The sequence below is a fragment of the Cryobacterium sp. TMT2-14 genome (assembly GCF_004402465.1).
Taxonomy (GTDB): Bacteria; Actinomycetota; Actinomycetes; order Actinomycetales; family Microbacteriaceae; genus Cryobacterium; species Cryobacterium sandaracinum.
Genome location: NZ_SOFV01000036.1, coordinates 1 through 42,421, shown reverse-complemented (window position 1 = coordinate 42,421; position 42,421 = coordinate 1). Strand labels below are relative to the sequence as shown.

Sequence of the window (42,421 nt, the reverse complement as noted above, 5' to 3'; positions counted from 1 at the left end):
GCCGAGCCCGCGCCGAGCCGACGCCGAGCCGCGCCGCTGCCGCCGCCGAGCCGCCGCCGAGCCGACGCCGAGCCGCCGCCGATGCGGACGCGATCGACCCGAACGAATTCGACGGAGATTTTGCCCAAAACAGCCCGAAATACTTTGCAAAAGCAGTTTCAAACGAGATTCTCCGTCGAATTCGTTCGACGCTGTGAGCGATGCAACCGATCGATTCGGACTCACTCAGCCGGCCCCTCCCCAACCCGGCCGGCCGTCATCCCGGGACCGATGCCGGCGCGCGCGGTGGCGCCTGCCTCCGGAGTGATGGACTGATGCGGTGATCCGAGCCGATGTCCCGCTGACCCTCCCCACCCGCCCGGCCGACCTGCCGCCGCCTGGCTTCCCACTCATCGCGAGCGTGGCGCCGCTGGCCGCGGCCGGGGCGATCTGGCTGATCACGGGCTCAGCCTTCGTGCTGATCTTCGCGGTGCTCGGCCCGGTCATCGCCGTGGCCGGCATGCTCGACGCGCGGCGCACGGGCCGCCGCACCCGGCGTACCAACGCCCTCGACCAGGGGCAGGCACTGGCGACACTGCGGGCCGAGGTGGCCCTGCGCCATGAGGAGCTGCTTCGCGCGCACTGGCGGCGCACGCCCTCGGCCAACAGCATCGTCGCCGCCCCGCACGCCGCCATCCGTTGGACCGGTTCGGGAGCAGACGTGAGCCTGGGCTCCGGTGCGGTGCCCAGCGGGCTACGCCTCGACGGTGGCGCCGCTCCCGACGAGCATCGCGATGTGCGCGACTGGGCGGCCACGCTCACCGAGGCACCGATCGACGCTGATGCCGGCGGTGGTATCGGCATCGTCGGACCGCTGTCGCTCGGGCAGGCGCTGGCCCGCGGGCTGCTGGTGCAGCTGGCCTGCTCCTTGGCTCCAGACCAGGTCGGACTCACCGTGCCTGATCGCGGTTGGGAATGGGCGGTCGCCCTCCCGCATGACACCGGGCAGTCCTGCGCCCGCCGCCTCGTGATCTGCCAGGCGCCGTCGGGCGGGGCACCCAAGTCGGGCGGGGCACCCCTGGGCGGGGCACCCAAAGGGTCGGGGTTGGTCGTCGCCCTGGCCGGCACTCTTGCCGAATTGCCGTGGGGCTGCGACACCATCGTGCGGTTGCAGGGTCCCGGCCGGGCTGAGGTGCTGCGCTCCAGCGTGCACGCCTGTGGGAGTGGCTTCCGGCCCGAGCTGATCACCGTCGAACAGGCGATCGTGGTCGCCCGCGTGCTAAGCGCCCGGGCCTCGGCGGCTGGATTGGTCCAGAATGCGCGGCGAGTCCCCGCATCCGTTGCCCTTGGTGAGCTCTCTGGCTTCCAGCCCGGGTATCGGGCACCGCATGGGCAGCCCCAATCGCCGAACCTCCGTTGCGTCATCGGGGTGGGAGAAGCGGGGGAGGTGTCGCTCGACCTGGTCGGGGCAGGGCCGCACGCGGTCGTCGGCGGCACGACCGGCAGCGGCAAAAGCGAACTGCTGGTGACCTGGGTGGCGGCGATGGCGGCGGTGGCCGGCCCCGACGAGGTGACGTTCCTCCTGGTCGATTTCAAGGGTGGGGCCGCGTTCGCCCCGCTCTGCGCCCTTCCCCACTGCGTGGGTTTGATCACCGACCTGGACGTGCACCAGGCCGCCCGGGCGCTGGCCAGCCTGGCCGCCGAGCTGCGGTATCGCGAACGCGTACTCGGGCGTGCCGGCGCGCGTGACATCGTGGACCTGCGGAGGCAGGATGCCGGCGGGGCGCTTCCGCGGCTCGTGATCGTGGTCGACGAATTCGCGACCATGCTCACCGCATTCCCCGACCTGCACGCTCTGTTCGTCGACATAGCCGCGCGGGGCCGGTCGCTGGGCGTGCACCTGATCCTCTGCACCCAGCGGCCCACCGGTGTGGTGCGTGACGCCCTGCTCGCCAACTGCACGCTGCGGGTGTCGCTGCGGGTGAACAACCGCGCCGACAGCGTGGCGGTGCTGGGCACGGATGCGGCCGCGGCCCTCGGCGCGGACCAAGCCGGCCGCTGCCTGATCGCCGCGGACTCCTCGGGGCCCGTGCTCTGCCAGGTGGCGACGACCTCGCCGCGCGAGATCCGCTCCCTCGCAGTCGCGGACGCCGATGCGCCGAACCCTCGGCGCCCCTGGCTCGACCTGCTGCCTCAGACGGTAAGCCGCGAGGACCTCCTCGCCCTCGTCGCGGGCGGAACGGCGGCCGACGAGAGTGCGTTCGGCGGCGCCGCGGTGGCGGCCGGGCACGACCGTGCCGTTCCCGACGCTCGTGCCGCGCCCGGCGGTCTGCTGGGCTTGCTCGACGAGCCGGAACTGCAGCGCTACCGGGTGGCCCGCTACGAGCCGATCGCCGAGGGCAGCCTGCTCGTGATCGGCGGTCCCCGCTCGGGCAAGTCAACTGCGCTTGCGTCGGTCGCGGCGGGGTTCGCGCCCGTTGGAGATGCCGTGCTGCTCGGAGCGGACGTCGAGGCGGTGTGGGACTGCCTCGTCAAGGCGCGCCAATGCCTCGACGCCGGCGGGAGTCCGGCTGCCAGGCTGCTGCTTCTCGACGACTTCGATAGCGTGCATGCCCGCTGGGACCAGGAGCACCGTCCGGCGGCCCTCGAACTGCTCGCCGGGCTGCTCCGCGACGGCGCGGAGGGCGGCCTGCGGATCGTCATCGCCGCGCAAAGGCTCACCGGATCGCTGCAGTCCCTGCCTGCCCTGTGCCAGAGACGGCTGGTGCTGCGCCTGCCCGATGTCGCCGAGCACGTCGCGGCCGGAGGAGTGGCTGCCCTGTTCGACGACCGCCTTCCGCCCGGCGGCGGGAGCTGGCAGGACCATCGCATCCAGCTCCTCGCGCCGGAGCAGAGCGGTGCAATCCCGGATGTCGCGGCGCAGCGGGACATCGAGCCACGCACGGATGCCGCCGCGCTCCTGGGGCGGCCCGGGCAGACCCTTCTCGTCGTGTCGGACTCGCCGTCCCGCTCGGCCGCAGTGCTGGGAACGGTCCCCGGCGCGCGGGTCGTCGACCTCGCGGCGGTGTCCCACGGCGAGCTGGCGGAGGCCGCGCAGGCAGGCGCGTCGCTCCGGCTGAGCGAGTCACAATCAGGCACCGCCTTCGTCGGAGACGTGGACGCGTGGCAGGCGCAGTGGTCCCTGCTGGGTGCCCTGCGCCCGCACGCGGACCTGGTCTTCGACGGCTGCAGCCTGGCCGACTACCGGGCCATCAGCCGACGCCGGGACCTGCCTCCGCCGTTGGCACCCAACCGAGGTCGGGTGTGGGTACTGCGCCCGGACGGCGCCGTGCACCGGGCCACGCTGCGGGCCCAGGTCGTGTAGCCGCCGGCCGCGAAGTCCCGGAGCACAGTCCCGCAGCACAGTTCAGCGGTGCCGGCCCCGCCGCCGTCCCGCCGTGGATCAGGCCAGCGCGTCCACCAGACCGCGGAGCGGCAGCGAGTGCGCACTCGCGACCGGGCCGCTGGTGATGAGGCCGCCGACCGTGGACAGGCCGAAAGCGAGCGCGGCATCCGTTCGGAGCGCGTCCTTCCAGCCTCGGTTCGCGATCAGCCGAACATAGGGAAGCGTGGCGTTGGTGAGCGCATAGGTGGACGTGCTCGGCACGGCCCCGGGCATGTTCGCCACGCAGTAGAACAGGGACTGATGCACAGTGAACGTCGGATCGGCGTGCGTCGTCGGGTGGGAATCGGCGAAGCAGCCACCCTGATCCACAGCGATGTCCACGAGCACGCTGCCCGGCTTCATCCGGGACACGAGCTCGTTGCTGACCAGCTTGGGGGCCCTGGCCCCGGGGATCAGGACCGATCCGATCACCAGGTCGGACAACACCAGCGCCCGGTCGATCTCGTAGCTGTTCGAGGCGATGGTCTGCACCCGCCCGTAGTACAGCGCGTCGATTTCGCGCAGGCGGAACAGGTTGGTGTCGAGCACGGTCACCTGGGCGCCGAGCCCGAGGGCGACCTGCATGGCTGCCGTGCCGGCCACACCGCCGCCGAGCACGGTGACCCGAGCCGGATGCGTTCCGGGCACCCCGGGCACGAGCAGGCCCGGTCCGCCGTTGGGCTTGAGCATCGCGTTGGCGCCGACGATGGGTGCCAGGCGGCCCGCAACCTCGCTCATCGGCGCGAGCAGCGGCAGCGCCCGCGTCGGCAGCTGCACGGTCTCGTAGGCGATCGAGGTGACACCGCCCTCCAGCAGCGCACGGGTCAGGGCTGGTTCCGCGGCCAGGTGCAGGTAGGTGAACAGCAGCAGATCGGGGCGAAAATAACCGTACTCGCTCGCCACGGGCTCCTTTACCTTGAGCAGCAGGTCGGCGGCGGCCCAGGTTGACGCGGCATCCGGCATGATCGTCGCGCCCGCCGCCGCATAGCTCTCGTCGCTGAGCCCGGAGCCGAGCCCGGCCCCCGTTTCGATCAACACCTCGTGCCCGTGCGCCACGAGGTCGTGTACGCCGGCCGGGGTGATCGCCACCCGGAACTCGTTGTTCTTGATTTCTGCCGGAACTGCGACCTTCATGGCGCTCCCTTGACTAACGAATTCGACGGAGATTTTGATTCAAAAACCGTTTTTGGGGCCAAAAGCGGCCTTTATGGTGAAAATCTCCGTCGAATTGGTTCAAACCCTCAGCGATGGACCTCCGGGCGGTGGACCTCCGGGCGGTGGACCACTCTGGCCTGAGCGAAATCCTACCGCCGCCGAACAGCTCATTTCGATTGAGAGTGTCGCCATAGAGTGCTGATTTCGTGCGTGATCTGACCAGAAATTAACGATTCGGTCACTCTTGGGTGCGCAGGGGGCGCTCCTGTGCAAGTATCTAGCAACTCGCAATGAAAGCTGTGAGAGCTCATCCGCTGAGAAGTGCAAGGAGACCCGACCATGAAGCCCAGGCCGTTGCCCGCAGATCCCATGATCGCTCAGCTGGTCCGTCAGGCCCGGGCGACCACGATGGGGCGCCGCGCTCTGCTCGCCGGAGCCGGTGGCGGGGCCGCAGCCCTGGCGCTCGCCGCATGCTCGACCGGAGGGGCCACGAAGCCCACCGCCGCCCCCGACGAGTCCGACAGCAGCAAGCTCGTGCGCTGGGACAACTGGGCGCTCTACATCGACGTCGATGACGCCGGCGACTACCCCACACTGGATGCGTTCACGACCGAAACCGGCATCAAGGTCGAGTACACCGAGGCCGTCGACGACAACAACACCTACTACGGCAAGGTCAAGGACCAGCTCGCCCTCGGCCAGGACATCGGCGCCGACACCGTCTGCCTGACCGACTGGATGGTCGGCCGTTGGATCCGGTTCGGCTACACCCAGGAACTCGACCAGGCCAACATCCCCAACTTGAAAAACCTGCTCCCGTCCCTGAAAGACGTGGGCTTCGACCCCGGCCGCAAGATGAGCGTGCCGTGGCAGGGCGGGTTCGCCGGCATCTGCTGGAACAAGGAGAAACTTCCGAACGGCATCGCCTCGGTCGAGGACCTGTGGAGCTCCGACCTCAAGGGCCGGGTCGGCGTTCTGTCCGAGATGCGCGACACCATGGGACTGATCATGCTCGACATGGGTGTCGACATCGCGGGCGACTGGGGCGACGACGAGTTCTTCGCCGCGATCGACGTGCTGGAGAAACAGGTCGGCGACGGCCAGGTTCGCAACATCAAGGGCAATGCGTACAAGGAAGACCTCATCAACGAGGACACCCTCGCCGCCATCGTCTGGTCCGGCGACATCGTGCAGCTCAACGCCGAGAACGGGGACAAATGGGAGTTTGTGGTCCCCGACAAGGGCGGCACCCTCTGGAACGACAACTTTCTGGTGCCGATCGGCTCCACGCACAAGAAGAATGTCGAGAAACTCATCGACTACTACTACGACCCGGCCGTCGCCGCCGAGGTCGCCGCCTACGTGAACTACATCACCCCCGTCGCCGGCGCCAAGGAAGCCGCGATGGCGATCGACCCCGAGCTCGCGAACAACCAGCTGATCTTCCCGGACGACACGACCCTGGCCAAGGCTCGCGTCTTCCGCACCCTGACCGGCGCGGAGGAGCAAAAGTACGACGCCGCCTTCCAGGGCATCCTGCTGGGTTCGTAGGGATGGCCAACGGAGAATTCGCCAGCGCGGGGGCCGACCTGGAGCTGGTGGGTATCCAGAAGAGGTTCCCGGGCTTCACCGCTATCGAGCATCTCGACCTGAAGATCCCCGCGGGGTCGTTCTTCGCGCTGCTCGGCCCGTCCGGCTGCGGCAAGACCACGACCCTGCGCTTGGTGGCCGGCCTCGAGGAACCGACGGCCGGGCGCATCCTGATCGGGGGCACGGATGTGACGAACCAGAAATCCTTCCAGCGTCCGGTCAACACGGTGTTCCAGAGTTATGCCCTCTTCCCGCACATGACAGTGTTGGAGAACGTCGCCTTCGGGCTGCGCCGCCGGCGGATGGACGACCCGGTCGCCAAGGCTCACGAGGCGCTCCGCCTGGTGGAACTGGACCACCTCGCCGCCCGCCGCCCGCAACAGCTCTCCGGCGGACAGCAGCAGCGCGTGGCCCTCGCCCGCGCGATCGTCAACCGGCCGGCCCTGTTGCTGCTCGACGAGCCCCTCGGGGCGCTCGACCTGAAGCTGCGGCGCCAGATGCAGCTCGAGCTCAAGACCATCCAGGAGGAGGTCGGCCTCACGTTTCTGCACGTCACCCACGACCAGGAGGAGGCCATGACCATGGCCGATACCGTCGCGGTCATGAACAAGGGCCGGATCGAGCAGATGGGCGCCCCCGAGGAACTCTACGAGCTGCCGCGCACGGCGTTCGTCGCTAACTTCCTCGGCCAGTCGAACCTGTTCACCGGCCCCGTGGTCGGTAGCACGAGCGAGGCCATCTCCGTGGCCGTGGCCGGCCAGAAAATCGTGGTTCCGGCGGCGCGCGCGCACCGGCACACCGGCGAGGTCACGATCGGCGTCCGCCCGGAGAAGCTGACCCTGCACGTGACCGAGCCCGTCGCCGACGTCGCCCGCAACCTGATGGGTCCCGGCCGGGTGATCGACGTCTCGTTCAGTGGGGTCAGCACCCAGTACCTGGTCGAGGTCGTCGGCGTCGGCACCCTCATCGTCTTCGCGCAGAACATGGCGTTCGGCCCCGTCGCCCATGAGGGGTCCGAGGTCTGGCTGGACTGGAACATCGAACACGGCTTCGGGCTCGAGGACGACGCCTCGGCGGAGCCCCGTTTCGAGGCGGACGACAGCACCCGGAGCATCGCGGCCCAGAAACGCTCCTCCCTGCTCACGGAGCTTGAGGAAGCCTAGGGTGGCGTTCGCGGCATTCTCCACCAGCACCACCGCGCCCGAACCGGCGCCGCGCCGGAAGAGCCCGATCGCGCTGCTCCTGCTGTTGCCGGGCATCCTCTACCTGGTGCTGTTCTTTCTGGCCCCCCTCGTCTCGCTGCTGCTGACGTCGTTCCAGGCCCCCTCGGAATTCGGCGACGTCGGCCAGTACTCCTACGCCTTCCGCTGGGAGAACTACGTCGACGTGATCACGGCCTACTGGCCGCACATCATGCGCTCCTTCGGCTACGCGCTGATCGCCACGCTGCTCGCCCTGGTGTTCAGCTACCCGCTGGCGTACTTTATCGGCGTGAAGGCGCGGCCCTGGCCGTTGCTGCAGAGCCTCATGCTGGTGCTGGTGATCGCCCCGTTCTTCATCAGCTTCCTGCTGCGCACCCTGGCCTGGAAGCAGCTCCTGTCCGACGAGTCGTTCGTGATCACCTCGCTCAAGGCTCTGTCGTTGCTGGCACCGGATGCCCATTTCACGGGCACTGCTTTCGCCGTCATCTTCGGGCTCACCTACAACTTCATCCCGTTCATGACCCTGCCGCTCTACACGACGCTCGAACGGCTCGACCTGCGCTACCTCGAGGCCGGCAGCGACCTCTACGCGCATCCGTTCGACGTGTTCCGCAAGATCACGATCCCGCTGTCGATGCCCGGCATCGTGGCCGGAACCCTGCTGACCTTCATCCCGGCGGCCGGCGACTACATCAACGCGAGCCGGGACTTCCTCGGCGGACCGGACACCCAGATGATCGGTAACGTGATCGAGGCCAACTTCCTGGTGCTGCAGAATTATCCGGCGGCGGCCGCGCTGTCGATCATCCTGATGTCGGTGATCCTGGTGATCGTGAGCGTCTACGTCAAACGGTCGGGCACGGAGGAGCTGCTGTGAAAATCTCCCTGGGCAAGTGGTTGCTGCCGCTCTACACGGTGCTGGCGCTGATCTTCCTGATGGTGCCGATCGTCTACACGTTCGTGTTCTCGTTCAACGACTCGCTCAAGTCCAACATCACCTGGCGCGGGTTCACCTTCGACAAGTGGCTGAACGTGTGCCAAGTGCAGAACGGCGCCGTCTGCGAGGCGTTCGGCAACAGCATCCTGATCGGCGTGGTGGCCACGGTGGCCGCGACCACGCTCGGCACCATGATCGCGATCGCCCTCGTGCGGTACCGGTTCCGGTTCCGGTCGCAGACGAGCCTGCTCCTGTTCCTGCCGATGGCCACGCCGGAAGTCGTGCTCGGCGCCGGCCTGGCCGCGCAGTTCCTGTCGCTCGGCGTTCCGAAGGACATGTCTACGATCATTCTGGCTCACACTATGTTCTGCATCAGCTTCGTGGTGGTGACGGTCAAGGCGCGTGTCGCGAGCCTCGACCCCGCGCTCGAGGAGGCCGGCCGAGACCTCTACGGCTCGGCAACCCAGGTGTTCGCGCGGATCACCTTTCCGCTCCTGCTGCCCGGCATCCTGGCGGCCGCGCTGCTCTCCTTCGCGCTGAGCTTCGATGACTTCATCATCACCAACTTCAACTCCGGCGCCGTCACCACGTTCCCCAAGTACATCTACGTGTCCGCAGCCCGGGGGATCCCGGCCGAGGCGAACGTGATCGCGTCGGCGGTGTTCATTTTCGCCCTGGTGATCGTGGTCACCGCCCAGGTATCCCGGGCGGCCAAGGAGAAGCGGCTGGCAAAACTGGGCTGACTCCCGGCCCGCGCCCTACACGTAGCTGGCGCGGATCTCCCCGACCGGGAGCCCACCGCCCAGCACCATCAGGTGCAGCTCGGGCAGAATGGCCTCGACGTCGCTGTGTGCGATCGCACCGGAGTCCGCAAGCAGACGCAGGGCCACGATGGTGGTTGCCCGCAGGCTGCCGTCGAGAATCTTGAGGGCGACCGTCGTGCCGTTGGCGGCGGAGGCGACGCAGATGCCCTCCGCGCCGGTCTTCACGAACAGTCCGAGGCGGTCGATCACGACCGTGTCGGGCATGCCGGGTCCGGCGATGACCCAGCCGTTCTGCCGTATTGCCTCGCCGAGGAAGCCGGCCTCGCGGTAGATCGCGAACGGCGAGTTTGACTTGGACGTGGCGATGCGGGCGATGCCGCGTGCCAAAGCGGTGAGGGACAGCGCGTGAACCGGCGCGCCACATCCGTCGATGCCCGACGCCGACGGCCGCTCGCCGGTGAAGCGCTCCACCACGTCGAGAATGCGCTTCTGCAACGGATGCGCCGGCTCCAAGTATCCAGACAGCGCCCAGCCGTTCTGCTGGCAGGCCACGAGCATCGCGGCGTGCTTGCCCGAGCAGTTCATGTAGATCGGGGCCTTGGCGGCCCCCAGTCGCACCAGGGCGTCGCGGGTGGGGGAGTCGTCCGGCCAGGCCGCCGGGCAGGCGAGCGCCGTCTCGGGGATGCCGGCGCGGGCGAGGAGCCCGCGCACGAGGTCGGCGTGGCGCTGCGTTCCGGTGTGGCTGGCGGTCGCGATGGCGGCGTCTTCCCCGCGCAGGGTGACCCCGCTGGCCATCACGGCGATGGCCTGGAAGGGCTTCATCGACGACCGCGGGAAGATCGGGGTGGTCACATCGCCGAGGGCGCGTAGGACCGCGCCCTCGCTGGTGAGCACGACCGCGCTGCCGGCATGCCTCGATTCGATGAAGCCGCTGCGCTCGACCACGGCCAGTTCGACCGCATCGGGGACGAAGAACGTCTGCCCGGCGTGGATTGGCACCTCGAATGTCGTTGTCACGGTGTGTGCTTCGCGCCTAAAGCGCGGCGATGGCGTCGTCGATGACCGAGAGGGCATCGTTCAGGAGGGCATCACTCACGGCCAGGCTCGGGAGGAAGCGCAGCACGTTGCCGTAGGTTCCGGCGGTGAGCAGCAACACGCCGTGCTGGGCGGCGTAGGCGGCGATGGAGGACACTGCGGCGGCGTTCGGCGCCTTCTCCGTGTCACCGGTGCCCGGCTGCACGAGTTCGATGGCGATCATGGCGCCGCGACCGCGGATCTCGCCGATGATGTCGTACTTCTCCTTGAGAGAACCGAGGCCGGCGCGCAGGGTGTTCTCGATACGCACACCCTCGGCGAGCAGATCGCCTCGCTCAATCGACTCGAAGACCGCTATGGCCGCTGCGCAGGAGACCGGGTTACCGCCGAAGGTTCCGCCGAGGCCGCCGGGCTGCGAGGAATCCATGATCTCGGCGCGGCCGGTGACGGCGGCCAGCGGCATGCCGCCGGCGATGCCCTTGGCGGTGAGCACGAGGTCGGGGGTCCAGCCGAAGTGCTCGCTGGCGTAGTACTTGCCGGTGCGGGCCATGCCGCTCTGGATCTCGTCTGCGATCATGACGACGCCGTTCGCGGTGCACCAGGTCTGCAGGGCGTTGAAGTAGCCCTCGGCCGGAACCATGAAGCCACCCTCACCCTGGATGGGCTCGACGACCAGGCAAGCCAGGTCGGTGGGTCCGACGACCTTCTCGAGGTACGCGATCGTGCGCGCCGCGGCATCCGCCCCGCTCAGACCGTCGTGATACGGGTAGGAGCTGGGGGCGTGGTAGACATCGCTGGCGAGGGGGCCGTAGCCGGTGGCGTAGGGCATGGCCTTGTAGTTCATGGCCATGGTCAGCACCGTGCGACCGTGGTAAGCGTGGTCGAGCACGGCGACGGCGCGGCGGCCGGTGTGCTTGCGGGCGATCTTGACACCGTTCTCGACGGCCTCGGCGCCCGAGTTGATCAGCACCGACTTCTTCGGCCAGGAGCCGGGGGTGTGCTCGGCGAGAAGCTCGCAGACGCGCACATACTCCTCGTAGGGCGTGATGGTGAAGAGGGTGTGGATGAAGTCCTGGGTCTGTTCGACGGCGGCCGCGACCACGCTGGTCTCGGTGTGGCCGATCGTGGTCACACCGATGCCGGCGCCCAGGTCGATGAACTGGTTGCCGTCGACGTCGACGAGGATGGCGCCGTTCGCCTTGGCGATGTAGACGGGCAAAGCGGATGCGACGCCGCCGGAGACGACGGCGAGCCTGCGCTGCTGGAGTTCTTTCGAACGCGGACCCGGGATCGCGGTCACGATCTTGCGTTCCTGCGGCACGGTGTAAACCAGTGCGGCGGGGGTGGACGGGGAGGTCGAAGGCGTCAGCGTGTCAGTCATGATCTGACCAGTTTACCGATCGATGCGACGGGAGGCGCGGCGAATTGCTGCGACAATCGGTTCCCTGGCCGTGTTACGGCCCGTTGTCGGCCGCGAATCGGCCCGCAGAGCCGCGCAAATCGAAGGAGGCGCCGTGATCGGTGCACACCACCACTACGCCGTGAACATCGCCTGGACAGGCAACCGTGGCACCGGCACAAGCAGCTACCGGGACTACGGCCGGGATCACCTGATCACCGCCCCCGGCAAGGAGCCGATAAGTGCATCGGCCGATCCGACCTTCCACGGGGACGCCGACCGTTGGAACCCGGAGGAACTGCTGCTGGCCGCCCTCAGCGAATGCCACCTGATGAGCTACCTGCACGTCGCCGTGAAGCACGGCGTGCAGGTCGTCGACTATACCGACGACGCGACCGGGTCGATGGCCCAGACGACGGATGGTGGCGGCCACTTCACCGAGGTGACCCTGCGACCGCGCGTCACGGTTGCCGACCCCGGCCAGGTCGAACTCGCGCAGTCCCTGCACGCGGAGGCCGCCGGCCTCTGTTTCATCGGCGCATCCGTGAACTTCCCCGTCATTCACCAGCCGCAGACGGTGGCGCTCGCCGATACTGAGGTGTGACGCCGACCCGGTCACCGCAACGTGCGGTCGGTGGCCGTGCTCCCTGCGGCGGCGGCGATCAGACGGCTTCCGCCGCACGCTCGCCGCCACATACCCGGGGTTCTATCGGTGCTACGGGCCGGACAAGGCGGCGAGGGTTTCCTCGATAACGGAGGCGGCATCGTCGATCAGCGCCTCGGAGATGACGACCGACGGCATGATGCGCAGCACCGAGTCCCAGCTGCCGGCATCCAGCACGATGACGCCGTTGGTGGTCGCGTGCTTGACGATCGCGGTGAGAGCCTCGGGGTACGGTGTGGTCGTGCCCGGGTGCACGAGCTCCACCCCGAACATCGCACCCTTGCCGCGCACGTCGCCCACGACCGCGAACCGCTTCGGCCAGTCGCCGATGCGCGCCCAGAGGGCCTTCTCGACGCGCCGCGCCTCGCCGAGGAGGTCGTCCCGCTCGATCAGGTCGAAGACGGCGAGGGCGGCCGCGGTCGAGACCGGGTTGCCGCCGAAGGTTCCGCCGATGCCGCCGGGCTGCACAGAGTCCATGATGTCGGCGCGGCCGGTGACGGCGGCGAGCGGGAATCCGCCGGCGATGCCCTTGGCGGTGGTGACGAGGTCCGGCACCACGTTGTGGTGCTCGATGCCGTACCAGGCGCCGGTGCGGGCGATGCCGGCCTGGATCTCGTCGGAGACGAAGACGATGCCGTGCTCGGTGCAGAATTCGCTCAGGCGCTTGAAGAATCCGGGGGCGGGGATGACGATGCCGCCGTCGCCCTGGATCGGCTCGATGAAGAAGGCCGCGATCTCGGTGGCGCCGATGTGGGTGTTGATGTAGTCGATGGTCTTCTCGGCGGCTTCTTCGCCGGTCAGGCCGTCACGGTAGGGGTAGCTGGTCGGCACGCTGTAGATCTCGCCGGGGAACGGTCCCATTCCGGCGCGCTCGGGCCAGGGGCGGTAAGTCATCGCCATGGTCAGGTTGGTGCGACCGTGGAACGCGTGGTCGAGCGCAACGATGGCGCGCCGGCCGGTGAACTTGCGGGCGATCTTCACGGCGTTCTCGACGGCTTCCGCGCCGGTGTTCACCAGGATGGAGCGCTTCTCGAAGTCGCCGGGGGTGATCTCGGCGAGCTTCTCCGCGACGGCCACGTAGTTCTCGTACGGGGTGACGGTGAACAGGGTGTGGGTGAGCTTGGCGGCCTGCGCCGCGGCGGCCGCGGCCACCTCGTCGTTCGCGTGACCGATGGTGGTCACGCCGATGCCGCAGCCGAGGTCGATGATCTGGTTGCCGTCGACGTCGACGAGGATCGCTCCCGCTCCGTGATCCATATAGATGTTCGCCAGCGTGCCCGCACCGCGGGAAACCGCGCGCAGGCGGCGTTCCTGCAATTCGACCGACTTGGGGCCGGGAAGGGCGGTGACGAGCTTGCGCTCCTGGGGTACCGAATACGTGTCAGACATGACCCCAGCTTAGGTCGCGCCCGTTTCCGCGGTGTTTCCGGGCGACGGATGCTCGGCTCGGCCGGTCCGAAAGCGGCTAGACGCGTTCGCGCGGGAAGACCCGGTCGGCGATCTTTTGCAGGGTTCCCGAGGGCGGCGACTCGTTGTACCGGCCGGCCAATTCCTGACGGGACAGGGCGTGGATCGCGGCCATGATCTCGTCGGTCGCGCCGCGCCGTGCCTTGCCGGACTCGGCGGAACCGTGGCGGCTCAGGTCGAGGGGCTCGCCGAAGGTAACGGTGACCTTGCGGATGCGCGGGAATTTCGCTCCCACCGGCTGGATCTCCTGTGTGCCGATCAGCCCGACCGGAACCACGACGGCCCCCGTGGTGAGGGCGAGCCATGCCACGCCCGTGCGGCCCTTGTACAGGCGGCCGTCGAGGGAACGGGTTCCCTCCGGGTAGATCGCGAACGCGCTGTCGGATTCGAGGATGTTGCGGCCGGCGTCGAGAGCGTCCTGGGCGGCCTGCCCCGCGCCGCGTTCGACCCCGACCGCTCCGATCGAGGTGAAGAAGGTGCGCGAGACGAAACCCGTGAACCCGGTGCCGGTGAAGTAGGTGGACTTGGCCAGGAACTGCACGCGCCGAGGTGCGACCAGCGGAATCACGATGCTGTCGATGAACGACAGGTGGTTGCTGGCCAGGATGACGCGGCCGCTGCGCGGGATGTTATCCCGGCCGATGATGGTGGGGCGGAAGACCAGCCGGGCGATCGGCGCCATGATGCCGTAACCGAGAAAGTAGACGAATCCGGGGCGCTTCGTGCGCTCCGATTCCTCCGCCGACAGGTCGACGGGAGTTGCATCCTGGGAATCTTCTTTGGAACCGGTCATCCTTGGACCCTACCGCCACGGCCCGCCCCGCCACGAAAGGCGGCGGCGCCACCTAAAATTGCAGGATGCGCAGACGAGTTGTAATTCTCGGGTCGACCGGCTCGATCGGAACCCAGGCCCTCGATGTGATCAAGGCCAACCCCACCCGGTTCGAGGTGGTCGGGCTCTCCGCCGGCAACAACAGGACGATGCTCGAGGCGCAGGCCGCCGAGTTCGAGGTCGAGCACACGGCGCTCGGCGCGGACGAGGCCGAAGAGCTCGTGCGCGACGTCGAGGCCGACGTGGTGCTCAACGGCATCACGGGCTCGGTGGGCCTCGGGCCGACTCTCGCCGCCCTGCGAGCCGGTCGCACGCTGGCCCTGGCCAACAAGGAATCGCTCATCGTCGGCGGCGACCTGGTGAAGTCGCTGGCGGCGCCGGGACAGATCGTGCCCGTCGACTCCGAGCACTCCGCCATCGCGCAGGCGCTCCGCTCGGGAACGGCCGGCGAGGTGCGACGCCTGGTGCTGACGGCATCCGGGGGCCCGTTCCGTGGCCGACGACGCGGGCAGCTCGCCGACGTCACGCCGGCCGAGGCGCTCGCGCACCCTACCTGGGAGATGGGGCTCGTCGTCACGACCAACTCGTCCACCCTCGTCAACAAGGGCCTCGAGGTGATCGAAGCGCACCTGCTCTTCGACGTGGAATACGAGCGCATCGATGTGGTCGTGCACCCGCAGTCCGTCGTGCACTCCATGGTGGAATTCATCGACGGATCGACGATCGCCCAGGCGTCCCCGCCGGATATGCGTCTGCCGATCTCGCTCGGGCTGGACTGGCCGAACCGCGTCGCGGCGGTCGGCACCCCGATCGACTGGACCATCCCGCAGGACTGGACCTTCGAGCCCCTCGACACGACGGCTTTCCCGGCCGTCGACCTGGCCAAGCAGGTCGGGCGCGCGGGCGGCACCTACCCCGCGGTGTTCAACGCGGCGAACGAGCAGGCCGTGGCAGCTTTCCACGCCGGCACCATCGGGTTTCTGGACATCGTCGACACCATCCAGCGTGTCGTCGAACGGCACGAGCAGGACGGCCCGCTCACACGCGAGTCGCTCGTCGGCGCCGAGGCGTGGGCCCGCGCCGCGGCGGACAAGCTCCTCGCCCGCTGAGAAAGCCGGCCACGCAGCTTAGGCCGTGTCGCCTGAGCTGCGGTAACTGTCCGCGGTGGCGGCGAGGGCATCCGGCCACGGGGTCTTGCCGACGCCGAGCTCGCGCTCGGTTTCGGCGGAATCGATGATGTACGGCACCCTGAGCTGATAGCTCGAGGCCCAGATCTCGTGCATCATCGGGTTCAGCGCGCCGAGCGATTTGAGCAGCCACTGCGGGTAGCCCGCCACCGTGCCGTGCGTGCCGTAGCGGCGGTTGAGCTGGGCGGCGATGTCGTCACGGGTGATGGCCGTGCTCGGCACATGCCAGAGGCGGCCCCAGTCGCCCCGGTAGTCGGCGGCGGCCACGAGAGTTGTCACGATGTCGGGCAGGTAGCTCCAGCTGTGCACGCGCCCGGGCCGGCCCACGACCCGGGCGGTCTTCGATTCCAGGATGGCTCTGAAGAACCGGTCGTCGAGATGCGCAGTGCCGACGACGCCCGGCCCGAAATAATCGCTCGCCCGCACCTCGACGGCCCGAATCTCGCCGCGGTCGTGCGCGTCCCTCACCCGGTGCCAGAGCTCCTTGCGCACGAGCCCCTTCGTCTCGGTGGTCGTTTCCGGCGAATGCTCGGTCATCGGCCCGGTCGGAGACCCGTACGGGTAGAGATTGCCCATCATCACCAGGCGGGCGCCGGTGACGGATGCCGCCGTCAGCGCCGCGTCGATGACCGGCGGCCACTGGGTGGGCCAGTCGGTGTACCGCGGGTTGATGCACAGAAAGATCGTCGACATGCCGGTTGCCGCCCGGGTGAAGGTCTGGGCGTCGCTCGCGTTCAGCACGACAGATTCTACCCCGGGTGCCGCCGCGCCGGAGCGTGTTCCGACGGTCACCTGGTCTCCTCGAATCATCAGACGCTCGGCGAGCGGTCGTCCGACCATGCCGGCGCCGACGATCAGTTGCTGGGGCATGTATCCTCCTGAGGTGAGGCCGACGCTAGTCCTCGTCGTCGCAGCCGTCGTCGTTCTTCTTGCATTTACCGTCGTCCTTGTCGTTGCCGTTGTCAACGGACGTCGGGCTCGGGGCTGGAACCGGGGCCACGGTCGGCTCCGGCTTGCTCGCCTCGATCGCGGCGGTCAGGTCCGCGGACACCAGGTTGAGGGCTGACTGGATGTCGGCAGCACGGGCGGCGCTCACCCCGTCCGCCGCGGCCGCGGTCAGCAGGTCGGCCTGGACGGCCTCGAGCGAGGCCTGGGCGGCCTCGAAGTCGCCGGCCGCGGCGGCCGCTGTGACGTTCCGCACACCGGCCTGCAACTCGGTTGCGGTGCTCTGCTGCAGGTCGGGAGGTGTGCTCCCGCACCCGGTCAGGGTGGACGCGACGAGCGTGACCGCGGCCAGTGCGAGTGTTAGGCGGGCCCGAGGCATCATGGCGTCACGCTTTCCTGGAGTCGCTTCAGATTGGTGCCGAGGGAGCCGTCGACGGCCGGGTAGGTAGCGGCGGGCGTGGCCGGTTCAGCCACCCGCGGGGTGAAGACCACCACGGCGAGCAGAATGAGCGCGGCCAGGACTCCGAGCGAGGCGAGCACTCGGGGCCGGCGCCACGCGGGAGCGATGGTGGTGCCACGGGCGCTACCCGGGGACCGTTCCGCCGCGCGGCCCGGTGAGCGGGCCGGAGCGCCGGCCGGCGTCAGAAACTCGGTGGGGGAATCCGCGCCGGGTTTCGGGGCAGCGATGACCTTCGTGACGGCCAGAACCGCAGTCGGCTCGAGGGTCGCGGCCCTGAGGACCGCGGTGGGCTCGAGGGTTTCGGTGGCGCCCAGGACGGCAGTGGGCTCCAACAGCTCGTTGGCGCCCAGATCGGCGGTGGGTTCCAGAAGCTCGGTGGCCCCCGGAGCCCCCATTGCCACGGTGACTGCGGTGACATCGGCGACGTTCTCCCCGCTGACCAGGCGTCGCAGCTGCACGGCTGCGTCACCCGCGCTGAGTCGGTCGGCCGGCTCGCGGATGGTCATGCCGCCCAGAACAGCGGCCCAGCGCTGGCCGAGATGGGCCGGGATGTGCGGCTGCCGCTGCAGCCTGGCCATTGCCGATTCGATCGCCGTTCCGGTGAAGGCGCGCTCGCCAGTGAGGCATTCGAGCAGCACGAGTCCGAGCGAGTAGACGTCGCTGGGCGGGCCGATGGTGTTGCCGAGTGCCTGTTCGGGGCTGAGGTAGCCGGCCGTGCCGAGCAGAGACCCGGTCGCCGTGAGGCGGGTCGCGTCGAAGAGACGGGCAATGCCGAAGTCGGCGAGTTTGGCATGCATGGCGCGGCCGGGGAAGCCCGACGGTGCGAGCAGCACGTTCGCGGGCTTGATGTCGCGGTGGATGATGCCCCGCGCGTGCACGTAGTGCAGCGCCTCCGCGAGGTCGGCGCCCATGGCTGCCACCTCGTCGGGGTGCAGGGCCCCGTCGGCGATCTTGCTGCGCAGGTCCGTGCCGTCCACGAGCTCCATCACGATATAAGTGCGCGAGACTCCGTCGATCACGGCCGTGCCGGCGTCGAACAGGGTGACCAGGGCGAAGTGGTTGAGGCTCGCGAGCACCGTGACCTCGCCGCTCTGGCGCTCGGGCCCGGCGTCGTCGGCCGTGTCGAGACGGAACAGCTTCACGGCGACCGTACGCCCCAGAAAGAGGTCGGTGGCCCGGTAAACGGATGCCATCCCGCCCGTTCCGAGCAGAGCGTCGATACGAAAACGGTCGGCCAGGCTGATGCCGATGGGACCGACGGCGTGTGGCTTGGACAGAGGGAACCTCCTCGTGGATCCGTAAACTCAAGCAAACCACACCTTGCAGGGGGAACAGCCAGCGCCCTCGCAGGGTGGAGTGGGTAATCTACGACTGTGGAAACCGTGCTGCTGTATATTCTGGGCGTTCTGATCGTCGTGGTCGGCCTTGCCCTGTCCATCGGCCTGCACGAGATCGGGCACCTGCTTCCCGCCAAGCTCTTCGGCGTCAAGGTCACCCAGTACATGATCGGTTTCGGGCCCACCCTATGGTCCCGTCGCAAGGGCGAGACCGAGTACGGCGTGAAGGCCATCCCGCTCGGCGGCTACATCGCCATGATCGGCATGTTCCCGCCCGCCAAAAAGGGCGGCAGAGTGCAGGCATCCAGCACTGGCTTCTTCAACCAGCTGGTGCAGGAGGGTGAACCGGAGAAGAAGCCCGGCGCCATGGCCACCATGGTCGACGACGCCCGCCAGTCCAGCGCCGACACCATCGGTGAGGGCGAGGAGCACCGCGCGTTCTACCGCCTGCCCGTCTTCAAGCGTGTCATCATCATGCTCGGCGGGCCCACGATGAATCTCCTCATCGCGGTCGTGCTCTTCGCCGTGCTCCTGATGGGCTTCGGAACGGCCCAGGCCAGCACCAGCGTCGGCAGCGTGTCCGAGTGCGTGCTGCCGGCCACGAGCACCCGGCAGACCTGCGAACCGACCGACGAGAAGGCGCCCGGCGCCGCGGCCGGCCTGCAGCCGGGCGACCGCCTGGTCAGCATGAACGGCACCCCGATCGACAGCTGGGACCAGTCCACCGAGATCATTCGCGAGTCGCCGGGCATCCCGCTTGCCACCGTCGTCGAACGCAACGGCACCCAGCAGACCCTGACCATCACCCCGAAACTCACCGAACGCTACGTGAGCGATGCCGACGGCGAGATCGAAGAGGATGCCGCCGGCGAGCCGAGGACTCAGGAGGTCGGCTTCGTCGGAATCGGCCCGGCTGGCGAGTTCGTGCCGCAGCCGGCGACCGCCGTGCTGCCCGCGGTGGGCGAGAACATCGGCGCGGTCGTGCACATGATCGCGAACCTGCCGCAGCGCATGATCGATATCGCCAACGCGGCCTTCGGACCGGGGGAGCGCGACCCCAACGGCCCGATCAGTGTGGTCGGGGTCGGCCGCGTCGCCGGCGAGATCGCCAGCATCGACGCCATCCCGGTGAACAGCAAGATCGCGAGCATGCTGGGGCTCCTGGCCTCGCTCAACGTGGCCCTGTTCGTGTTCAACCTGGTGCCGCTGATGCCGCTCGACGGCGGACACGTCGCCGGCGCGCTCTGGGAAGGGTTGCGGCGTCAGATCGCCAAGCTGTTCAGACGCCCCGACCCGGGCCCCGTCGACACGGCGAAACTGATGCCGCTCACCTTCGCCGTCGTGGTGGTGCTCGGCGCCATGAGCCTGCTGCTGATCTACGCGGACATCGTCAAACCGATCAACATCTTCGGCTGATCCGCGGCGCGTCCCGGCGCAGCTCCCCGCGGCTCTGCCCGGCGAGATTCGCCGAGATTCGCCGAAAATGCCGAGAGTCGCCGTTCCGCCAGGTCAACTGGGCAAAAACGGCGACTCTCGGCGTCTGCGAGCGGCGTCCGGTACGGGCGTTAGCGCGAGAGCAGCAGCGCCTCACCCTGGCCGCCGCCGCCGCAGAGGGCGACGGCGGCCTTACCGGTGCCGCGCCGGGCCAGCTCAAGCGCCGCGTGCAGCGCGAGGCGGCCGCCCGAGGCCCCGATCGGATGCCCGAGGGCGATCGCGCCGCCGTGGATGTTGACCTGCTCGGGGGAGAGGCCGAGCTCCCGGGTCGATTCGAGCGACACCGCGGCGAAGGCCTCATTGATCTCGACCAGGTCGAGCTCGTTGGCCGCCCAGCCCTGGCGCTCCAACGCGCGGTGGATCGCGTTCGCCGGCTGTGAGTGCAGCGAGTTGTCGGGTCCGGCGACCTGGCCGGAGGACTCCACCACCGCCAGCCAGCTGAGCTCATTGTCGTCGGCGAAGCGGCGGCTGCACAGCACGAGGGCGCTGGCACCGTCGCTCAGCGGCGACGAGTTGCCGGCCGTGACGGTGCCGTCCTCGGTGAAGGCCGGGCGCAGCCGGCCCAGCGTCTGCGTGGTGCTGTCGCCGCGCACACCCTCGTCCGTGGCGACCAGGAGCGGCTCGCCCTTCCGCTGCGGAACGCTGATCGGGGTGATCTCGTCGTCGAAGACGCCGTTCTCGACGGCGGCGGCGGCGCGCTGGTGCGAGGCGGCCGCGATGGCATCCTGGTCCGCCCGAAGCAGGCCGAGCCGCCCGTTGACATGCTCGGTGGAAAGGCCCATAGAGAGGCCGTCGAAAGCATCCGTCAGCCCGTCGCTGGCGGCGTGGTCAAGCATGGTGACGCTGCCGTAGGCCCAGCCCGTGCGCGAGCCGGGCAGCAGGTGCGGGGCGTTCGACATCGATTCCTGGCCGCCGGCCACGACGACATCCGCTTCACCGAGACGGATGATCCGGGCCGCGTCGATCACGGCGGCCAACCCCGAGAGGCACACCTTGTTCAGTGTCATTGCCGGAACGTTCCACGGGATGCCGGCGCCGATCGCGCTCTGCCGGGCCGGGTTCTGGCCGGAGCCGGCCTGCAGGACCTGGCCCATAAGCACGAACTGCACCTGATCGGGTGTCACGCCGGCGCGGGCGAGCGCCCCGGTGATGGCAGCGGTTCCCAGCTGCACGGCGGTGAGGCCTGAGAGCTGCCCGTTCACCCGACCCTGCGGTGTGCGCGAGCCCGCGAGGATGACGACGTCGCTGCTGTTCACGGCACTGTGGTTCATAGCGGATCTCCTTCAGAAGACCGATCGGGCCGGGGGCCGATCGGGTAGGGGTGGCGATGCGTTCCGGCGGTGGCCCCGACCGTCGGGAGTCATCCGGCATCCGTTCAGATTTCGCCCGGTCTCGCCGCGTAAGCTGTCGCCGTGGCTGCAATCAACCTGGGAATGCCCAAAGTACCTGAAGTTCTCGCTCCGCGTCGCAAGACGCGTCAGATCAAGGTCGGCAAGGTACTCGTCGGCGGCGACGCGCGGGTGAGCGTGCAGTCGATGACGACGACACCGACCACGAACATCAACGCGACCCTGCAGCAGATTGCCGAGCTGACGGCATCCGGCTGCGACATCGTGCGCGTCGCCGTGCCCAGCCGCGACGACGCCGAGGTGCTGCCGATCATCGCGATGAAGAGCCAGATCCCGGTCATCGCCGACATCCACTTCCAGCCGAGCTACGTGTTCGCCGCGATCGACGCCGGCTGTGCCGCCGTGCGCGTCAACCCGGGAAACATCCGCAAGTTCGACGACCAGGTCGGCAAGATCGCCGCCGCGGCCAAAGCAGCCGGCGTCTCCCTCCGCATCGGCGTCAACGCCGGCTCGCTCGAGCCGAGCCTGCTGCAGAAGTACGGCAAGGCCACCCCGGAGGCGCTCGTCGAGAGCGCCGTCTGGGAAGCCAGCCTGTTCGAGGAACACGACTTCCACGACTTCAAGATCTCCGTCAAGCACAACGACCCGGTGATCATGGTCAAGGCCTACCGGCTGCTCGCCGAACGCGGCGACTGGCCCCTGCACCTCGGCGTCACCGAGGCCGGACCGTCGTTCCAAGGCACCATCAAGAGCGCCACGGCGTTCGGTATCCTGCTCGGCGAAGGCATCGGTGACACCATCCGGGTGTCGCTGAGCGCGCCCCCGGCCGAGGAGATCAAGGTGGGCCTGCAGATCCTGCAGTCGCTGAACCTGCGCGAGCGCAAGCTGGAGATCGTGTCCTGCCCGAGTTGCGGTCGCGCCCAAGTCGACGTGTACAAGCTCGCCAACGACGTCACCGACGGCCTCGAGGGCATGACCGTGCCGCTCCGGGTTGCCGTGATGGGTTGTGTCGTTAACGGACCGGGCGAGGCCCGCGACGCCGACCTCGGCGTGGCGTCGGGTAACGGCAAGGGCCAGATCTTTGTGCGCGGCGAGGTCATCAAGACCGTGCCGGAGTCGGAGATCGTCGCGACCCTGATCGAGGAGGCCAACCGGATGGCCGCCGAGATGCCGCCGAGCGAAGACTCCCTCGGCGCCCCCGTCGTGACGGTCGGCTCCAACTAGTCGAGATCCAACGAGTCCAGCGAGTCCCATTCGCTGGGTCGCGTCGCGTCGCGTCCGGGAGATCAGATCTCAGGCGCCGCGTGCATGACGTTCATCACAGGTGCAACACCGTACCAGCGTTGAACCAATTCGACGGAGATTTTCACGTAGTGGGGACTTTTCGCGGGCTCTAGGGCCGATTCCGGCAGAATCTCCGTCGAATTCGTTCGGGAGAGGGAAACTGCCGGGGCTCTGATGGGAAGGACTCGTCGGCCGGAACGTGCGGTCATGCGGCGTCGCGGTGCGTCGCTGAGCCAGCCGCGCACACTCGTCATGGGCATCCGTTGTCACGTAAACGCGGGAATTTTTGAGACGCACCGGTTTTCGCGCGTGGGGTGTGCGGCGTGTTGCGAAAATCTCCGAGGTTAGCGACCGGCCGCAACGGATGCCCGGGGCGGGAGCCTCCGCACGTCGGGTCGCCAGGTCTCGGCGAGCGCGACCGCCGCTGGCGCGACCGCCGCTGGTGCGACCGCCGCTGGCGGCACCTCGGTCAAGACGGTTCGCGGCGCGGGTTGTGGAATCCGGCGGACCGCGGAACAGGTGTCGGCGTCCACCGGGTGCGCCGCGACGTCTGTCCGCGCGCCGTAAAGTGGGTGAGTGCCTATTCGTATGTCCAACTACTTCCTCCGTACCCTCCGCGAAGACCCCTCGGACGCCGAGGTCACCAGCCACCGCCTGCTGGTGCGCGCCGGCTACATCCGCCGCCAAGCCCTCGGAATCTTCGCGTGGCTACCGATCGGTCTGCGCGTCAAGGCCAAGATCGAGACGATCGTGCGCGAGGAGATGGCCGCGGCCGGCGCCTTCGAGGTGCACTTCCCGGCCCTGCTGCCGCGGGAACCCTACGAGATCACGGGCCGCTGGGACGAATACGGCGACGGCCTCTTCCGGCTCACGGACCGCAAGGGCAGCGACTTGCTCCTCGCCCCCACCCACGAAGAGGTCTTCACACTCCTCGTGAAGGACCTCTACAGTTCCTACAAGGACCTGCCCCTGTCGATCTTCCAGATCCAGGACAAGTACCGCGACGAGGCCCGGTCCCGCGGCGGGCTGCTGCGCGGCCGCGAATTCACGATGAAGGATGCCTACTCCTTCGACTACACGGATGCCGGCCTCGACACGAGCTACCAGGCTCAGCGCGACGCCTACGAGCGCATCTTCACCCGGCTCGGCCTCGAGTACGTCATCGTTCAGGCGGATGCCGGCGCAATGGGCGGCTCCAAGAGCGAAGAGTTCCTGCACCCGACCCCGGTCGGTGAAGACACCTTCGTACGCTCGGCCGGCGGCTACGCGGCCAATATCGAGGCGTTCCGCACGGTCGTCCCGCCATCGATCGACTGGGCTGGCTTCCCCGCCGCCGAGGTCTTCGACACCCCGGGCACCCCCACCATCCAGACCCTGGTCGACCGGGCCAACAGCGATCATCCGCGTCCCGACGGCCGCGTCTGGACTGCCGCGGACACCCTCAAGAACGTCGTCCTCGCGCTCATCCAACCCGACGGCACCCGTGAACTCCTCGTGATCGGCCTCCCCGGCGACCGCGAGGTGGACCTCAAGCGCGTCGAGGTGGCCGTCACCCCCGCCGAGGTCGAGGCCGCGAACGAAACGGACTTTGCCAAGTTCCCCGGGCTGGTCAAGGGCTACATCGGACCCTGGAGCGCGAACGGAGCGGTGTTCGGTGAGAAGTCGACCACCGGCATCCGTTTTCTGGTTGACCCGCGCGTCGTGGAGGGCACCGAGTGGATCACGGGCGCGAACGAGCCCGACCGCCACGTCTTCGGTCTCGTCGCCGGCCGGGATTTCGCGCTGGGCGGCACCATCGAGGCCGCCGAGGTTCGCGTCGGCGATCCCGCGCCCGACGGCTCCGGCCCGGTGGAGCTGGCCCGCGGCATGGAGATCGGCCACGTTTTCCAACTCGGCCGAAAGTACGCTGAGGCGCTGGGCCTCAAGGTTCTCGACGAGAACGGCAAGCTCGTCACGGTCACGATGGGTTCCTACGGCATCGGCGTCACCCGCATCCTCGCCACCATCGCCGAACTCAACAACGACCCGAAGGGGCTGATCTGGCCCGAGACGGTCGCGCCGTTCGACGTGCACGTGATCGCCACCGGCCGGGACGATGTCGTCTTCGAGACTGCCGAAACCGTTGTCGCCATGCTGGAGGGCACCCAGCGCGACGTGCTCTACGACGACCGCCGCAAGGTGTCGCCGGGCGTCAAGTTCGGCGACGCGGAACTGATCGGCATCCCCGTCATCGTCATCGTGGGCCGTGGCGCCGCCGACGGCATCGTGGAACTCTGGGACCGTCGCACCGGTGGGCGCACCCAGGTGGCCATTGCCGAACTGGCCGCCAGCTTCGCCTGAGCGCCCGGCCCGGCTGAAGGTTCAGAGGCGGGCGAGCCGCGCCTGGGCGAAGCAGTACACGCCATAAGCGATCACTCCGGCGCCGACCAGCACCAGGATCGCCACCCCGAACGGCAGCGCCACGAGTGATTTCAGCGCACCGTCCATGCCGGTGGCCTTCTCCGGGTCGAGCGTGAAAGCCGCCACGGTGAAGAGGATGCCCACGGCGGCCAGCGCGATGCCCTCCGCTATGTAGCCCACGGTTCCGAGGATGACGACCACCGTGCCGGCCGGGCCGCCGGGCACCGTGATGCTGTCGGTGAAGCCATGGCTGGCGCCGCGGTGAACGAAGACGCCGCCGATCACGACCACGGCCAGGCCGGCGACGAAGAGCAGCACGACGCCCCCGGGAATCGACAGCAGTCTCGCGGTCGAGTCGCTGGCTGTTTCCGACGAGCTTGCCGAGGCTCCGCGGGCGAACGTGAACGCCGTCCCCGCGATGAACAGGAAGACGACACCCTTGCCGATCAGGACGGCGCGGTGGGCCCACTTGCGTTTCGGATCTTGGGCGGGTTCGAGGAACACCTGTACCAGATACCAGAGGCCGAGCGAGGCCAGGCCGAGAACCACCGTCCAGAGCACGAACACGCCGCCGGGGGTTTGGGCCAGCTGCCCGAGCGCGCCAGACTGGTCTGCCGACTCGCCACCGGCGCCCGTTGCCACGCTGATTGCGATGGCGCCGATCATGATGTGAAGCAGGCCGTTCACCGCATAACCGGCGCGGGCCAGAAGTTGGAAAGTGCGGCTGCCCTCGACGGTGCGTGCAGCGTGGTGAGCGTTGTCGGATACGGAATCGGCGGCCATCCGCCCAGCGTAGCGCCGCGCTCGGGCCGAGGGGAAGGCAGTTTCGGCGCGGGACGGGCCTGGGTCGGGTGACGGGCGTCCGGGGATTCGGCTAATCTAGGACGAGCCCGCTGCGCAGTTTCGCGGCGGCAAGATCTGAATAGAGGAGGCCGGCCATGGACATCGACCTCAGCGTGTTGCGGCAGTTGGAGCGCGAGAAAGAGATTCCCTTCGAGGAACTCGTGCGGATCATTGAGCAAGCAATTCTGACGGCCTACGTGAAGCACACCCAGCAGGGTGAAGTCTCCACGAAGCAGGTCGTCGAGGAAGAGCCGGAAGCGCGCGTCGTCCTCGACCGCAAGACCGGCCACGTCGACATTTTTGTGCCCGAACACGACGAAGAGGGCAACGTCGTCGGCGAAGCCGTCGACAACCCCACCGACTTCGGTCGCATCGCGGCCTTCGCGGCCAAGCAGGTCATCAACCAGCGTCTGCGCGACCTGGCCGATGACGCTGTGCTCGGTGAATTCAAGGGCCGCGAGGGTGAGATCGTCGCCGGGATCATCCAGCAGGGTCCGAACCCGCGCATGATCCACGTCGACTTGGGCACGATCGAGGCGATCCTGCCGCCCGAAGAGCAGGTGCCGAGCGAGAGCTACGTGCACGGACAGCGCATTCGCGTCTATGTCACTGCCGTCGGCAAGGGCCTCAAAGGCCCGCAGATCACGGTGTCCCGCACGCACCCTTCGCTGGTGCGTCGCCTCTTCGCCCTCGAGGTCCCGGAGATCGCCAGCGGCGTCGTCGAAATCGTCTCGCTTGCCCGTGAGGCCGGTCACCGCACCAAAATGGCCGTTCGCGCCACGGAGCCCGGCGTCAATGCCAAGGGCGCCTGCATCGGCGAACTCGGCCAGCGCGTGCGCGCCGTCACCGTGGAGCTCAACAACGAGAAGATCGACATCGTCGACTACTCGCCAGACCTGGCCACCTTCGTCGCCAGCGCACTGTCGCCGGCCAAGGTCACCAGTTCCTACGTGATCGACGAATCGATCAAGGCCGTCCGAGCCCTCGTTCCCGACTACCAGCTGTCGCTGGCGATCGGCAAGGAAGGTCAGAATGCGCGCCTCGCGGCCAAGCTCACGGGTGCGAAAATCGACATTCAGCCGGACAGCATTCTGGAGGACACGGAATAGGGGGTACGATGGATCCCGTTAGAACGTGCATTGGATGCCGTTTGCGCGCTCCGCGATCCTCACTTCTGAGGGTTGTAGCCCGAGAATCGGAACTCGTGGTGGATGAAACCGCCACTCTGCCTGGGCGAGGCGCGTGGCTGCATCCCACTACCGCGTGCTTCCAGGACGCACAGCGGCGACACGCTTTCGGGCGTGCCCTTCGCGTGACCAGTTCAATGGACGCGAATCAACTAGAGAACAGGCTGAACAGGCTTATGGATAACTAATGAGCGGCTCGAAATGAGACCCGTCCGTTACTAACGGTCTGCCCCTTTCCGGGTGCAGACCCGGAACAGGAGAATTGTGGCTGCGAAACCACGCGTACACGAGATCGCTAGCGAGCTCGGCGTCGACAGCAAGGTTGCCCTTGCTAAATTGAAAGAGATGGGCGAGTTCGTCAAGGGCCCGTCCAGTAGCGTTGAACCCCCGGTAGCGCGCCGTCTGCGCGCCGCCCTGGCGGCCGATGGCTCCAGCACCGCGGCTCCCGCCGCCACTGCCACAGCTCCAGCCGGCGCCACCCCCATCGCCGCGACAACCCCCGCAAAGCCGGGCGGCGCACGTCCGTCCCCGGCCAAGCTGGCCGTCAAGCCGGGTGTACGTCCCGTCGTCGAGGTCCCCGCAGCGGTTGCTCCCACCGCGGACGCCCCGCCGATGCCGACTGCCCCGCTCACAGTCGCCGAGCGTCAGGCTCAGGCTGCCGAGAAGGCTGCGGCTGCCGCGAAGGCTGCGGCTGCCGCGATCGTCACCGAGACCGTGTCCGCGACGGATGCCCCGGTCGCCAAGACCGCGGGTGGCGCTTCGGGCGCAGCCAAGCCCGGTGCGTCCGTGCCGAAGCCGCCGGCGGCTCGTCCGGGCAACAATCCGTTCGCCAGCAACCAGGGCATGGGCAAGACCCCGAGTCCGCGTCCCGGCAACAACCCGTTTGCGAGCGCGCAGGGCATGGGCCAGCGCCCGCCGTCCACGTCTTCGCCCAGTAACATTCCGCGCCCCGCGGCCCCGCGCCCCGGTGCACCTCGTCCGGGTGGACCCGGGCAGGCCCCGCGCCCGACTGGTTTCGGTCAGCGTCCGGGTGCGTTCCAGCGTCCCGGTGGCGCTCCGGGTGGTGCCGGCGGCGCACGCCCCGGCTTCCAGCGTCCTGGTGGCGCCCCGGCCGGAGCCCCCGGCTTCGGCCCGCCCCGTCCTGCCGGCGGTGGCGGCGCCGGAGGTCGCGGTCGCGGCCCCGGCGGCGGAACCGCTGGCGCGTTCGGTCGCGGTGGAGGCAAGAACAAGGCCCGCAAGTCCAAGCGGACGAAGAGAGCAGAGTTTGAGCTGCGCGAGGCTCCGTCGCTGGGTGGCGTGAGCGTACCCCGCGGCGACGGCGGAACCGTGGTGCGTCTGCGCCGCGGTGCGTCCATCACGGACTTCGCCGACAAGATCGACGCGAGCCCCGGAAACCTGGTCACGGTCCTGTTCCACCTCGGTGAGATGGCCACGGCAACCGAGTCGCTCGACGAGGCCACGTTCGACGTTCTCGGCTCCGAGCTCGGTTACAAGATTCAGATGGTCTCTCCGGACGACGAAGACCGCGAGCTGCTGCTCGCCTTCGACATCGACATCGACCAGGAGCTGGAAGACGAGACGGATGACGAGCTTGTCGCCCGTCCCCCCGTCGTCACCGTCATGGGTCACGTCGACCACGGCAAGACCGCGCTCCTGGACGCCATTCGTAACGCGAAGGTGGCCGCGGGCGAAGCCGGCGGAATCACGCAGCACATCGGTGCCTACCAGGTCATCACCGAACACGAGGGCATTGAACGCGCCATCACCTTCATCGACACACCGGGCCATGAGGCGTTCACCGCCATGCGTGCCCGTGGTGCCCAGGTGACGGACATTGCGATCCTCGTGGTCGCGGCGGACGACGGCATCATGCCGCAGACGATTGAGGCGCTCAACCACGCCCAGGCCGCCAACGTGCCGATCGTGGTTGCAGTCAACAAGATCGACAAGCCCGGCGCCAACCCGCAGAAAGTGCGCCAGCAGCTCACCGAGTTCGGTCTCGTCGCCGAAGAATACGGTGGAGACGTCATGTTCGTCGACGTGTCGGCGAAGCAGGGCACCGGCATCCAGGAAGTCCTGAACGCCGTGCTCCTCACCGCTGACGCCGGTCTCGACATGCGGGCCAACCCGGACAAGGACGCTCGCGGCGTGGCCATCGAGGCTCGCCTCGACAAGGGGCGTGGCGCCGTGGCGACCGTGCTCATCCAGTCGGGAACACTGAACGTCGGGGACTCCATCGTGGCGGGAACGGCCTACGGCCGCGTTCGTGCGATGGCAGACGAGAACGGCGTGCCCGTGCTCGCCGCAACCCCGTCCCGTGCCGTCCAGGTTCAGGGCCTCTCCAGCGTGCCGCGTGCAGGCGACACCTTCCTGGTGATTCAGGAAGACCGCACGGCTCGTCAGATCGCCGAGAAGCGCGAAGCCGCCGAGCGCAACGCCCTGCTGGCCAAGGCCCGCAAGCGGATCAGCCTCGAAGACTTCACCCGTGCACTCGAAGAGGGCAAGGTTGAATCACTCAACCTCATCATCAAGGGTGACGTTTCCGGTGCTGTTGAAGCCCTGGAAGAGTCGCTGCTCAAGATCGAGGTCGACGATTCGGTTCAGCTGCGCATCATCCACCGCGGAGTCGGTGCGGTCACGGAAAGCGACGTCAACCTCGCCACCGTCGACAACGCCATCATCATCGGCTTCAACGTGCGCCCCGACACGAAGGCACGCGAACGCGCAGCCCGTGAAGGCGTGGATGTGCGCTTTTACTCGGTCATCTACAACGCACTCGAGGACATCGAGAACTCCCTCAAGGGAATGCTCAAGCCCGAGTTCGAAGAGGTGCAGAGTGGTGTCGCCGAGATCCGCGAGGTGTTCAGCTCCTCCAAGTTCGGAAACGTCGCCGGCGTCATCGTACGGTCGGGCGTCATCACGAGAAACGCCAAGGCGCGGGTAATCCGCAATGGTGTCGTCGTGGGAGACAACCTGGGCATCGAGTCACTGCGCCGGTTCAAGGACGATGTCACCGAGGTCCGTACGGACTTCGAGTGTGGTATCGGCCTGGGCAAGTTCAACGACATCCAGATCGGTGACGAAATCGAGACGATCGAAATGAAGGAAAAGCCGCGGGTCTAAGGACGTACGGATGATGGGTGTGGGTTTCGCTGGGTTCCTGAACTCGGACGCGGCGGGGCCCGCACCTTCGGTAATATTTCGACAATAGGAGTTAGACCATGGCAGATCCGGCACGCGCCAGGAAAATGGCCGACCGCATCAAGGTCATCGTGGCCAAGCGCATCGAACGCGGACTCCGCGATCCGAGGCTCGGTTTCGTGACCATCACCGACGTGAAGATGACCGGTGACCTGCAGCACGCCTCGGTGTTCTACACGGTTTACGGTTCGGCGGAGGAACGAGCCGACAGCGCGACAGCGCTCAAGGCGGCTACCGGCATGCTGAGGAGCGAGGTCGGTAAGAACATCACCGCCCGGCTGACGCCGTCGCTCGAATTCATCGCGGACGCCATCCCGGAGAACGCGGCCCTGATCGACGACCTGCTGCGTGAGGCGCGCGAGCGCGACACGCAGGTCGAGGAGCAGGCTCGCACGGCGAAGTATGCCGGCGACGAGGACCCCTATGTCAAGCCGCGCGAATACGACGACGACGACGACGACGAAGACGAGGAAGACGACGAGGAAGACGACGAGGTGCAGCCCGGGGGCGGCCAACACGCCGAAGTTCCCGCCGGGTCGGATTTGCAGAAGTAAGGAAGCAACACCTGCCGGTCAGTGACCGGCCGGCCGTGCCGGCCCGCATCATCCGTCAGCGGTGTGCGGGCCGGTTCGGCTTTTCTCGCGCCCGAAGGGGCTTATTCCTGCGGCAGGGTGTACTCGCCGGGTGCGGTGGCAATGGCGAGGCCGTCGGACAGCAAGCCCGCCAAAGCCCGGTCACGCTGGGGTGAGTCGGCCCACAGGTCGGTGATCTCGGCATCCGTCACCGGGTGCCGGGTGGCGCGAAGCTCGGCCATGATCAAGCCGCGCACCTTTCGGTCGCTGCCCTCGAACTTCTTCTGCACGGCTTTGCGCGGGCCGGAATAGGGCGGGTAGTCCGCCAGGCGCCAGGCGCAGGCGGCGCGGATGGGGCAGTCATCGCACCGGGGGATCCTGGCGGTGCAGACCACGGCGCCCAGCTCCATCATGCCGGCGTTGAATACGGCGGCGTCGCTCACGGGAAGTGGGAGCAGCGCGCTCATGGCGTCAAGGTCGCGGGTGCGGCTGGGTGGGGCCGGTTCGGCCTGGCCGGCCACGGCGCGCGCGATGACGCGCCGGGTGTTGGTGTCGACGACCGGATGCCGCAGGCCGTAAGCGAACGCGGCGACCGCTCTGGCCGTGTAGTCGCCGATCCCGCTGAGGGCCAGCAAGGCGTCGACGTCGGCGGGGACCACCCCATCGTGCCGCTCGGTGATCTCCACCGCGGCCGCGTGGAGCCACAGAGCGCGGCGAGGGTAGCCCAGGTTTGCCCAGGCCCGCACCGCCTCGCCGGGCGGGACCGCCGCGAGGTCCCCCGGGGTCGGCCAGCGCTCGAGCCACTCCGCGAGGCGGGGAATCACCCGGTTCACCGGGGTCTGCTGCAGCATGAACTCGCTCACCAGCACGCCCCAGGCGCCGAAGCCGTGCCGGCGCCAGGGCAGGTCGCGAGCATTGCCCCGGAACCAGGCGTTGATGGCGAGGCTGAGGGCAGGGGAGCCGGCTGCAGGAGCAAGCGTGAGCGTGGCATTCACCGTTCTAACCTAGGCTCGAAAGATGAAGCTTGCCTCCACTCCCCGGATCGAGTTCCTGCGGGAACTCGCGACCGAAATCCTTGGCGTCTACGGTCTCGGTCGCACGGTCGTCGCCATCGACGGCACGGATGTCGCGGAGCGCGCCGCTTTCGCCGACGACCTGGCCGCCGTGTTCGATGAGCGGGAGCATCCGGTGTTCTCAGCCTCCCTGCGCGATTTCCGGCGGTCGCGCGCGGAGCAGGAGCGCTTCGGCCCGGAATCTCCCGAGCGGCTGCTGCGCCACCTGTACGACTTCTCGCTGCTGCGGCGCGTGCTGCTCGACCCGTTCCGGCTGGGTGGCAGCACCGGTTTCGTCACCCGAGCGTTCGACGCCGACCGGGATGCCTGGATCCAGCCCACCTGGCTGACCGGGCCGTCCGACGCCACGCTGATTCTCGACGGCGAGTACCTGAACCGCAAGGAGTTGCGCGACCTGTGGTCGTACAGCGTTCTGGTGGAGACCGAGGCGGACGCGGTGCGCTTCGGACCAGGCGGTGCCGAGGATACCGGCATGGTCACCGAGCACGAGGTCGCCGACCGGCTGTACCGCGGCGAGGTGCGTCCGCGCAGCCGGGCCACGGCCATCGTCGACGTGAGCAACCCGGCCGACCCGCGCCGTGTGTTCCTCGACAGCTGCTGATCGGGGTCTTGGGTCACGGGTCGTGACGGTCATCGGCGGAGCGCCGCGAACCGCTCGAGCACGTCGTACGGGGCCAGCGACACCCCGCGTGCCTCAACCTCGTGCACGAGAGTTGTCAGCAGCTCGTTCACGGGCGCCCGCACGCCGGCCAGGGCGGCTTCCCGCACCACCGCGCCGTTGAGAAAGTCGACCTCGGTGAGCTGCCCGCGCTTCAGGCTCTGCTGCGTCGAACCCAGGTTCGGCACGTCGCCCATGCGGGCCTTCAGCCTCAGCGGCAGCACCTGGCCGAGGGCCGGCGGCAGCCGCGAGAAGGCTCTCAACGGCCGGTCGCCGAGCCCCTGCAGGCTGCCGTAACGCACCCCGCGCTTCATCCCCACCTCCACGGTCTCGCGCATGCTCTCGGTCATCACGCGGCGCAGCCCGGCGTGGTCGATGACATTCTGAACGCTCATCCCGGTGATCGCGGGTAGTGCGTTGAGCATGTTGACGACGAGTTTGGTCCACTGGGCACCGACGAAGTTGTCGAGGGCGACGGTGGGCACGGCGCCGGCGAGCACGTCCCGCCAGGCGAGCGTGGCGGCATCCGCGGCGCCGGTTCCCCGGCCCAGATAGGTGGGCGCGGCGGTTGTGATCGTCACCTGGCCGGGTGCCGCGTAATTCGCCGCGATGATCGACAGGGCGCCGAAGCAGTCCGAGCGGGGCAGCAGAGAGCCCGCCGTGAGCACCCCGTCGAGGCCGTTCTGCACGACGATCACGGGGGAGCCGTCGAGCACCCGGGCGTTCTCGCCGATGGCCGCAGCCGCATCCTGGGCCTTGGTGCAGACGAGCGTCAGCTGCGGGGTCCGGGCCAGACGTTCGAGCGCGAGCGGATGCTGGCGTACGGTTCCGAAGGCCCCGGTAAGTGAAATCCCCTCGGCCCGGATGGCCGCCAGCGCCGGTCCGCGCGCCGTCACGGTCACCGTATGACCGGCCCGGGCGAGCAGGGTCGCGAACGTGCCGCCGAGGGCGCCGGCTCCGATCACCGCAATATTCATCCCCCCAGCCTAGGTCGCGCCCGATGGGTCAGCGCCGGACCGGGGCCGGATACCATGTCAAGAATGAACGAAGCATCCGGCGGGCCAGCCAGCGAACCGACAGTCGAACGGACGCCCGTGCGGCGGTCGATGAAGGTCGGCACCACCGTCAGCGGACTCCTCCTGGTCGACAAGCCCCAGGGCTGGACCAGCCACGACGCCGTCGCCCGCACCCGCCGCCTGGCCGGCACCCGCAAGGTCGGCCATGCCGGCACGCTGGACCCGATGGCCACCGGCCTGCTGATCCTCGGCATCAACAGTTCCACCCGCCTGCTGACGTACGTCGTCGGCCTCGACAAGGAATACCTGGCAACAATTCGACTGGGTACGTCGACGACGACCGACGACGCCGAGGGTGAAGAGCTGGCGCGGGCATCCGTCGACGCCGTGGCCGCCGTCACGCCGAAAGCCGTCGCGGCCGGAATCGGCGCCCTCACCGGCGCCATCGCGCAGCAGCCCAGCTCCGTCAGCGCCATCAAGATCGACGGCAAGCGCGCCTACGCCCGGGTGCGCGCCGGCGAGGAAGTGGACCTGCCGGCCCGCCCCGTCACCGTGAGCGCGTTCGAGCTGCTCTCCCTGACCCCGGGCGACGGCTTCCTCGACCTCGAGGTGCGGGTGGAGTGCTCCTCCGGCACGTACATCCGGGCGCTGGCCCGCGACCTCGGCGCCGCCCTCGATGTCGGCGGCCACCTCACCAGCTTGCGCCGAACCCGGATCGGCCCGTTCGGCATCGACATGGCCCAGCCGCTCGCCGAACTCGACGTCGCTGCCGGACTGATCGGCCCGACGGATGCCGCCACGCGCATCCTGGGACGCCTCGACCTGACAGAGCAGCAGGCCATCGACCTCGGACACGGCAAGCGCATCGCGGTGGACGGCGCAGTCGGCACCGACGCCGAAGCCGGCACGGCGGTGCCGGTCGGCCCGGTGGCCGCGGTCGCGCCGGACGGCCGGTTGGTCGGCCTGGTCGAGTACCGCGGCGACCACGCCAAGTCCCTGCTCAACTTCCCGCTTGATCAGGTCGCCGATGCCCCGCAAACCGTGGCAGCCCCGAAGGCCACCGCATGATCGAGTGGTTCATGTGGCTCCAGTTGGCCGTGGCCACCCTCGCCGGCCTACTCTGCATCGCCCTCGGCCTGGCCGGGCGCAAACCCAGCGACCTCACCATGGGTGCCACCGCGCTCGTGGAGCTACTGCTGATCGTGCAACTCGTCGTCGCGATCGTCGCCCCGCTCACGGGCAACACCGCGACCGGCAGCCTGCTCGAGTTCTACACCTACCTGATCAGCGCAATTCTCGTGCCCGTGGCCGCCGCAGCCTGGGCGCTGATCGAACGTAGCCGCTGGAGCACGGTCATCTTGGGCGTCGCCGGGCTGGGCGTCGCCGTGATGGTCTACCGCATGTGGCAGATCTGGACCGTCCAGGGCCTGTGAGATTCAGGGCCGAGAAGTCCGGCGCCCGTGAAATCAGATCCACGGATGCTGCGATAATTAGGAAGCCATGACCGCAGAGCAGAGCAACGCCGCAGGGACGCCCGCCGAGAGCGCTCGGTCGACCCCGGTGACCGGCATCGGGCGCGTGCTGATCGCCGTCTACGGCCTCCTCGCGCTCGCCGCCACGGGCCGCTCCTTCGTGCAGATCGCCTCCAAATTCGCCGAGGCACCGTTGTCCTACTCATTGTCCGCGCTGGCCGCGGTCGTCTACATCGTCGCCACGGTGGCCCTGATCAGGAGCGGCGGACGCTGGCGCCGCGTGGCCTGGATCACGATCGGCTTCGAGTTCGCCGGCGTGCTGGTGGTCGGCACCCTCAGCCTCGTCGACCCGGCCCTGTTTCCGCACGACTCGGTCTGGTCGTTGTACGGCCGCGGCTACCTCTTCATCCCGCTCGTGCTGCCGGTCCTGGGCATGTGGTGGCTGTCCCGGAGCGGTAAGGTGCGCGAGTGAAGGTGCTGCGCGGCGTCGCCGATATCCCGGCCGACTGGCCGGCCTCCGCGGTCAGCATCGGCAAGTTCGATGGCGTGCACGCGGGGCATCGCGCGGTCATCGCCGAGTTGCAGGCACTCGCCGACAGCGACGGATTGGCCTCCGTGGTGGTGACCTTCGACCGGCATCCGCTCGCCGTGCTTGCCCCCCAGGAGTGCCCACAGACCCTGATCAGCACCGAACAGAAGCTTGCCTTGCTCGCCGAGACCGGCGTGCGCGCCACCCTTCTGCTCGAGTTCACCGCGGCGTTGGCCGCTCTTTCGCCCGAGGATTTCATTGAGAGCATCGTGGTGCAGGGGCTTCACGCGCGCACCGTGCTGGTCGGCCGCGACTTCCGGTTCGGCGCTCGCGGCGCCGGCGATGTGCACCTATTGCAGGAGCTGGGGGACCGGTTCGGGTTCACCGTGCGCCTGATCGACGACGTGAAACCAGACCGGATGCGCCGGGTCTCGTCGACCTGGATCCGCGAGCTGCTCTCCCGCGGCGAGGTCGGCGCGGCCACTACCCTGCTCGGGCACAACCCGACCGTGCGCGGGGAGGTCGTGCACGGCGCGAAGCGAGGACGCGAACTCGGCTTTCCCACGGCCAACCTGTCACCGGCGTCCGAGGGGCTGATCCCCGCGGACGGGGTCTACGCGGGCTGGCTGACGGATGCCGGTATCCGCTACCCGGCGGCCATCTCGGTGGGCAACAACCCCACCTTCGACGGTGTGGCGCAGAAGCAGGTCGAGGCCTTTGTGCTCGACCAGGACATCGACCTGTACGACCATGTGGTGGAGGTGTCCTTCGTCGAACGTATCCGCGGCATGGTCGCGTTCACCGGAATCGAACCGTTGATCGTGCAGATGCACGATGACGTGGCAAAGATCCGCGGCATCCTGGCCTGACGCGGGCATCCTGGCCGGACCGGGCATCTCGCTGTTGAGAGTCGGCTACTTGGTCGGGCCGCTGCTTGTCGGGCTGCTGCTTTTCGGGCTGCTGCACCAGCTGACCGGCGGCTGGACCTGGCCGCTCGCCTTCCTGATCGGCGCCGCCCTGGCCGCTACGCTGGCCGGCGCCGTGCTGCCCAGTGTCCTGCTGCCTGCCTAATGCCCTGCTGCCTGCCTAGCGCCCTGCTGCCCGCCCAGTGCCCCGTGCGGCCTCACGAATTCGACGGAGATTCTGGCAAAAAACCGGGTGAGACCGGTCTCAATGCCGGCTGAGAGCAAAATCTCCGTCGAATTGGTTCAGGGGCGGGCGGGCAGGCGGGCCAAGGGCGCGCGAAGGGCGCGCGGGCGGGGGAGTGGGTGACTCAGGCGACCAGATCGGCGCGGTGGATGAGCGCCGCGGCGCCGATCAGTGGGCCGTCGCCGGAGAGAGCGGATGCGACGACGCGCACCCGGGTCGCGAAGGAGAACACCGTGCGCTCGGCGACGGCCGCTCGCACGTAGTCGAACAGGTCCGGCGTGACGTGTGAGAAGCCGCCGCCGATCGCCACCACGTCGAGGTCCACGAGGTTCGTCGCGGAGGCGATCGCCTGGCCGATGGCCTGGCCGCAGCGCTTGACCGCACTGATCGCGATCGGGTCTCCCGCGGCGTATGCGGCCGAGAGGTCTTCGCCGGTGAGGCCCGACCAGCCCTCGGCGCGCGCCCAGGCCACGGTGCGCGGTCCGGATGCGACGGCCTCGAGGCATCCGGTGCCGCCGCAGGCGCAGGCGTCGTCGAACCCGCCGACTTCGATGTGACCGATGTGCCCGGCGTTGCCGGTCGGCCCGGAAACGGTGGACCCACCCAGGATCAGGCCGCCGCCGATGCCGGTGGACACGACCATGCCCATCAGGCTGTCGGCGCCCCTCCCGGCGCCGAGCCAGTGCTCGGCGAGCGTGATGCAGAGGCCGTCCAGGCGCAGGCGCACGGGCGCCTCGGGCACGAGGGCCGCGACACAATCCCGTAAGGGGTAATCCCGCCAGGCCGGCAGATTCAACGGAGAGACTGTCCCCGTGTCCACGGTGATCGGTCCGGCGGTGCCGATTCCGACGCCGAGGAGGGCGTCTCCGGCCGGCAGGCTCGCTCGGGCGCGGGTGACGACGGTCCGTACACTGTCCGCGAGTTCCTCGGCGGTTTTGACCGGGCCGGTGGGGGCGCGGTGCCGGCTGGCGGCGAGCACGACCCCCTGCTCGTCGACGAGTGCGGCTTCAACCTTGGTGCCGCCGAGGTCGACGGCGAGAGCGTAGCTGGTGGGCATGACATCAGCCTAGGGCGTGCAGAGTTGCAGGGTCGATGCTCGAATGCGCAGATGAGCAACATGATCAACAGGCGTTGATCGGGAGAGACCGGCGACTTAGGCTGGACCCGAACGGAACGGAGCACCATGACGGACACCGACGAACTCTTATCCATTCGCGCGGCCGAGCTCTACTATGAGGAAAACAAGACGCAGGACGAAATCGGCACCGTTCTCCGCCTCACCCGCTGGAAGGTGGGCCGGCTCCTCGCCCAGGCCAAGGCCAGTGGCTTCATCCGCATCGAAATCGTTCACCCGCGCGCCCGTCGTCTCTCCATCGAACGCCGGCTGCGCGAGACCACGCAGCTGACGGATGCCATCGTCGTCTCCTCTGCCGGCGTCTCCACTGACGAGGAACTCCAGTCCCGCACCGCCCAAGCTGCCGCCGACTACCTCACGGGCCTCCGCCCGGTGCCGCGAACGCTCGGCATCAGCTGGGGCCGCACCCTGCACGAGGTGTCGCTGCACCTGGCCCAGGGCTGGGCCAGCGGCGTAAACGTCGTGCAGATCAACGGCGGAGTCAGCCTCAACCGGCGCGCCGGCACCGCAGCCGCGACGGCCGTCACCATTGCTCACAAGGCCTCGGGGGCGGCGACGCTGCTGCCGAGCCCCGCCATCCTCGAGCGCCTCGACACCAAGACCGCGATCGAAGCCGACCGCTCCGTCGCCGCCGTGCTGAACCTCGGCGCCGCGGCATCCGCCTACCTGTTCAGCGCCGGCCAGGCCGACCAAAACTCGGCTCTCGTCGACAGCGGTTACCTCACCGCAGAACAGGTCGCCGAGCTCGTACGCAAGGGCGCGGTCGGCGACATCGTCGGCCGGTACATCGACAGCAACGGCAACATCGTCGACCCGGAACTCAACGGCCGGACCGTCGGCATCCAGCTCGAAGCGCTGCGTCACGCGAAGACCGCCATCGCCGTGATCACCGGCGGCTCCAAACACTCCATCGCCCGCGCCGTCGTCGGCAGCGGCCTGTGCACAGTGCTCGTCACCGACGAAGACACCGCACTCGCCATCCTCGGCGAAAACGCCTGACCGCACCCCGACCGCAAGGACAATTCATGACTACCAGCCAAACGGCCATGGCCCAGCTGAACACCGGGGAACGCGCCCTGGCGCTCATCGGCGGCGAAGCCACGGATGCGAATCTGCGGCGTTACCTGCACGGCATCCCCGGCATCGACGCCGTCGGCTTGGAGCAGCGTGCCTCCGACCTCGGCACCCGCTCGATCAAGACCAGCTCGAAGAAGTGGGCGATCGACAAGATCATCAGCCTGATCGACCTCACCACCCTCGAGGGGGCCGATACCCCCGGCAAGGTGACGTCCCTGGTCGGCAAGGCCCTCACGCCCGACGCCGGTGACCTCAGCTGCCCTCGCGTGGCCGCGGTCTGCGTCTACGGCGACATGGTGCCGCACGCCGTCGCCGCTCTCGGCTCCGCGCACTCCGCGGGCACGGATGCCGGCGTGAACGTCGCCGCCGTCGCGACCGCGTTCCCGAGTGGGCGCGCGTCCCTCGCGATCAAGCTGGCCGACGTGCACGACGCCGTCGCGGCCGGCGCCGACGAGATCGACATGGTCATCGACCGTGGTGCGTTCCTGTCCGGCAGGTTCGGCCAGGTCTACGACGAGATCGTGGCGGTCAAGCAGAGCTGCCGCCGCCCCGACGGCAGTTTCGCCCACCTCAAGGTGATCCTCGAGACCGGGGAGCTCAGTACCTACGACAACGTGCGCCGCGCGTCGTGGCTGGCCATCCTGGCCGGCGGCGACTTCATCAAGACCTCCACCGGCAAAGTGCCCGTCGCGGCCACCCTGCCCGTGACCCTCTCCATGCTCGAGGTCGTGCGCGACTGGCATCGCCTCACCGGGGCGAAGGTCGGTGTGAAGCCGGCCGGCGGCATTCGCACGTCTAAAGACGCCACCAAGTACATCGTGACCGTCGCCGAAACCGTGGGCGAGGAATGGCTCACGCCGAGCCTGTTCCGATTCGGGGCGTCGAGCCTGCTGAACGACGTGCTGATGCAGCGCCAGAAGATGACCTCCGGACACTACTCCGGCCTTGACTACGTGACGATCGATTGAATCTCGACAAGCTCGATCACCGACAACTCGATCAACCTTGATTGGAATAACCATGAGCTTTCTTGACTACGCTCCCGCCCCGGAGTCCCAGGCCGTGCTGAACCTTCGGGGGGACTACGGACTCTTCATCGACGGGGAGTTCGTCGCCGGTCGGGGTGAGCCGTTCCAGAGCATCAACCCGGCCACCGAGAAGCAGATCGCAATGATCGCCCACGCCGACGCGGCGGATGTCGACGCGGCGGTGGCCGCCGCCCGTCGCGCCTACGACAAGACCTGGTCGAAGCTCTCCGGCAGCGATCGCGGCAAGTACCTGTTCCGCATCGCCCGCCTTGTGCAGGAGCGGGCCCGTGAGCTTGCCGTCGCCGAGACCCTCGACAACGGCAAGCCGATCAAGGAGAGCCGCGACGTCGACGTGCCTCTGGTTGCCGCCTGGTTTTTCTACTACGCCGGCTGGGCCGACAAGCTCGACCACGCCGGGGTCGGCCCCACGCCGTCCGCGCGGGGCGTCGCCGCCCAGGTGATCCCGTGGAACTTCCCCCTGCTGATGCTGGCTTGGAAGATCGCCCCGGCCCTCGCCGCCGGCAACACGGTCGTGCTCAAGCCGGCTGAGACCACCTCCCTGACCGCGCTGTTGTTCGCCGAGATCCTGCAGCAGGCCGACCTGCCCGCCGGCGTTGTCAACATCGTCACGGGCGGCCGCGACACCGGCAAGGCCCTCGTCGGGCACCCCGGCGTCAACCTCGTCGCGTTCACCGGCTCCACCGGCGCCGGCCGGGCCATCGCCCGCTCGGTCGCCGGAACCGACAAGAAGGTCATCCTCGAGCTCGGCGGCAAGGCCGCGAACATCGTCTTCGACGACGCGCCCATAGACCAGGCGATCGAGGGCATTGTCAACGGCATCTTCTTCAACCAGGGCCACGTCTGCTGCGCGGGCAGCCGCCTGCTCGTGCAGGAGTCGATCCACGACGATGTCATCGACCGCCTCAAGGCGCGCCTGTCCACGCTGCGCCTCGGCGACCCGATGGACAAGAACACCGACATCGGCGCCATCAACAGCGCCGAGCAGCTGGCGCGCATCCGGGAGCTCACCGACATCGGCGAGCAGGAAGGCGCCGAGCGCTGGAGCCCGGACTGCGTGCTGCCCGAGGCCGGCTTCTGGTTCAGGCCGACCATCTTCACCAACGTCTCCACCAGCCACCGCATCGCCCGTGACGAGGTATTCGGCCCGGTGCTCTCCGTGCTGACCTTCCGCACCCCGGCCGAGGCCATCGCCAAGGCGAACAACACGCCGTACGGACTGTCCGCCGGAATCTGGACCGAGAAGGGCAGCCGGATGCTGGCCGTCGCCGACAAGTTGCGTGCCGGCGTGATCTGGGCGAACACGTTCAACCGCTTCGACCCGGCCAGTCCATTCGGCGGCTACAAAGAGTCCGGCTACGGGCGCGAGGGCGGCCGCCACGGGCTTGCCGCATACCTCAAGCCCGCCGCCGGTCGCGCGGCCGCGCGCACCGTGACGGCCGCGCCCGCGGCATCCATCGCACCGGCCGTTGCTTCGCCGGCCGCGGAGAAGACCCCCGTTTCCCGAAAGAAGGCAGCCAAGTGACCCGCCTCGCCGTTCCCAAGACCTACAAGCTCTACCTCGGCGGCAAGTTCCCGCGCAGTGAGTCGGGCCGGGTCTACGAGATCCGTTCCCACGACGGGGAATTCCTCGCCAACGCCGCGAAGGCCAGCCGCAAGGATGCCCGGGACGCCGTCGTCGCCGCCCGCTCGGCCCTCGGCGGCTGGGCCGGCGCCACGGCCTACAACCGCGGCCAGGTGCTTTACCGCATTGCGGAGTTGCTCGAGGGGCGCCGGGCCCAGTTCGTCACCGAAATCGTGCAGTCGGAAGGCGTGAGCACCGCGGCAGCATTCGCCCAGGTCGACGAGGCCATCGACCGCTGGGTCTGGTACGCCGGCTGGGCCGACAAGTACCTGCAGGTGGCCGGCAACGCCAACCCGGTTTCGGGTCCCTACTTCAACCTCTCGGTGCCGGAGCCCACGGGCGTCGTCGCCATCATCGCGCCGCAGACCGGGGGTTCCCTCCTCGGTCTCGTCAGCGCGGTCGCCCCGGCGTTGGTCTCAGGCAACACCGTGGTCGTCGTCGCGAACGAGGCCATGCCGCTCTCGGCGATCAGCCTGGGCGAGGTGCTCGCCACTAGTGACGTGCCCGGCGGCGTAGTCAACATCCTCACCGGGTCTCCCGCCGAGATGGCGCCGTGGCTGGCCAGCCACGCCGACGTCAACGCCCTCGACCTGGTTGGCGCCGGCGATCTCGACTGGATCCACCTCGAGATCGACGCGGCCGAGACCCTCACCCGGGTGCTGCAGCCCGAGAACGGTCCGGATGCCGCGAGTCCCTCCCTGGCGCGCGTCCTGGCGTTTACCGAAACGAAGACGATCTGGCACACGAAGGGCCTGATCTAGCCCGCGCCCGCCTGACGAATTCGACGGAGATTTTGCCCAAAACGGCGCAAAACCGCCTTCCGGGCCTCAAAACCCCAAAATCTCGGCTCTCCTGCTTCATCTGTGGGTGTTTCGGAGCGCCTTAACGGCCGCACGCCGCTTCCTGTCTAGGTTTCTGACTGTCTAGGAACAGAA

General features: G+C 68.4%; 38 protein-coding genes. 25 read left to right on the top strand and 13 right to left on the bottom strand.

Going from position 1 to position 42,421, the window contains the following annotated elements; genetic code table 11:
- Positions 1–197: hypothetical protein (locus E3O28_RS16415; protein ID WP_166784822.1), on the top strand; the 197-nt coding region annotated here is incomplete at its 5' end.
- Between the two features lie 122 nt (positions 198–319).
- Positions 320–3,343 (top strand): FtsK/SpoIIIE domain-containing protein, encoded by a 3,024-nt coding sequence (locus E3O28_RS12845; protein ID WP_134416287.1) that lies wholly within the window; start codon positions 320–322, stop codon positions 3,341–3,343.
- Between the two features lie 78 nt (positions 3,344–3,421).
- On the opposite strand, the gene ald is transcribed toward E3O28_RS12845, so the two are convergent.
- Positions 3,422–4,537: an alanine dehydrogenase gene (gene ald, locus E3O28_RS12840; protein ID WP_104100281.1), complete on the bottom strand. Its 1,116-nt coding sequence runs from the start codon at positions 4,535–4,537 to the stop codon at positions 3,422–3,424.
- Between the two features lie 360 nt (positions 4,538–4,897).
- On the opposite strand from ald, the gene E3O28_RS12835 reads away from it, so the two are divergent.
- From E3O28_RS12835 to E3O28_RS12820, 4 genes are read left to right on the top strand one after another with little or no spacing between them, the layout of a single operon-like run.
- The gene (locus tag E3O28_RS12835) at positions 4,898–6,109 is read left to right on the top strand and encodes a spermidine/putrescine ABC transporter substrate-binding protein (protein WP_104100280.1); all 1,212 of its coding nucleotides are present in this window, start codon (positions 4,898–4,900) and stop codon (positions 6,107–6,109) included.
- Between the two features lie 2 nt (positions 6,110–6,111).
- A complete protein-coding gene (locus E3O28_RS12830) occupies positions 6,112–7,311 on the top strand; it encodes an ABC transporter ATP-binding protein (RefSeq protein WP_134416285.1) in 1,200 nt (399 codons plus the stop codon).
- A 1-nt stretch (position 7,312) separates the two neighbouring features.
- Positions 7,313–8,227: an ABC transporter permease gene (locus tag E3O28_RS12825; RefSeq protein ID WP_104100278.1), complete on the top strand. Its 915-nt coding sequence runs from the start codon at positions 7,313–7,315 to the stop codon at positions 8,225–8,227.
- A complete protein-coding gene (locus E3O28_RS12820) occupies positions 8,224–9,030 on the top strand; it encodes an ABC transporter permease (RefSeq protein WP_174720187.1) in 807 nt (268 codons plus the stop codon). Before E3O28_RS12825 ends, E3O28_RS12820 begins: the two co-directional genes overlap by 4 nt.
- 15 nt (positions 9,031–9,045) lie before the next feature.
- On the opposite strand, the gene E3O28_RS12815 is transcribed toward E3O28_RS12820, so the two are convergent.
- Positions 9,046–10,068 (bottom strand): asparaginase, encoded by a 1,023-nt coding sequence (locus E3O28_RS12815; RefSeq protein ID WP_233191307.1) that lies wholly within the window; start codon positions 10,066–10,068, stop codon positions 9,046–9,048.
- A 16-nt stretch (positions 10,069–10,084) separates the two neighbouring features.
- On the bottom strand, positions 10,085–11,467 hold the full coding sequence (gene gabT / locus E3O28_RS12810) for a 4-aminobutyrate--2-oxoglutarate transaminase (RefSeq protein WP_104100276.1): 1,383 nt from the start codon (positions 11,465–11,467) through the stop codon (positions 10,085–10,087).
- A gap of 136 nt (positions 11,468–11,603) precedes the next feature.
- Between gabT and E3O28_RS12805 the strand changes: the two genes are divergently transcribed.
- Positions 11,604–12,089 (top strand): OsmC family protein, encoded by a 486-nt coding sequence (locus tag E3O28_RS12805; protein WP_104100294.1) that lies wholly within the window; start codon positions 11,604–11,606, stop codon positions 12,087–12,089.
- A 111-nt stretch (positions 12,090–12,200) separates the two neighbouring features.
- Here E3O28_RS12805 and E3O28_RS12800 read toward each other — a convergent pair whose 3' ends face one another.
- Positions 12,201–13,538, bottom strand: a complete 1,338-nt coding sequence (locus E3O28_RS12800) for an aminotransferase class III-fold pyridoxal phosphate-dependent enzyme (RefSeq protein ID WP_134416283.1) — start codon at positions 13,536–13,538, stop codon at positions 12,201–12,203.
- Between the two features lie 76 nt (positions 13,539–13,614).
- Complete coding sequence (locus tag E3O28_RS12795) at positions 13,615–14,409, bottom strand: lysophospholipid acyltransferase family protein (RefSeq protein WP_104100274.1); 795 nt, start codon at positions 14,407–14,409, stop codon at positions 13,615–13,617.
- A gap of 65 nt (positions 14,410–14,474) precedes the next feature.
- Between E3O28_RS12795 and dxr the strand changes: the two genes are divergently transcribed.
- Positions 14,475–15,557 (top strand): 1-deoxy-D-xylulose-5-phosphate reductoisomerase, encoded by a 1,083-nt coding sequence (gene dxr / locus E3O28_RS12790; protein ID WP_104100273.1) that lies wholly within the window; start codon positions 14,475–14,477, stop codon positions 15,555–15,557.
- Between the two features lie 18 nt (positions 15,558–15,575).
- Here dxr and E3O28_RS12785 read toward each other — a convergent pair whose 3' ends face one another.
- Genes E3O28_RS12785 through E3O28_RS12775 form a run of 3 tightly spaced genes read right to left on the bottom strand, consistent with a single transcriptional unit; the run spans position 15,576 to position 18,260 of the window.
- Positions 15,576–16,505 carry a hypothetical protein gene (locus E3O28_RS12785; RefSeq protein WP_104100272.1) on the bottom strand — a complete coding sequence of 310 codons (930 nt, stop codon included), beginning with the start codon at positions 16,503–16,505 and terminating at the stop codon, positions 15,576–15,578.
- 25 nt (positions 16,506–16,530) lie between these two features.
- Complete coding sequence (locus E3O28_RS12780) at positions 16,531–16,962, bottom strand: hypothetical protein (RefSeq protein WP_104100271.1); 432 nt, start codon at positions 16,960–16,962, stop codon at positions 16,531–16,533.
- The gene (locus tag E3O28_RS12775) at positions 16,959–18,260 is read right to left on the bottom strand and encodes a serine/threonine-protein kinase (RefSeq protein WP_277874721.1); all 1,302 of its coding nucleotides are present in this window, start codon (positions 18,258–18,260) and stop codon (positions 16,959–16,961) included. Before E3O28_RS12775 ends, E3O28_RS12780 begins: the two co-directional genes overlap by 4 nt.
- 153 nt (positions 18,261–18,413) lie before the next feature.
- Between E3O28_RS12775 and E3O28_RS12770 the strand changes: the two genes are divergently transcribed.
- Positions 18,414–19,793 carry a site-2 protease family protein gene (locus E3O28_RS12770; protein WP_166784821.1) on the top strand — a complete coding sequence of 460 codons (1,380 nt, stop codon included), beginning with the start codon at positions 18,414–18,416 and terminating at the stop codon, positions 19,791–19,793.
- Positions 19,794–19,942: 149 nt separating this feature from the next.
- Here the strand turns inward: E3O28_RS12770 and E3O28_RS12765 are convergent, their stop codons facing one another.
- Positions 19,943–21,142 (bottom strand): acetyl-CoA C-acetyltransferase, encoded by a 1,200-nt coding sequence (locus tag E3O28_RS12765; protein WP_104100269.1) that lies wholly within the window; start codon positions 21,140–21,142, stop codon positions 19,943–19,945.
- A gap of 141 nt (positions 21,143–21,283) precedes the next feature.
- Between E3O28_RS12765 and ispG the strand changes: the two genes are divergently transcribed.
- Both ispG and E3O28_RS12755 read left to right on the top strand, forming a co-directional pair.
- A complete protein-coding gene (gene ispG / locus E3O28_RS12760) occupies positions 21,284–22,444 on the top strand; it encodes a flavodoxin-dependent (E)-4-hydroxy-3-methylbut-2-enyl-diphosphate synthase (protein WP_174720143.1) in 1,161 nt (386 codons plus the stop codon).
- 636 nt (positions 22,445–23,080) lie between these two features.
- On the top strand, positions 23,081–24,844 hold the full coding sequence (locus tag E3O28_RS12755; RefSeq protein WP_174721904.1) for a proline--tRNA ligase: 1,764 nt from the start codon (positions 23,081–23,083) through the stop codon (positions 24,842–24,844).
- Positions 24,845–24,865: 21 nt separating this feature from the next.
- On the opposite strand, the gene E3O28_RS12750 is transcribed toward E3O28_RS12755, so the two are convergent.
- A complete protein-coding gene (locus E3O28_RS12750; protein WP_134343307.1) occupies positions 24,866–25,687 on the bottom strand; it encodes a DUF1206 domain-containing protein in 822 nt (273 codons plus the stop codon).
- 155 nt (positions 25,688–25,842) lie between these two features.
- On the opposite strand from E3O28_RS12750, the gene nusA reads away from it, so the two are divergent.
- From nusA to rbfA, 4 genes are all read left to right on the top strand, one after another.
- On the top strand, positions 25,843–26,856 hold the full coding sequence (gene nusA / locus E3O28_RS12745; RefSeq protein ID WP_104100266.1) for a transcription termination factor NusA: 1,014 nt from the start codon (positions 25,843–25,845) through the stop codon (positions 26,854–26,856).
- 8 nt (positions 26,857–26,864) lie between these two features.
- Entirely contained in the window at positions 26,865–27,122 is a 258-nt protein-coding gene (locus E3O28_RS12740) for a YlxR family protein (RefSeq protein WP_134416279.1), read from the top strand.
- 76 nt (positions 27,123–27,198) lie between these two features.
- Positions 27,199–30,057 (top strand): translation initiation factor IF-2, encoded by a 2,859-nt coding sequence (infB, locus tag E3O28_RS12735; protein ID WP_134343304.1) that lies wholly within the window; start codon positions 27,199–27,201, stop codon positions 30,055–30,057.
- A 98-nt stretch (positions 30,058–30,155) separates the two neighbouring features.
- Positions 30,156–30,689: a 30S ribosome-binding factor RbfA gene (rbfA, locus tag E3O28_RS12730; RefSeq protein ID WP_134416277.1), complete on the top strand. Its 534-nt coding sequence runs from the start codon at positions 30,156–30,158 to the stop codon at positions 30,687–30,689.
- 101 nt (positions 30,690–30,790) lie between these two features.
- Here rbfA and E3O28_RS12725 read toward each other — a convergent pair whose 3' ends face one another.
- The gene (locus E3O28_RS12725) at positions 30,791–31,645 is read right to left on the bottom strand and encodes an A/G-specific adenine glycosylase (protein WP_166784823.1); all 855 of its coding nucleotides are present in this window, start codon (positions 31,643–31,645) and stop codon (positions 30,791–30,793) included.
- A 79-nt stretch (positions 31,646–31,724) separates the two neighbouring features.
- On the opposite strand from E3O28_RS12725, the gene E3O28_RS12720 reads away from it, so the two are divergent.
- The gene (locus E3O28_RS12720) at positions 31,725–32,381 is read left to right on the top strand and encodes a hypothetical protein (protein ID WP_104100262.1); all 657 of its coding nucleotides are present in this window, start codon (positions 31,725–31,727) and stop codon (positions 32,379–32,381) included.
- A 29-nt stretch (positions 32,382–32,410) separates the two neighbouring features.
- Here the strand turns inward: E3O28_RS12720 and E3O28_RS12715 are convergent, their stop codons facing one another.
- Entirely contained in the window at positions 32,411–33,415 is a 1,005-nt protein-coding gene (locus E3O28_RS12715; protein WP_104100261.1) for a ketopantoate reductase family protein, read from the bottom strand.
- A gap of 129 nt (positions 33,416–33,544) precedes the next feature.
- On the opposite strand from E3O28_RS12715, the gene truB reads away from it, so the two are divergent.
- From truB to E3O28_RS12690, 5 genes are all read left to right on the top strand, one after another.
- Positions 33,545–34,522, top strand: a complete 978-nt coding sequence (truB, locus tag E3O28_RS12710) for a tRNA pseudouridine(55) synthase TruB (protein ID WP_134371831.1) — start codon at positions 33,545–33,547, stop codon at positions 34,520–34,522.
- The gene (locus E3O28_RS12705) at positions 34,519–34,887 is read left to right on the top strand and encodes a hypothetical protein (protein ID WP_104100259.1); all 369 of its coding nucleotides are present in this window, start codon (positions 34,519–34,521) and stop codon (positions 34,885–34,887) included. The genes truB and E3O28_RS12705 overlap by 4 nt, the downstream gene beginning before the upstream one ends.
- 67 nt (positions 34,888–34,954) lie before the next feature.
- Positions 34,955–35,398: a hypothetical protein gene (locus E3O28_RS12700; RefSeq protein WP_104100258.1), complete on the top strand. Its 444-nt coding sequence runs from the start codon at positions 34,955–34,957 to the stop codon at positions 35,396–35,398.
- Positions 35,395–36,324: a bifunctional riboflavin kinase/FAD synthetase gene (locus E3O28_RS12695; protein WP_134416275.1), complete on the top strand. Its 930-nt coding sequence runs from the start codon at positions 35,395–35,397 to the stop codon at positions 36,322–36,324. The genes E3O28_RS12700 and E3O28_RS12695 overlap by 4 nt, the downstream gene beginning before the upstream one ends.
- Entirely contained in the window at positions 36,290–36,526 is a 237-nt protein-coding gene (locus E3O28_RS12690) for a hypothetical protein (RefSeq protein ID WP_134416273.1), read from the top strand. Before E3O28_RS12695 ends, E3O28_RS12690 begins: the two co-directional genes overlap by 35 nt.
- 202 nt (positions 36,527–36,728) lie before the next feature.
- Here E3O28_RS12690 and E3O28_RS12685 read toward each other — a convergent pair whose 3' ends face one another.
- Complete coding sequence (locus tag E3O28_RS12685; protein ID WP_104100255.1) at positions 36,729–37,661, bottom strand: ROK family protein; 933 nt, start codon at positions 37,659–37,661, stop codon at positions 36,729–36,731.
- A gap of 126 nt (positions 37,662–37,787) precedes the next feature.
- Between E3O28_RS12685 and E3O28_RS12680 the strand changes: the two genes are divergently transcribed.
- Genes E3O28_RS12680 through E3O28_RS12665 form a run of 4 tightly spaced genes read left to right on the top strand, consistent with a single transcriptional unit; the run spans position 37,788 to position 42,247 of the window.
- Positions 37,788–38,738 (top strand): sugar-binding domain-containing protein, encoded by a 951-nt coding sequence (locus E3O28_RS12680; protein ID WP_104100254.1) that lies wholly within the window; start codon positions 37,788–37,790, stop codon positions 38,736–38,738.
- A 26-nt stretch (positions 38,739–38,764) separates the two neighbouring features.
- Entirely contained in the window at positions 38,765–39,784 is a 1,020-nt protein-coding gene (gene deoC, locus E3O28_RS12675) for a deoxyribose-phosphate aldolase (RefSeq protein WP_134416271.1), read from the top strand.
- Between the two features lie 52 nt (positions 39,785–39,836).
- Positions 39,837–41,387 (top strand): aldehyde dehydrogenase family protein, encoded by a 1,551-nt coding sequence (locus E3O28_RS12670; RefSeq protein WP_104100252.1) that lies wholly within the window; start codon positions 39,837–39,839, stop codon positions 41,385–41,387.
- Positions 41,384–42,247, top strand: a complete 864-nt coding sequence (locus E3O28_RS12665) for an aldehyde dehydrogenase family protein (RefSeq protein WP_104100251.1) — start codon at positions 41,384–41,386, stop codon at positions 42,245–42,247. The genes E3O28_RS12670 and E3O28_RS12665 overlap by 4 nt, the downstream gene beginning before the upstream one ends.
- Positions 42,248–42,421: the final 174 nt, after the last annotated feature.

Bases quoted from the DNA above. Each gene is read 5' to 3' on its own strand.
- E3O28_RS12750 (WP_134343307.1), bottom strand. From the start codon at position 25,687: ATGGCCGCCGATTCCGTATCCGACAACGCTCACCACGCTGCACGCACC.
- E3O28_RS12705 (WP_104100259.1), top strand. From the start codon at position 34,519: ATGATCGAGTGGTTCATGTGGCTCCAGTTGGCCGTGGCCACCCTCGCC.
- truB (WP_134371831.1), top strand. From the start codon at position 33,545: ATGAAGGTCGGCACCACCGTCAGCGGACTCCTCCTGGTCGACAAGCCC.
- rbfA (WP_134416277.1), top strand. From the start codon at position 30,156: ATGGCAGATCCGGCACGCGCCAGGAAAATGGCCGACCGCATCAAGGTC.
- E3O28_RS12740 (WP_134416279.1), top strand. From the start codon at position 26,865: ATGGATCCCGTTAGAACGTGCATTGGATGCCGTTTGCGCGCTCCGCGA.
- E3O28_RS12835 (WP_104100280.1), top strand. From the start codon at position 4,898: ATGAAGCCCAGGCCGTTGCCCGCAGATCCCATGATCGCTCAGCTGGTC.
- deoC (WP_134416271.1), top strand. From the start codon at position 38,765: ATGACTACCAGCCAAACGGCCATGGCCCAGCTGAACACCGGGGAACGC.
- E3O28_RS12830 (WP_134416285.1), top strand. From the start codon at position 6,112: ATGGCCAACGGAGAATTCGCCAGCGCGGGGGCCGACCTGGAGCTGGTG.
- E3O28_RS12685 (WP_104100255.1), bottom strand. From the start codon at position 37,661: ATGCCCACCAGCTACGCTCTCGCCGTCGACCTCGGCGGCACCAAGGTT.
- E3O28_RS12800 (WP_134416283.1), bottom strand. From the start codon at position 13,538: ATGTCTGACACGTATTCGGTACCCCAGGAGCGCAAGCTCGTCACCGCC.
- E3O28_RS12780 (WP_104100271.1), bottom strand. From the start codon at position 16,962: ATGATGCCTCGGGCCCGCCTAACACTCGCACTGGCCGCGGTCACGCTC.
- gabT (WP_104100276.1), bottom strand. From the start codon at position 11,467: ATGACTGACACGCTGACGCCTTCGACCTCCCCGTCCACCCCCGCCGCA.
- E3O28_RS12700 (WP_104100258.1), top strand. From the start codon at position 34,955: ATGACCGCAGAGCAGAGCAACGCCGCAGGGACGCCCGCCGAGAGCGCT.
- E3O28_RS12680 (WP_104100254.1), top strand. From the start codon at position 37,788: ATGACGGACACCGACGAACTCTTATCCATTCGCGCGGCCGAGCTCTAC.
- E3O28_RS12795 (WP_104100274.1), bottom strand. From the start codon at position 14,409: ATGACCGGTTCCAAAGAAGATTCCCAGGATGCAACTCCCGTCGACCTG.
- dxr (WP_104100273.1), top strand. From the start codon at position 14,475: ATGCGCAGACGAGTTGTAATTCTCGGGTCGACCGGCTCGATCGGAACC.
- E3O28_RS12690 (WP_134416273.1), top strand. From the start codon at position 36,290: ATGACGTGGCAAAGATCCGCGGCATCCTGGCCTGACGCGGGCATCCTG.
- E3O28_RS12670 (WP_104100252.1), top strand. From the start codon at position 39,837: ATGAGCTTTCTTGACTACGCTCCCGCCCCGGAGTCCCAGGCCGTGCTG.
- E3O28_RS12715 (WP_104100261.1), bottom strand. From the start codon at position 33,415: ATGAATATTGCGGTGATCGGAGCCGGCGCCCTCGGCGGCACGTTCGCG.
- ald (WP_104100281.1), bottom strand. From the start codon at position 4,537: ATGAAGGTCGCAGTTCCGGCAGAAATCAAGAACAACGAGTTCCGGGTG.
- E3O28_RS12765 (WP_104100269.1), bottom strand. From the start codon at position 21,142: ATGAACCACAGTGCCGTGAACAGCAGCGACGTCGTCATCCTCGCGGGC.
- E3O28_RS12785 (WP_104100272.1), bottom strand. From the start codon at position 16,505: ATGCCCCAGCAACTGATCGTCGGCGCCGGCATGGTCGGACGACCGCTC.
- E3O28_RS12720 (WP_104100262.1), top strand. From the start codon at position 31,725: ATGAAGCTTGCCTCCACTCCCCGGATCGAGTTCCTGCGGGAACTCGCG.
- nusA (WP_104100266.1), top strand. From the start codon at position 25,843: ATGGACATCGACCTCAGCGTGTTGCGGCAGTTGGAGCGCGAGAAAGAG.